Annotated in this window: 50 protein-coding genes and 1 pseudogene (1 of these 51 running past the window's edge); 30 read left to right on the forward strand and 21 right to left on the reverse strand. The window is 54.3% G+C overall.

Going from position 1 to position 57,671, the window contains the following annotated elements:
- Positions 1–126 precede the first annotated feature (126 nt).
- The 4 genes from rpsP to Mal52_RS04210 all read left to right on the forward strand — a co-directional run bounded on the left by rpsP (position 127) and on the right by Mal52_RS04210 (position 2,316).
- On the forward strand, positions 127–534 hold the full coding sequence (gene rpsP / locus Mal52_RS04195; protein WP_145374467.1) for a 30S ribosomal protein S16: 408 nt from the start codon (positions 127–129) through the stop codon (positions 532–534).
- 76 nt (positions 535–610) lie between these two features.
- Positions 611–1,291 carry a tRNA (guanosine(37)-N1)-methyltransferase TrmD gene (gene trmD / locus Mal52_RS04200; RefSeq protein ID WP_145374468.1) on the forward strand — a complete coding sequence of 227 codons (681 nt, stop codon included), beginning with the start codon at positions 611–613 and terminating at the stop codon, positions 1,289–1,291.
- A 111-nt stretch (positions 1,292–1,402) separates the two neighbouring features.
- Positions 1,403–1,762 carry a 50S ribosomal protein L19 gene (gene rplS, locus Mal52_RS04205; RefSeq protein WP_145374469.1) on the forward strand — a complete coding sequence of 120 codons (360 nt, stop codon included), beginning with the start codon at positions 1,403–1,405 and terminating at the stop codon, positions 1,760–1,762.
- Positions 1,763–1,920: 158 nt separating this feature from the next.
- A complete protein-coding gene (locus tag Mal52_RS04210) occupies positions 1,921–2,316 on the forward strand; it encodes a YraN family protein (protein ID WP_145374470.1) in 396 nt (131 codons plus the stop codon).
- Here Mal52_RS04210 and Mal52_RS04215 read toward each other — a convergent pair.
- From Mal52_RS04215 to Mal52_RS04250, 8 genes and pseudogenes are all read right to left on the reverse strand, one after another.
- Positions 2,313–2,609 (reverse strand): hypothetical protein, encoded by a 297-nt coding sequence (locus tag Mal52_RS04215; protein WP_145374471.1) that lies wholly within the window; start codon positions 2,607–2,609, stop codon positions 2,313–2,315. The two genes, Mal52_RS04210 and Mal52_RS04215, sit on opposite strands and share 4 nt — an antisense overlap.
- Before the next feature lie 263 nt (positions 2,610–2,872).
- Positions 2,873–4,048, reverse strand: coding sequence for a M20 family metallopeptidase (locus Mal52_RS04220; protein WP_231962524.1), 1,176 nt, complete (start codon positions 4,046–4,048; stop codon positions 2,873–2,875).
- A gap of 145 nt (positions 4,049–4,193) precedes the next feature.
- Positions 4,194–4,430: a SlyX family protein gene (locus Mal52_RS04225; protein ID WP_145374472.1), complete on the reverse strand. Its 237-nt coding sequence runs from the start codon at positions 4,428–4,430 to the stop codon at positions 4,194–4,196.
- A 79-nt stretch (positions 4,431–4,509) separates the two neighbouring features.
- The gene (locus tag Mal52_RS04230; protein WP_145374473.1) at positions 4,510–5,502 is read right to left on the reverse strand and encodes an endonuclease/exonuclease/phosphatase family protein; all 993 of its coding nucleotides are present in this window, start codon (positions 5,500–5,502) and stop codon (positions 4,510–4,512) included.
- Between the two features lie 30 nt (positions 5,503–5,532).
- Positions 5,533–5,859 (reverse strand): TFIIB-type zinc ribbon-containing protein, encoded by a 327-nt coding sequence (locus tag Mal52_RS04235; protein WP_145374474.1) that lies wholly within the window; start codon positions 5,857–5,859, stop codon positions 5,533–5,535.
- Between the two features lie 79 nt (positions 5,860–5,938).
- A pseudogene (locus tag Mal52_RS30435) lies at positions 5,939–6,214 on the reverse strand (type II toxin-antitoxin system RelE/ParE family toxin); the annotation flags it as partial.
- A 20-nt stretch (positions 6,215–6,234) separates the two neighbouring features.
- Positions 6,235–6,516 carry a type II toxin-antitoxin system ParD family antitoxin gene (locus Mal52_RS04245; RefSeq protein WP_197534651.1) on the reverse strand — a complete coding sequence of 94 codons (282 nt, stop codon included), beginning with the start codon at positions 6,514–6,516 and terminating at the stop codon, positions 6,235–6,237.
- Positions 6,517–6,680: 164 nt separating this feature from the next.
- Positions 6,681–7,529 carry a cysteine peptidase family C39 domain-containing protein gene (locus Mal52_RS04250; RefSeq protein ID WP_145374475.1) on the reverse strand — a complete coding sequence of 283 codons (849 nt, stop codon included), beginning with the start codon at positions 7,527–7,529 and terminating at the stop codon, positions 6,681–6,683.
- A 416-nt stretch (positions 7,530–7,945) separates the two neighbouring features.
- On the opposite strand from Mal52_RS04250, the gene Mal52_RS04255 reads away from it, so the two are divergent.
- The 17 genes from Mal52_RS04255 (at position 7,946) to Mal52_RS04335 (ending at position 33,444) form a co-directional block, all read left to right on the forward strand.
- A complete protein-coding gene (locus tag Mal52_RS04255; protein WP_145374476.1) occupies positions 7,946–8,587 on the forward strand; it encodes a DUF2238 domain-containing protein in 642 nt (213 codons plus the stop codon).
- A 128-nt stretch (positions 8,588–8,715) separates the two neighbouring features.
- A complete protein-coding gene (locus Mal52_RS04260; RefSeq protein WP_145374477.1) occupies positions 8,716–10,104 on the forward strand; it encodes an RtcB family protein in 1,389 nt (462 codons plus the stop codon).
- Between the two features lie 148 nt (positions 10,105–10,252).
- Complete coding sequence (locus Mal52_RS04265) at positions 10,253–10,978, forward strand: hypothetical protein (protein ID WP_145374478.1); 726 nt, start codon at positions 10,253–10,255, stop codon at positions 10,976–10,978.
- A 138-nt stretch (positions 10,979–11,116) separates the two neighbouring features.
- The gene (locus Mal52_RS04270; RefSeq protein ID WP_145374479.1) at positions 11,117–12,061 is read left to right on the forward strand and encodes a hypothetical protein; all 945 of its coding nucleotides are present in this window, start codon (positions 11,117–11,119) and stop codon (positions 12,059–12,061) included.
- Between the two features lie 130 nt (positions 12,062–12,191).
- Positions 12,192–12,602, forward strand: a complete 411-nt coding sequence (locus tag Mal52_RS04275; protein WP_145374480.1) for a YceK/YidQ family lipoprotein — start codon at positions 12,192–12,194, stop codon at positions 12,600–12,602.
- A 692-nt stretch (positions 12,603–13,294) separates the two neighbouring features.
- Positions 13,295–15,418: a peptidase domain-containing ABC transporter gene (locus tag Mal52_RS04280; RefSeq protein ID WP_145374481.1), complete on the forward strand. Its 2,124-nt coding sequence runs from the start codon at positions 13,295–13,297 to the stop codon at positions 15,416–15,418.
- Between the two features lie 64 nt (positions 15,419–15,482).
- Entirely contained in the window at positions 15,483–16,901 is a 1,419-nt protein-coding gene (locus tag Mal52_RS04285; protein ID WP_145374482.1) for an HlyD family secretion protein, read from the forward strand.
- Positions 16,902–17,049: 148 nt separating this feature from the next.
- Entirely contained in the window at positions 17,050–17,427 is a 378-nt protein-coding gene (locus tag Mal52_RS04290) for an HPF/RaiA family ribosome-associated protein (protein WP_145374483.1), read from the forward strand.
- A 252-nt stretch (positions 17,428–17,679) separates the two neighbouring features.
- Positions 17,680–19,323, forward strand: a complete 1,644-nt coding sequence (locus Mal52_RS04295) for a TolC family protein (protein ID WP_197534653.1) — start codon at positions 17,680–17,682, stop codon at positions 19,321–19,323.
- 159 nt (positions 19,324–19,482) lie between these two features.
- A complete protein-coding gene (gene nhaR, locus Mal52_RS04300) occupies positions 19,483–20,391 on the forward strand; it encodes a transcriptional activator NhaR (RefSeq protein WP_145374485.1) in 909 nt (302 codons plus the stop codon).
- Between the two features lie 165 nt (positions 20,392–20,556).
- A complete protein-coding gene (locus Mal52_RS04305; RefSeq protein ID WP_145374486.1) occupies positions 20,557–21,783 on the forward strand; it encodes an FG-GAP repeat domain-containing protein in 1,227 nt (408 codons plus the stop codon).
- Positions 21,784–21,932: 149 nt separating this feature from the next.
- On the forward strand, positions 21,933–23,468 hold the full coding sequence (locus Mal52_RS04310; protein ID WP_145374487.1) for a glycoside hydrolase family protein: 1,536 nt from the start codon (positions 21,933–21,935) through the stop codon (positions 23,466–23,468).
- Between the two features lie 554 nt (positions 23,469–24,022).
- Positions 24,023–26,158, forward strand: a complete 2,136-nt coding sequence (locus tag Mal52_RS04315) for a VIT and vWA domain-containing protein (RefSeq protein ID WP_145374488.1) — start codon at positions 24,023–24,025, stop codon at positions 26,156–26,158.
- 30 nt (positions 26,159–26,188) lie between these two features.
- Positions 26,189–26,830 (forward strand): rhombosortase, encoded by a 642-nt coding sequence (rrtA, locus tag Mal52_RS04320; protein ID WP_197534654.1) that lies wholly within the window; start codon positions 26,189–26,191, stop codon positions 26,828–26,830.
- A gap of 79 nt (positions 26,831–26,909) precedes the next feature.
- Positions 26,910–30,008, forward strand: a complete 3,099-nt coding sequence (locus tag Mal52_RS04325) for a 1-acyl-sn-glycerol-3-phosphate acyltransferase (RefSeq protein WP_145374490.1) — start codon at positions 26,910–26,912, stop codon at positions 30,006–30,008.
- Positions 30,009–30,188: 180 nt separating this feature from the next.
- Positions 30,189–31,769, forward strand: a complete 1,581-nt coding sequence (locus Mal52_RS04330) for an arylsulfatase (RefSeq protein ID WP_145374491.1) — start codon at positions 30,189–30,191, stop codon at positions 31,767–31,769.
- A gap of 181 nt (positions 31,770–31,950) precedes the next feature.
- Positions 31,951–33,444 carry an HTTM domain-containing protein gene (locus tag Mal52_RS04335; RefSeq protein ID WP_145374492.1) on the forward strand — a complete coding sequence of 498 codons (1,494 nt, stop codon included), beginning with the start codon at positions 31,951–31,953 and terminating at the stop codon, positions 33,442–33,444.
- A gap of 200 nt (positions 33,445–33,644) precedes the next feature.
- On the opposite strand, the gene Mal52_RS04340 is transcribed toward Mal52_RS04335, so the two are convergent.
- From Mal52_RS04340 to Mal52_RS04350, 3 genes are all read right to left on the reverse strand, one after another.
- Entirely contained in the window at positions 33,645–34,097 is a 453-nt protein-coding gene (locus tag Mal52_RS04340) for a hypothetical protein (RefSeq protein WP_145374493.1), read from the reverse strand.
- Between the two features lie 182 nt (positions 34,098–34,279).
- Positions 34,280–35,176 (reverse strand): DUF1559 domain-containing protein, encoded by an 897-nt coding sequence (locus Mal52_RS04345; RefSeq protein WP_145374494.1) that lies wholly within the window; start codon positions 35,174–35,176, stop codon positions 34,280–34,282.
- A 246-nt stretch (positions 35,177–35,422) separates the two neighbouring features.
- The gene (locus Mal52_RS04350) at positions 35,423–36,361 is read right to left on the reverse strand and encodes a leucine-rich repeat domain-containing protein (protein WP_145374495.1); all 939 of its coding nucleotides are present in this window, start codon (positions 36,359–36,361) and stop codon (positions 35,423–35,425) included.
- Between the two features lie 204 nt (positions 36,362–36,565).
- Between Mal52_RS04350 and Mal52_RS04355 the strand changes: the two genes are divergently transcribed.
- The gene (locus Mal52_RS04355; protein WP_145374496.1) at positions 36,566–37,951 is read left to right on the forward strand and encodes a purple acid phosphatase family protein; all 1,386 of its coding nucleotides are present in this window, start codon (positions 36,566–36,568) and stop codon (positions 37,949–37,951) included.
- Between the two features lie 16 nt (positions 37,952–37,967).
- Here Mal52_RS04355 and Mal52_RS04360 read toward each other — a convergent pair whose 3' ends face one another.
- Entirely contained in the window at positions 37,968–39,437 is a 1,470-nt protein-coding gene (locus tag Mal52_RS04360) for a sulfatase (RefSeq protein WP_145374497.1), read from the reverse strand.
- The gene (locus tag Mal52_RS04365) at positions 39,434–40,906 is read right to left on the reverse strand and encodes a sulfatase-like hydrolase/transferase (RefSeq protein WP_145374498.1); all 1,473 of its coding nucleotides are present in this window, start codon (positions 40,904–40,906) and stop codon (positions 39,434–39,436) included. Before Mal52_RS04365 ends, Mal52_RS04360 begins: the two co-directional genes overlap by 4 nt.
- A 186-nt stretch (positions 40,907–41,092) precedes the next feature.
- Between Mal52_RS04365 and Mal52_RS04370 the strand changes: the two genes are divergently transcribed.
- Positions 41,093–41,953, forward strand: a complete 861-nt coding sequence (locus Mal52_RS04370; RefSeq protein ID WP_145374499.1) for a transposase — start codon at positions 41,093–41,095, stop codon at positions 41,951–41,953.
- A gap of 97 nt (positions 41,954–42,050) precedes the next feature.
- On the opposite strand, the gene Mal52_RS04375 is transcribed toward Mal52_RS04370, so the two are convergent.
- Entirely contained in the window at positions 42,051–42,962 is a 912-nt protein-coding gene (locus tag Mal52_RS04375) for a response regulator (RefSeq protein WP_145374500.1), read from the reverse strand.
- Between the two features lie 36 nt (positions 42,963–42,998).
- On the reverse strand, positions 42,999–43,796 hold the full coding sequence (locus tag Mal52_RS04380) for an FHA domain-containing protein (protein WP_197533701.1): 798 nt from the start codon (positions 43,794–43,796) through the stop codon (positions 42,999–43,001).
- 399 nt (positions 43,797–44,195) lie between these two features.
- On the opposite strand from Mal52_RS04380, the gene Mal52_RS04385 reads away from it, so the two are divergent.
- Entirely contained in the window at positions 44,196–46,307 is a 2,112-nt protein-coding gene (locus tag Mal52_RS04385) for a leucine-rich repeat domain-containing protein (protein WP_145374502.1), read from the forward strand.
- A gap of 57 nt (positions 46,308–46,364) precedes the next feature.
- Here Mal52_RS04385 and Mal52_RS04390 read toward each other — a convergent pair whose 3' ends face one another.
- On the reverse strand, positions 46,365–47,597 hold the full coding sequence (locus Mal52_RS04390; RefSeq protein WP_145374503.1) for a sialidase family protein: 1,233 nt from the start codon (positions 47,595–47,597) through the stop codon (positions 46,365–46,367).
- 175 nt (positions 47,598–47,772) lie between these two features.
- On the opposite strand from Mal52_RS04390, the gene Mal52_RS04395 reads away from it, so the two are divergent.
- From Mal52_RS04395 to Mal52_RS04410, 4 genes are all read left to right on the forward strand, one after another.
- On the forward strand, positions 47,773–48,072 hold the full coding sequence (locus Mal52_RS04395) for a hypothetical protein (protein ID WP_145374504.1): 300 nt from the start codon (positions 47,773–47,775) through the stop codon (positions 48,070–48,072).
- A gap of 32 nt (positions 48,073–48,104) precedes the next feature.
- Positions 48,105–48,797, forward strand: a complete 693-nt coding sequence (locus Mal52_RS04400; protein ID WP_145374505.1) for a DUF2293 domain-containing protein — start codon at positions 48,105–48,107, stop codon at positions 48,795–48,797.
- On the forward strand, positions 48,794–49,009 hold the full coding sequence (locus tag Mal52_RS04405; protein ID WP_145374506.1) for a DUF1653 domain-containing protein: 216 nt from the start codon (positions 48,794–48,796) through the stop codon (positions 49,007–49,009). The genes Mal52_RS04400 and Mal52_RS04405 overlap by 4 nt, the downstream gene beginning before the upstream one ends.
- A 61-nt stretch (positions 49,010–49,070) precedes the next feature.
- Positions 49,071–49,547, forward strand: coding sequence for a DinB family protein (locus Mal52_RS04410; RefSeq protein WP_145374507.1), 477 nt, complete (start codon positions 49,071–49,073; stop codon positions 49,545–49,547).
- 38 nt (positions 49,548–49,585) lie between these two features.
- Here Mal52_RS04410 and Mal52_RS04415 read toward each other — a convergent pair whose 3' ends face one another.
- Positions 49,586–50,926 carry a hemolysin family protein gene (locus Mal52_RS04415; RefSeq protein WP_145374508.1) on the reverse strand — a complete coding sequence of 447 codons (1,341 nt, stop codon included), beginning with the start codon at positions 50,924–50,926 and terminating at the stop codon, positions 49,586–49,588.
- A 739-nt stretch (positions 50,927–51,665) separates the two neighbouring features.
- On the opposite strand from Mal52_RS04415, the gene Mal52_RS04420 reads away from it, so the two are divergent.
- On the forward strand, positions 51,666–52,682 hold the full coding sequence (locus Mal52_RS04420) for a YybH family protein (protein WP_145374509.1): 1,017 nt from the start codon (positions 51,666–51,668) through the stop codon (positions 52,680–52,682).
- A 142-nt stretch (positions 52,683–52,824) separates the two neighbouring features.
- Here the strand turns inward: Mal52_RS04420 and Mal52_RS04425 are convergent, their stop codons facing one another.
- Positions 52,825–53,286: a hypothetical protein gene (locus Mal52_RS04425; RefSeq protein WP_145374510.1), complete on the reverse strand. Its 462-nt coding sequence runs from the start codon at positions 53,284–53,286 to the stop codon at positions 52,825–52,827.
- Between the two features lie 103 nt (positions 53,287–53,389).
- On the opposite strand from Mal52_RS04425, the gene Mal52_RS04430 reads away from it, so the two are divergent.
- The gene (locus Mal52_RS04430) at positions 53,390–54,541 is read left to right on the forward strand and encodes a hypothetical protein (RefSeq protein WP_145374511.1); all 1,152 of its coding nucleotides are present in this window, start codon (positions 53,390–53,392) and stop codon (positions 54,539–54,541) included.
- Positions 54,542–54,796: 255 nt separating this feature from the next.
- On the opposite strand, the gene Mal52_RS04435 is transcribed toward Mal52_RS04430, so the two are convergent.
- The 3 genes from Mal52_RS04435 to Mal52_RS04445 form a co-directional block, all read right to left on the reverse strand.
- The gene (locus Mal52_RS04435) at positions 54,797–55,294 is read right to left on the reverse strand and encodes a hypothetical protein (RefSeq protein WP_145374512.1); all 498 of its coding nucleotides are present in this window, start codon (positions 55,292–55,294) and stop codon (positions 54,797–54,799) included.
- A 105-nt stretch (positions 55,295–55,399) separates the two neighbouring features.
- Positions 55,400–56,995 (reverse strand): hypothetical protein, encoded by a 1,596-nt coding sequence (locus Mal52_RS04440; protein WP_145374513.1) that lies wholly within the window; start codon positions 56,993–56,995, stop codon positions 55,400–55,402.
- A 134-nt stretch (positions 56,996–57,129) separates the two neighbouring features.
- Positions 57,130–57,671: the 3' end of an AAA domain-containing protein gene (locus Mal52_RS04445; protein WP_145374514.1), read on the reverse strand. 4,735 nt of this gene lie beyond the right edge of the window; 542 of the gene's 5,277 nt are visible here — the last part of the coding sequence; its start codon lies off the right edge, out of view — the gene reads right to left on this strand; it ends in the stop codon at positions 57,130–57,132.

The following is a 57,671-nucleotide window of genomic DNA, read 5'->3' on the forward strand; positions in this document are numbered from 1 at the left end:
GTGGAGACGGTCCGTAAGAACAGATATCAACGCGCCCCCGTTAAGATTTCGCGTTGCGAATGACGACAGCGGTGGCTCCATATAACATACGTTTCAGCAGAAATATCAGAGTCTAAGGAGAAGTGCGTGGCAGTTCGTATTCGGATGAAGCGATTGGGACGGCGACACCGCCCGTTTTATCGCATCTGTGTGATCGACCAACGGAAACAGCGTAACGGTAAGTCCATCGAGGACATCGGGACCTACGATCCCATGATTCGCGACAAGTCGCAGCGGGTTTCGCTGAACATGGAGCGGGTCGACTACTGGGTGTCGGTCGGTGCACAACCCTCGGAAAACGTGCAGGCCTTGATTAAGAAGGTCAAATTGAACAAATTCGGAGCTGTGAAGACTCCGCCGCCATTGACGGCTCCCAAGCCGCTGCCCGAACCGGAACCGGAAGTCGCCGCTGAAGCGGAATCGACTGAAGCAGCTGCCGAAGGTGCTGAGGAAGCTCCGGCAGAAGCAGCAGCCGAAGAAACAGCCGCCGAGTAAATCGCGCGGGGGTGGCTGCCGTGGAATTCAAGCAGTGGTATTCGAACAGTTGAACATCGAACAGTGATTACCTGATATGCGGTTCGATATTCTGACGTTGTTTCCCGGTCTGTTTGAGAGCTATTTGCAGCAGAGTCTGCTGAAAAAGGCGATCGACGCGGGGTTGGTGGACATCCAGCGGTGGAACATCCGAGATTGGGCAACGGGTGTTCACAAGTCGGTGGATGACAAGCCGTACGGCGGCGGACCGGGGATGTTGATTACCTGCGAGCCGACGTTTGATTGCGTCGAAGCGGTGCAAAAAGCAGCTCCCCAACCGGGGCGGCTGATCATGCTCAGTCCGCAAGGACGGCAGTTGGATCAACAATTGGTATCAGAGTTAGCGGAAGAAGAACGGTTGCTGTTGTTGTGCGGCCGGTATGAAGGATTTGACGACAGGATTCGGGAAGGTTTGCAGCCGTTGGAAGTCTCAGCGGGAGATTTCATCTGTAACGGCGGCGAAGTCCCGGCCATGTTGGTGATCGACGCGGTGATTCGTCTGGTCCCCGATGTGCTCGGTGACGAGACCAGCAGCAAATACGATTCGTTTTCCGATTCGGCCCGTCTGGAGTATCCGCAATACACCAGGCCGCGCGAGTTTCGGGGGATGAAAGTTCCCGATGTGTTGTTGAGCGGCAATCACCAAGAGATCGCCCGTTGGCGCGAACAAGAGAGTCTCAAACGGACTCAAGAACGTCGCAGTGATTTGTTGGACTGAGCTGCGAACTAACGAAACGGCAAACTAACTAAATAGACCGTGGACCTGTGGCCAAAACAGACTGGTCTGCGGCATTCGATAAGCGAAACGTTAAAACTAAGGGATCGAGTCATGGATCAATTGCTCAAAGCCGTTGAAGAATCTAGCTTGCGTGAAGAACCGCTGGAATTTGAAATCGGCGACACCGTGGACGTGCATACGCGGATCCTCGAAGGGGATAAGGAGCGGATTCAAATTTTCAACGGTGTGGTGATCGCCCGTCGTGGTGGCGGGACGCGGGAAACCTTTACGGTTCGCCGCATTGTCGCTGGTGAAGGGGTCGAACGGACCTTCCCAGTGCATTCGCCGAAAATCGCCAAGTTGGACGTCCTGCGTCACGGACGCACCCGCCGCGCCAAGCTGTACTACCTCCGCGACCGTGTGGGTAAGGCGACGCGTTTGGCCGAACGTCGTCCCAAGAAAAAGCAATAAATCGTTGTTGCAGTTGGGCGTCACTGGCGGCTTGTCCGCCAGTATCGAAGATCGAACGCGCATTCACTGCTGGACAAGCCAGCAGTGGCACCCGAGCCGGTGAACCGCCGCGTAATCACGTAAACTGTTAGAACCCTCGAGCACGCTGGGGGATCGGTATGCGAGGCTGGTGGGCCAGAGCATTCGGAAATCGAGGCGAGCGGCGCGCCGCCCGATATCTACGCGGCCTGGGCTATACGATCATCGCCCGGCAACACACCAATCGCTACGGCGAAGTCGACCTCATTGCTCGTGACGGAGACTGTCTGGTTTTCGTCGAAGTGAAGACCCGCAAGAGCACCGCCGCCGGCCATCCCGCCGAAGCGGTCGATCGCACCAAGCAAGGCCAGTTGACGCGCGTCGCCTTGGCGTATCTCAAACAGCACGGCTTGTTAAATGCTCGCTCGCGGTTTGACGTGATCGCCATCATCTGGCCCGAAGCAGGCCGCACCCCGGAGTTGCAGCACTTCCAAAATGCGTTTCCACCGGTGGGGACGGGGCAGATGTTTTCTTAAGCTCTGGCGCTAGTTTGATTTTGAACCGGAGTGCAGAGGAGATAGATCCCCCGTGCCCAAAAAAAGCAGAGCAGCAGGAAGCCGCTCCAGAGAAAGAGCGGCGTACCAAACAGCAGGGGGGCAATGCCGAACCGCGAACCGATGGCGGTAACTATGTTTAAAACAAAGATCACGTTTAGAATTACTTTTGCTGGCCCGGACGTAGGTACAGACCATAGCTTCCGCTGCATTGCCAGCATGAAGAAAAAGAACGGTACGCTGATCAACCAGGCTGCTGCAAAGAAGTGAGCCATTTCTCCAGTTCCTGTTGCATGAAAATCGTTGTCTTGCCGAACGCCGCTGGCTTGATTCTCGCTGTTTTGGAGGAGATTGGCAAGTAGATTTTAGACCAGCGTTGGAAGAGTCTCTGGGGTGTGCCGTTAGTCAGAAGACGCTGCAATTCGGCGTTCGTGGAATGTGGTGACGGCTTTATTGCATGAAGGGCGTGAATTGCGGCTTCTTGCCGGCTGCGCCGGCCCCGATTGTGGGGCAATCGCGGCTACCCGGGAAATTTAATTCATTCGCCGGCGCAGAAACGGTAGTAGATCTCGGCGGCTTGCCGCAGTTCCTCAATGTCGATCCACTCCGACTCGGTGTGGGCTTGGTTGATCGAACCGGGGCCGCAGACGATGGAGGGGACGCCGGAGGCGGCGATGCGTGAGGCGTTTGTGCCGTAGGCGACGCCGACTTTTTTGTGCGGGCCGGCGACTGCTGCGACAGACTCCAGCATGCGGTCGGCCAATTTGCTATTGTGCTCATCCGACAGCGAGATACCAGTGATCCAAGGAGGCAGCATTTCGAAGTCGACGTCGATATTTTTGCGGAGAAACGCCTCCGTTTCGGCAATCACCGCGAAACCGTCCTCACCGGGAATCACGCGGCGGTCGATTTCGATTTCGCAACGATCCGGGACGGTGTTCACACTCAGTCCTCCCTCGATACGGCCCACGCTAATGGTCGCCGGTCCGCAGAGGGGGTGTGCCGGAATGGTCTCCTTGAGATGTGCGACAAATTTTTGCAAGCCGGACAGGACTTGGCTCATTTTGTAGATAGCGTTCACGCCATCGTCAGGACGCGAGCTATGACAGGCGCGTCCGGTCGTTCGCAATTTCCAACGGGTCGCCCCGCGATGGGCCACAACCACGTCTAGGTCAGTTGGTTCGGCAACCACAGCGACGTCGGGAGCTATCTTCAGAGAGGCAATTCCCCGCCCTGGTTCGGACCACAGTTTGACGAGATCTTTGACGCCGAGTGCTTCGGCTTCTTCTTCGCAGGAACAGGACATCACGACATTCGCAGCCCCTGCCGGACGCTGGGTGACCAATCGTGCGAAAGCAGCAAGCATAGCGGCCATGCCCCCTTTGACATCGCAGGCGCCGCGGCCAAAGAGTTTGCCCTCTTGAATGGCCGGTTCAAAGGGCGGAATGGTCATGCCATCGACCGGCACGGTGTCTTGATGGGCATCCAATAAAATCGTGGGGCGATCGGGGCCGGCATCATAGCGGGCCAACACGTTAAATCGTCCCGGCAGGACCTCGACTTTTTCGGTCGCCACGCCGAGTGTGGCAAACCAATCTTCCAAGAAAGCCGTCATGCGGGCTTCGCCAAACTCAGGCCCGGAAACGTCGCGGCCCATGGGATTGACGCTGGGGATTGCTATGAGCGTTTCTAGTAACTCAACGGGGTCGTGCACGGGAAAGCTCCACGCGTTTGGGCTTGAGGCTTGAGGGGACAGGCGTGAGGGTTGGCCGATTCAGGCTGAAGGGAAGGGGGCGAATCCATAACACATTGCGGTTCGCTGTTTTCTGGCCACTGGCCACTCGCCTCCGGCCACTCTTTCAATAGTGTGGAGGCCGTTCCTGAACAGGATCGCGTTTTTCAGGTTCTTCGCCTAATTTGTCAACTTTCGATCCGAGGCGGTCCAGGCTTTTGGTGAGCGCATCGATTTCGCGCTGTTGCTCCAGCACGACCGAATTGACCTTTTGAAAGTCCGCCTGCATGTGCATCACCAGGATTTCTAATTCGGTGACGCGGTTGGCAAGAGTTGGGTCTGCAGCAGGTGTGGGGTCCGACATGGTCGCTTAGGCTCAGGTAGGTGCAATACGAAACAATCCGTACCCTATTCATAACGGTTTTGTCGGCGAAATTCATCCGTCATTCCGCAAATCGCAAGGTGGCGGACACCGCGCGATGATCGGACAGGTCCCCCGCGAGCACTTCATAGGCGACGAAAGTCGCATTGGAGGGGATCAATATCCAGTCGATGACTTGTGTGGGATTGGTCGAGGAATAGGTCATATCGCTCGGGGTGGGGGCCGCGCGAGGTCGCCATTGAAACAGCCCAGACTCTTGGAGAATCGCCATCGCGTTTTCGCCGTCGGCGGTAGTTCTAGCGTCCGGAAAACCGGGTGGTGTGGAATTCAAATCACCGGCGACGATTAACGGGACTTCCGATGACTTTGCGACGTCGACAATCGCTTTCGCTCCCCGGACACGATTGACTTCGCGGCGATGCTCCAGGTGAACTGCCAGGACCCGCACGCGCTGTTGATCGGGGAGTTGCAGCGTGGCGACGACACCCCGTTTGCGACCGACGAGCCAGTCTTCCCAGTCGGCATGCGGCGGCAGGTCGACGACCTGGGCGTCGATGATCGGATACTTGCTTAAGATCGCGTTGCCGAATTTCCAACTGCCGTACAGAAAACGGAAATCGAGATTACGCTGTTCGACGCGATAAGCAAACCCGGCCTCGGCGGCGATGGCGGCGGCTTGGTTTTGGTGTCCACTCCAAGTGGAGTCGAAGTCGACTTCGTTGAGCACCACGACATCGGCGTCGGTCCCAGCTAGGAATTGGGCGATCTGCTCAATGCGATTCCTTTTGGCCGTGTTGGTCCCTTGCCAGTTGTCATCAATCGCGCCGCGACCGTGGGCGATGTTGTATGTGACGATGCGAAGCAACCCAGGCAGGGTATCAGTCGCTGCGGCGCGTTCGCTCTCCCCATAAACACGGACACGGCGACCGGGGCTGCGGATGCGGCTGACGATGTACGGTCCGACTACCAACAATGCGATGCAGCCGACAACGACGAAGAGTCGTCGTCGTGTTCGCAACGGCCGCTGATTCTCAGCAGGTGGCGTATCGGACATGCGACTGGTGGCATCGGAGAAGCGGGGCGATTATCCCGCGCAGTTGGAGTCGTTCTGCCCGTTGCGAATCTCCTTGAGCTGTGTCGGGAACAGACGATACAGGTACCAGAACGAGATGACGACTGCAATCAGCATTGCCAGCAAGGGCTTGGACATATGGAATAAGAAATTCCCGGTCCACAGTCCGAGCATCAACGTTCCCAGGAAGAGGGTGACGCGGACCCAGTCGTCGACCCATTCGTAGCGATCGGCGAGGGTGATCTCATATCCGCAATAGGGGCAAGATTTTGTCGAAAACTGGACCATCCCACCACACCCGGGACAGCCATGCGAACGCGAGACGGACGATTTTGCCATGAATTGGTACCTCCAAAAAAAGCATAGCTTGGGGTTGGAGGGGGGGCAAATTATTTGGGGCACGTGAGGGTGAGGGAACTCAAAAGAACTCGTGAATATCGCGTGCTCCATGCAATACACGCACGATTTCAACGGCGTAGCGACCCGCCGATAGCGGTCGATAATAAATCACGAAATTCCCGACAGGAAAACTGCGCAGTCCTGACAACAATTCCTCACGCGACTCACCAATGAGTGGCTGCCGCACCAACATTTGAAATCGCGTGTCAAATTTGTGGATGACATTTGATGCGGCTGTAGGATTGTCGGCGGCAATAAAATCCCAGATTTGGTCCAGGTCGGACTGTGCCAGTGGCGAAAGGCGATATCACCGGCTCATGGCACGTTTTTCTTGGCGGCAAGACGTTCCAAACCTCGGCGTTGGATGTCATCGAAGAACTTGCGATGCTCGGCTGCGTCGTTGATTGAAATGGCTTGACCATGATCTAGTTGGTCAAGTCCAGCTTGGATGTCATTCCGGAGGAGGTCAAGTTTCTCTTCGCGTTCCTTCAGTAGTCGCAGTCCTTCTGAAATTGCCTCATCTCGCGAGCGGAACTTGCCGCTGGCGACTTCGCGTTCGACAAACGCTTCCAATTCGGGGGGGATTATTGTTGCCATCGTCATCACGCTCATTTTGGGCTTCGTAAACAGGTGTCTTGACCGCACACCGGTATCTACTCCATCGTAAGGCTCACTCGCCGTCGGAGCAACAGAAATTAAAGTCAGCTTGTGGCTGTTCCAGGAGTCTGTAAGAATCTCTCCAAACGCGACAAGTCGGTTCATTAACGCTGCACTAAACGTATCCCCCGCCTACGATATAACACTTTGAGATCCTCACGTGACCATTGTTCGCGACCGTCGTCGATGCCGGGGTCGCCCATGTCGACGTTTCCATTGTCGGCGAATCGATAAAACAGTGCCGCATGCATTTCGCCCGGCGTCCAGCCATACTCTTCGGTGTAAACCGGATCGACGGTTGCGCCACGCGGGATGCCAACTGTGAGAATTACGGGACCGGGCTCGCGATCGCGCAAAGCACTTTCGCCGCCAGCGAAGACTTCGACATCCCAATCGGTGCCGGCGGTTTTGAGTTTGAGGCCGCGATACAATCCCTGCCACAGTGTGCCGTTGCGCGTCAGGCACAGTTCGGCCATCTCTTGTTCGTTGGCTTCGATGCCGACTGCTTTGAGGATTGTCGCTGCGCAGGCCGCGCTGCAAGAAATCTTCGAGGTCTGCATGCAGACGCCGTTGCGCCACATGTCATGGCAGGTGGGGGGCGAGCCCCAAATGGGTTGAACAACGGCGAAGAGGCCCACTCCTAATAGAAGGGTTGTATAAACGCTGCGACGCATGACGCCGCCGGGTAGTTTTCGCCAGACCGTACCGGCCAGAAACGCACAGGCGGGCAAGAACCAATTTCCCAGCACGATCAAGTTGGAGAAGGGCAGCAGTCGGGCCAACAACACGCTGTCATCCAACCAGACAATATAGATGCCGATCCCGCACACCGTAGCCAGTGCAATAAACGTCACGCGCTTAGTCGTTGCTGAGCGGCTGAGCCGCAGTCCTAAGAAAAACAGGGCAGCGGAGATCGTGGCGAGGATCGCCAGTCCCGAGTAGATGTCGGTCACGATGCAATGACCTTTCCTAGGTTGGAGACGGGGAAATGAGCGCCAACTACTATCGTACGCGTCCCGTAGGACCGAAACAACAGGAAATTTGCGCGCATAGTCTCGCATATTGCCGAGCCTGAAAACTAGGAGCCATAGGCTTTGTTAGTGCAACTTGCCCGTCTCATTCATAGTGGACTACAATGCGATCGGGTCAATCGGAAACCACGTCGTACTCCAGAGTCGCGGTTTCATTCAACACGCAATAGTCCCGACATGCCCGGGACCTTGAGCAGACGACGCTGAATGACGTCGTATCGGCAAATAGCCTCCACTAGGAAGCATTCTATTTCGCCGGCGCACCAAAAAACGGAATTACCGGTACACCAAGCAGAACATTTGAAATCCTCGTTGCCTTGCATGAGTGAGTATCTCAGTTGTCAAAAATTCTGCCCGCTGATCAATACCAAAAAGTGCTGTTCCTATTCTACCTGGTGTTCTTTGCCGGCAGTTGTATCTCGCCTCCGTATCTACAATTCTTGTTGATGCAGCACGTGCCAACTGTGCTCGCCGCGTTGTTGCTGGGTTACGTCTCAAACCGATTCGTAATCAGCCGGTTCAGCTTTTCGTTAATCATCCTATTTCTATGCTTGCACACGTTTGGTGCACGTTATCTGTACTCGTACGTGCCGTACGACGCTTGGTCCGAAAACCTGTTGGGCATCAATCTCAGTGAAGTTTTCGGATTCCACCGGAATCACTACGACCGCGTGGTGCACTTGTCCTACGGACTACTGCTGGCGATTCCCGTTCAGGAATTCGAACATCGATATTTGGGGCTGTCCAAAGTCTTGTCCTCCTTGTTGGCCCTCGAGTTCATTATCGCGACGAGCGCCAGTTACGAAATGATTGAATGGTTGGTTGCCGTGGTCTTTACTCCAGACTGGGCGGACCAATTCCTCGGCCAGCAAGGTGACATATTTGATGCGCAGAAAGACATGGCATTGGCCACGACGGGAGCCATCATTTCCATCAGCGTTGTGGCGTTAATTGATCGCTTGTGTATGAAGGCAAGGTGAAGTACGCCAAGTATCTCTCCCCAACCAGACGCGGTCGCCGCGAACTTTTCGCTGTTTCCCCGTGTCGTGTCGAACCGGGCTGTTATACTCGTATGTTGTGGACGTTGGCACGTTAGAGGGATGAGATCATGAATAACTCGCAGTTGCGGCGGATTGGGGTGCCGGATTTTTGTATTAAGTCGGCGCTGGCGGCGGTGCAGGTGTTGGCCAAACAGCGCGGCGTCCGTGGGGGAGCAATGAAGGAGCGGATGCGTGCGGTGTTGGCGGCGCCTGAGGATTTTGTGGAGGACGTTGACCTTGGGGAATTCGCACGCGATATCATCGAGGATCGTGAGTTCACGCGACCGGAGCCGATTGAATATCGTACCTGGGGTAACGACATCGATGCCGGGGCACATCATCAGATGCAGCAGTCCTGTTCGTTGCCGATGGCGGTCGGCGGGGCGCTGATGCCCGATGCGCATATCGGTTACGGTCTGCCGATTGGCGGGGTGTTGGCGCTGGACAATGCCGTTGTGCCGTATGCGGTCGGTGTGGACATCGCTTGCCGTATGAAACTCTCGGTGCTCGACTTGCCGGTGGCGGCGCTCGATGAGGAATTTCATCGCTGCAAGCACGCCCTCGAGGGGGGGACGCGGTTCGGCGTCGGGTCTACGCATCAGCGGCCGCAACAGCACGATGTGATGGATGAAGATTGGACCGTTACCCGCGTCACGCGCGAAAACAAGGACAAGGCCTGGCGACAACTGGGGACGTCCGGTTCGGGGAATCACTTTGTCGAGTTCGGCGTGTTTACACTCGACGTGCGCGATGAGGAACTGGGCCTGGATGCCGGGGAATATGTCGCGCTACTCAGCCATAGCGGGAGTCGTGGGGCGGGGGCGTCGGTCTGCAATGTTTATAGCAGCATCGCCCGCAAGCGATTGCCAAAGCGTTACGAAGATGTGCAACGCTTGGCGTGGCTGGACATGGATTCCGAGGCGGGGCAGGAGTACTGGGCGGCGATGAACCTGATGGGGGACTACGCCGCTGCCAACCATGCGGTCATCCACCGACTGGTCTCGGACCTGTTGGGAGCAGCGGTGATTGGAGGAGTGGAGAACCACCACAACTTTGCTTGGAAGGAGATGCACGGCGGAAAAGAAGTGATCGTACACCGCAAGGGAGCAACCCCGGCAGGAGCGGGGGTCTTGGGCGTGATTCCCGGTTCCATGGCGGACCCGGCGTACGTTGTTCGCGGCAAAGGAAACCCAGCCAGCCTCGACTCCGCCAGCCACGGCGCCGGCCGCCGTATGTCGCGCACGCAAGCCAAGGATACGTACAACTTCAAAGCGGTCAAGAAGGATCTGGCGGTCAAGGGAATCACCATCCTCTCGGCCGGCGCCGACGAAGTCCCGGGCGTGTACAAGAACATCGACGCCGTGATGGGCGAGCAGCAGGATCTGGTGGATATTGTGGCGCGGTTTGATCCGAAGATTGTGAAGATGTGCGGGGATGGGAGCCGTGCGGAGGATTAGTTGGCGGAGGAGTCGCGAGGAATCGTCTAGCCTTCGCAGAGTTAAAATCAGAGAATGATTGCAAAGCCGGGTCGCGAATGTACAGCATGAAGCTTGCTCCGCGACAAGTTGTGAACCCAACCCCTCTTTATGTGCGAACGCGAGCCTCATGTTAAAAATCATCCTTTTCTGTGTGGCAATTGCATTTGTGTTGCCGGCGTTTTGCCAAGAGAAACCTGCCGAGGACGATAAGTCAGCCTACGCACAAGCGCACGAGCTGATGAATCCAGAATTGTACATGGAACAGAGAGCTCGCAAGGCAGTCGTCCTGCTTACAGAGGGGCGGGAGATCAAATCGCTTGAGTCTCGGGAGCTTGCTCTACTCTGTCATGCTTACAACGAGCTATTTGAACACAACGAGCAATTAAAAACGGCGAGACTTCTCTGGACTCGCGAACCGGAAATTCGTGAAGCGACAAGTTGGATGATCAATTCGCTGCACAATTCATACATGTTCGCAGATGACAATAAGCCATTGATGGACTTTGTTGATCAAGCTTTACACGATGGCAAGGGGAATCGACGTGAACTGTTGACATTTAAGGCGATGGCAACGATCAACCAAAAAAAAGGGCTCTCCGACGCCGAGAAAAGGGTTCTTGCGTCCGACCTGCTGATTGAGGCATATCGGTATGACCCCCAATTCAGACATGGAAGCCCATTAGGAGAGTCCGAACTAAAGGATGCTATCAGGGACGACTCACCAGATTTTATCGACCGCGATCTGCCATTCTGTTCGTTTTTCAGTACGGCTGAACGTAATTCGCTTAAAATACGTATGCGCGAGGCGAAGGCAGAGCGAAAAGCAAAGCAATCACAGAAAAAAGACGGATGAACCGGTGCCGCTGGACGACTGCGTTTTTCCAGAATTGAATCTGAGTGCCGGGTGCCGATAGGGGAAACTCCTTGGCTTCGGTGAATGACTCTCAAAGAATCACTGCAGTATCTTTTCAGTCGAAACCTTATTTTATAGATGAATGCCGCGGTCGTGCAGATTTCCCTATCTACAATCCCCAACTCGCTTGAGACTCGCACCGGGCTTCCGCGTCCCAACTGGCCTGCGATTTATGATTGGGTCGATGCAAACGTAACTCGCGACGCGGACGTCGACGAGATATGGACTCAGTTGGCGCGTGATTGGATTGACGCGCTGATTGAATCGTTGCCGACCGGTTATGCGCGGAGCGAATCTCGCGAATTCATGGTGCTCTCTAGCGGCGACTCGCCCACGGCGGAACATCTGCTTGAGTGTTGCGAATCCTCTCGGCGGATCATTCTTGACAGTCTGGGTAGCGTTGCTCGCGAGGAAGGTTATGGCAAGTATGTACTGTTCGCTTTTGCGAAGGCGGACACCTATTACGACTACATCGCTGATTACTATCCGGACGAGGGGGAATTCGGTTTATCCGGCGGAATGTTTCTCGATGATGGATATGGCCACATTGCAATTCCCGCGGTGTATGCGGGGGGATACGAGCGTACGCTTGCCCATGAAATGACCCACGCACTTCTGCGCCACCTGCCGTTACCAGCTTGGCTAAACGAGGGGGTGACTCAGGTGATCGAAGACATCGCTATGGGAGGTTCGTATTTTATGGTGGACCGCGAAACTGTGCGTAAGCATCGCGACTATTGGAACGTCGACACAATCGACGCATTTTGGTCGGGTGAGTCGTTCTATGCGTCCGACGAAGGTCAGGAGCTAAGCTATCATCTTGCGCAGATCCTCTATCGCAACCTAGTGTCTGATTACCCGAAACAGATCGCGCGTTTTTTGAATTCGGCCAACTATTCCGATGCCGGTGAGGCGGCCTTGGTCGACGTCTGCGGTGTTTCACTGTGTGATCGCGTCACGCAATTCTTGGGGCAGGGGGCGTGGAGTCCCCGTTCAGACTATTTTGAGATTGACGCCGAATAGACCAGCCGTTGCACCCGGCGATAGGATTTGAGATTGAGAACGTGAATTTCCCAAGAGAACTTCATATTCCCCTGTTTGGCTTCACGCTGTAAACTCCGCTTCTCTCCTTCTCATCTCTCGCGAAACCACTATGCGCATCCTACTAGCGGTCATCCTGACGTTGAGTGTTGCGGGGTGTGGCACAATGGCCAACCTTGAGGGGCAGCAGTCCCCATTCCTTTCCCCACCTGGATTTAAGCCAGTTCGTGTTTATGGTGGCGTGCGGAATGACTTTGATTGGGTCTCTGCAGGCTTCAACGATTCCGAAACGGACGGTGATGCCCAAGACAATTCTGACCGCCTGTCTACCCAAATTTTGGAGGATCCAATCGGCGTTGCCGGTGGTATGACTGCGCTCGGTTACTTTGCTGTGGTCGACCCGGTGCTGTCGTTCGCCGCCGATACCATAACCCTGCCGTACGTCATCGGAGTGCTGCAAGAGTCGGCGGATGAATCAAGCGTCGATGTCGCACAGCATCCTCAAATTGAATCCGATCCGTGACTGCCGCCGGTCCACAACTGCACGATCCCGGGTGGATGGCAGCTGGAATGGGGGTGACCGGAGAGCTTGCATTCAAACGGATTGAATCGTTGAGGGGGGCTGTTTTTCTGAGATGGGCCTGCTGCAGCTCCTTGTCATTGCTGATATCCTGGTGAGCTGTGGAGTGAAACGCAGTCAATGCAGGTTTCTGGGTCATCTTAGATTCAGGGAGATACAGCCTCTTATTGCGGTCCTGCCGTTATTTGTTATCTCATAAGGGTTTACGGGTGATGCGCATCGCTTGGGTATATCGATTTATTCGATGTGTTGTGCTCAAACTATCTATTTGACGGATTCCTTGTTCCTGCCTATAAGTTAATAGTACTAAAATCTTGTCCAAGCCGCTCCAGCTGTCTTGGGCGAGGACGGTATCGGAACAAAATAGACAGGTGACATTTTTTTCTCAAAGCGGCGATGAGTGAAAACATTGTGGTTAGACGTGCCGGTCGATCAGGAACGATCGGAGGCAGCATTTGCAGATGGAAGCGAGATTGCACTGTTGGGCCAACCGCTGAGCCGACCGCGAATTATCTGATGTGCGCAGACGCACGTCCCATGACGCGTATGTGACTTTTAATGTTTCCAGGAGATTGATTCTCCAGCTTTCCCTGAGTGATTTGGCACAATTTAATCAGCACGAGGCACGAGGCGCGATGATGAGTGGTGATTTGCGGGCAGAGAAGATTGCAGGGGGCGCCTGGATCCTTGAGCAGTTTACACATAGCAATCCAGTGCACGAACGGAATGCTGCGCGACGTGTGTTGAGCGAAGTCATGCGTGCTTGGCCGGGTGACGTACATCGTTTGTGGTGGAAGTGGTTCAACGAAGCTGCCAAAAGCTTGGGCCTTCGCGCTCGAACCATGGATTGTACGGTTGAGGAAGCGCTGGCGCTGGTTGAGGATGGTGCGCGGCTGGTCACGTATCGTGATGAGCCGAAGTCGGAATGGTTGGCGGTGCTGGGGAAGAGCCGGCGGCGGATTCAAATGGCCTCCGCTGCGCAGACCGTGCAAGAGAAACGGATCTCTGTGCGCTCACTGAAACGCTCTCTGACATCGCTTGCCAAGGATGGGAAAATACGATGTATCGTTTTGGAACCGCAAACCGGCGAACATCCGGTCGGCGGGGCACATATTGCACCACTGGATCGGCTGCGACATTTGATGTTGCCGGAGTGGTCCGACCTTTGGATTGTGTTGGTGTTCGCCTTTGTCGTCGGCCTGCTCATGCTGGCGACCCCCATTGCGATCGAAGCTTTGGTGAACACGGTTGCCTTCGGCCGGTTTCTGCAACCGGTGGTCGTTTTGGCGTTGATTCTGTTCACCTTTCTTGGATTCCTGGCGGCGGTGCGCGCGCTGCAGACATACGTGGTCGAGATCATTCAAAGGCGTTTGTTCGCACGGGTGGCGGCGGATTTGGCATATCGTCTGCCGCGTGTCGAAGCGGAAGCGACGGATGGACATTACGTTCCGGAACTGGTCAATCGTTTTTTTGACATCGTGACGGTTCAAAAGGTGGCGGCACAGCTGCTGCTAGACGGGCTGGGACTGATCTTGACCGCGGTCATCGGTATGGCCGTCTTGGCTTTTTATCATCCCTGGTTGCTCGGTTTTGACATTGTGCTTCTGGCTTCCATCGCTTTCATTATTCTCGTGCTTGGTCGCGGTGCGATTGCGAGTTCTGTGAAGGAGTCGAAACACAAATACTATATGGCCGCTTGGTTGGAAGACATCGCGCGCTGTCCGAGCACCTTCCGCAACGACGGGGGGACTGAGTTTGCATTGGAGCGGGCCGACCGATTCATTCACGAATATCTGTCAGCCAGGAAATCTCACTTTCGTATTTTGATGCGGCAGATTTTGTTTGCCTTGGGCCTGCAGGCCGTCGCCAGCACGGTGTTGCTGGGCATTGGTGGTTGGTTAGTGATTAACGGTGAGCTGACGCTGGGGCAACTTGTGGCGGCGGAACTGATTGTCACGATGATTGTGGGAGCGTTTGCAAAACTCGGCAAACATATGGAGAGTTTTTATGACCTGTTGGCCTCGGTCGACAAGTTGGGAGTGCTGTTTGATCTACCGATCGAACGGCAAAGTGGTATGTTGGGTGTTGGACAACAGGGGCCGATCGACGTCCATGTGAATGCCGTTTCGTATGCGTGGCCGGGTCGACCTGCAGTCGTCGATTCTGTCTCTGTCAAAATTCCCCCAGCAACAAGTTTTGGCATCTTTGGTCCTTCAAATAGCGGAAAGAGTACGCTGGTCGACCTGATTGGTGGACTAAGGTCTCCCACGGCGGGTCACTTAACGCTGGATGGTTTCGATCCCAGTGACCTACGTCCCGATGTCTTTAGAGAACGGGTGGCGATCGTTCGTAATAACGAGGTGTTTCACGCCACAATCGATGAAAACGTGCATCTCCATCGTGAAGATGTTTCATCGAACGATGTCCGTGAGACACTCCAACACCTCGGTCTGCTTGAGCCAATTCTGGAGCTTGACGAAAGCCGAGAAACCGCAATGAGCAGCAGTGGTGCTCCGCTGACTGAAAATCAATGCCGCTTGTTGACAATTGCACGGGCGGTTGTGGGTCGCCCGGGGCTTTTATTGATTGACGGCGTATTGGATGCGCTTCCTGATGAAGAGCTTGAGTTGGTTTTGGATTTCCTGTTAGCCCCAGAGCAGCCCTGGACCATTATTATTGCCACAGGGCGTGAGTCGCTCGCGCGGCGCTGCATGAATCGCATCGATCTGAAGTCACAGTCATCGCCGATTAAATCTTGAATTGGACCTTGGAATGCCCGTCACGACAGTTACGCCTGATACAAAACCGAAGCAATCACGCCGAATGCTTGCGCCAGCAGCCTACAGCGAAACGGCTATGCCGTCATTGCGGCTTGCGCGCTCTTCGCGATTGGCCCGTCGGTTGGGGAAATTCCTGTTGGTTTTCATGGTGATGGGATTCATCCTCATTGCGTTCGCGCCATGGCAACAGTCCGTGAAGGGGACCGGTGGGGTGATTGCTTATGCGACGGACGAACGACAACAAACACTCGAAGCTCCCATTAAGGGGCGAATTGCTCGTCTGGGCGAAGGGGTATTTGAGAATGCCTTCGTCAAAAAAGGACAACTCATCGCCGAAATTACTGACATTGATCCCTCCTACTTGGGGCGGCTAGAGGATCAATTGGCGGCCTCCCAAAATCAGGTCCAAGCGGAGGCACAAATGTTGGAGGCCAGTCGCAACAATCTGATCGCCGCACACACGATCGTCAATTCCTACGAATCGCAGGTGAGAACCTATGAACAGGTCAAGGCGCAAGTCGTGGCGGCTGCGGACGCAGCGGTGAAGTCGGCGCAAAATAAGATCGACGCTGAGATTCAACAACTTGAGGAGCATAAGGCGGCGGAGTCGCAACTTGAGTTAAACTTCAAACGACAAAAGACGTTGTATGAAGAAAACATCGTGTCAGAACTCAAGTATCAAGAGGCTGATCGTAAGCTAAAAGAGATTCAAGCCAAAGTTGCCAAGACGGAACAATACATCAATTCCGCTAGGAACGAACTTGCCCAGAAACAAAGTGAGCGGAAGGCGAAAGAACAGAAGGCACAGGCCGACATTGATTACGCGAATGCGACCCTGCGCAAGGCGACGGGCGACGTGGCTAAAGCGGAAAGCGATGTGGCCAAAGCTCAGTCCAGTCTGAACAAGGCTCAAAAAGATCTGCTTGAGACAGAAACGAAAGTCGCACGTCAGAGAAGCCAATCTGTGATGGCGCCGTTTGACGGGTTTGTCACACAAATTACTCCCAATCAAGGAAGTCAGGTCCTTAAGGCGGGGGATCCGATTTGTCGCATCGTCCCTGAGACAGCGGATCGCGCTGTGCAGATTTGGCTGGACGGTAACGACGCGCCCTTAGTGGAGCCTGGCCGGCACGTTCGATTGCAATTTGAAGGTTGGCCGGCTGTGCAGTTTGCGGGCTGGCCGTCGGTTGCTGTTGGAACATTTGGCGGCGAAGTCGTTTCCGTCGACGCCACGGACGACGGCAAGGGGCGGTTTCGCATCTTGGTTCGTCCCGATCAAGCCGATCGGCCTTGGCCTGGTGATCGTTATCTGCGTCAAGGTGTGCGAGCCAACGGTTGGGTGCTGTTGAATCAAGTGCCGCTGTGGTACGAAATTTGGCGGAACATGAACGGCTTCCCACCGGTTGTTTCGATTGAGGAGCCGAAGAAAAAAAATAAGAAGCCGCCTTTGCCCAAATCTTAAGCCACGTAAAGTTCATCGGTCTGTTTTGGGAATTGTTCTCAGTCTCGTTTGGAGAGATTTGCCAATAGTTGCTGCCGTTTTAGAATCCCAATTGACTAACAATCTGTTGCTATGATTTTTCACCGATCCTCAACCCCGGGAGTCAGCGATGAGCATGAACTTTTCCACTGATGGATTGCCGTTGAAAGTTAAAGTCCAAGATTATGTCCAGCGGAAAATCGACTCAGCAATCGGCCCGTTTGAAGACTTCGTCAAAGCGGTCGACATCCGACTTGTCGACGTGAACGGCCCGAAAGGGGGCGTTGACCAACGTTGCCGGGTGGCGGTGGCTATGAACGGGAAGCCTGACATCATTGCTTCTGCCAATCATGAAAACGCCTATGGGGCAATTTCGTTGGCAGTCGACCGCGTGCGACGGAGTCTGGAACGGGTTGTGGGTCGCAACAAAGCAAAACGAAACCGGAATAGTCCACTGAGTCATCAGATTGAGGACTCAAATCCCCCCGAAAGTACGGAATTCGAATAAAGGTCTCGGCGTTTGAGGAAGGACTGGGGCTGAAAGAACAGGACCCGGTCCTTAAGCATGATTTAGGATAGAAATCAAACTCAATCGCCCCGATGGGCTGTGCCGATAATAACGATTACGAAGACTGTGGGGGGACCGTGAATCTACGCGCATAGAAACTCGTATCAAATGCACTGTTGTATGAACATGCCAATAGCGAGACTTCGCGCATCTCTCATTGCCTGTAGCGTCATCGCTGCTCTGGGTTGTTCGGTGACTACGAATCAACCCCCGGTTGATTTAAATCGATCGGCAAATACTGCGGCCCCAGCCTCCACGACAACCGTCGATCCAACAGAATCCGAGTACGACGACCAAAACGAGACGACGCTTGGCGATCCACTTCAGCTCGTTTCTGATGAAGTCGAGGCCGCGCCGGTTCCAGAGGAACTGCCTGAGGAAGTGGAGTACTTAACAGACAAAGATCCGGCAGCTGAACCTGAAGAACGGGCGGTTGAAGATTACATTCAGCCCATTCCCCTTGATCTCGGAGCCGGCAATGCGTCCGCCGTCGTCATCGACCAAGTCGTCAATTCGGTTCATGAGTCTTACCCACTGCTGGCTGCTGCACTGCTGGAAAACTCGATTGCTGACGGAAAGCAACTGGCGACTTGGGGCAAATTCGATACGAAGTTCAAAAGCGCGAGCCAAAATGGCGCTCTTGGTTTCTATGAGACCTACCGTCAGGATATCGGATTCGTCCAACCCATTTACAGTGGGGGTGAATTCTTTAGCGGCTATCGAATCGGACGCGGCAATTTTCAACCGTGGTATCAGGAACGTCAGACCAATGAAGGGGGCGAATTTAAGGCTGGGTTTCGCGTCCCGCTGCTGAAGAATCGCGAGATCGATGAGCGACGCGCCGCCCTGTGGCGTGCGACGTATGAACAACAACGCGTCCGTCCGGAAGTTCGCGCTCAATTGATTCTGTTCGTCCGAGAGGCCAGCATTGCCTACTGGACTTGGATTGCGACAGGACAGCAATACAGAATCTGGCAGCAAGCTTTGGAACTTTCGGAAGAACGCAATTCGCGTCTCCAGCGGCGCGTTGAAGAAGGAGATCTTGACCCGCCGGCATTGCAGGACAATCTACGGTCTATCGCGTTGCGCGAATCGAAGTTGATTGACCGTGGACGGAAACTGCAACAGTCTGCGGTCAAATTGTCTCTGTTCTACCGATCTGCTGATGGTTCGCCCATCATTCCCGAACCGTCGCAGCTGCGTGATTTTCCGGAGCCGACCGAATTCCTCGCGTCCCAACTCGAATCTGACATTCAAGTGGCCTTGTCACAACGCCCTGAATTGGCTGCTTTGGATGCCCTTTACCGGCAAGTGAATGTCGACCTGGCAGAAGCCAACAACGAGTTTTTGCCGAGTGTCGATGCGCAGGTCTGGAACTCGCAGGATATGGGAGAACCGACCAGCAGCAAGCGCGACAAATCTCGATACGAACTGGAAGCGAGTCTATTCATCGACGTGCCGTTGCAACGCCGCAAAGCACGCGGGAAATCCCATGCCGCTGAGGCAAAACTTTCACAAGTGGCCGTGAAGCGTCGCTTTACGCAAGACAAAATTGTTGCCGAAGTTCAAGCTGCTTTTGCCGGATTGACCGCCGCGTTTGATCGTCTGGGCAAGGCGCGCGAGGCGAAACGTCTTGCTGAGTATATGGCTGATGTGGAACGTCGTCGCTTTGAACTGGGGCAGTCCGGTTTATTGGATGTTTTCATTCGCGAGCAATCCGCAATCGAGGCGGCGGACGGCGAGGTTGAAGCCTTGCTGGAGTATTTCGCAGCTTTGGCGAACTACACCGCCGCCCTCGCATTTGACTGGCCGATGCCTGCCGAAAGCAAGCCTTAGGGCGCTTTCAAGCAGCGAGCCGAACACGCCGAACAGGCTCTGGGATCGACTTGCATTCTGAATTGACTATCCAGCTATGATGTATCTGGATATTATCAGGTGTCGATTCGGTCGTCCTCGACAGGCTTCGTTCAGTCTCTGCGATGAAATCATGCCAACATGAATGCGGACTGGTTAAACTACCACCATCTACTCTACTTCTGGATGGTTGCGAAAGAGGGTAGTGTCACACGTGCCTGTGAAAAACTGCATTTAGCCCAGCCAACGATTAGCGGCCAGTTGAAGAAACTCGAGAGTGCGCTCGGCGAGAAACTCTACGAACGCGTTGGCCGCGATTTGGTACTCACTGACGTGGGCCAAATGGTTTATCGTTATGCCGATGAAATGTTTGCCATTGGTCAGGAACTTGGAGACGCGATTAAAGGCCGTCCGACCGGGCGACCGGTTAAGCTGTTGGTCGGCATTCCAGAAGTGATACCGAAATACATCGCATTTCGGCTGATTGAGCCGGTACTGCACCTTGAAGAGAAAGTGCAGATTGTTTGCCGGGAAGGGTCGATGGAGCAACTGTTGTCCCAATTGGCCACGCACGAACTGGATGTCGTTTTCTCAGACTCGCCAGCCGGTTCAATGGTTCGCATTCGCGCGTTCAATCATGCGCTGGGGGAATGTGGCGTGGGGTTGTTCGGTACCGCTCAGTTGTGCCGACAATTTGAGCAGGGGCTCCCAGGATCGCTGAGTTCTGCTCCGTTTCTCCTTCCAGCGGAGAACACAGCGATGCGGCGATCCGTTGACGAATGGTTTCTCGCTGCCAATATTTCTCCAGAGGTCGTTGGCGAATTTGACGACACAGCCTTGTTGAAAGTGTTTGCGGAGGCAGGCATCGGTTTCGTGCCTGGTCCACTCGCGATTCGCGCGGAGATCGAACGGCAGTTCGGCCTGAGTTTTCTTCTTGAAATCCCCAATGCCATCGAACGATTCTATGCCATTACGGTCGAACGTCGCATTCGCCATCCCGCTGTGATGGCAATATCGGAAGCGGCCAAAGAGTCGCTGTTTGCACAATGAGACAGCAATGGACCGGCTTTCCCAAGGGGCGGCCATTCAAAAATTAATGATGCACCCGTTGATGGAGATCTGCAGGTTTGTGGAACAAGATCAATCGAGGTACAAAACAGGTTCTCCTGATTTTAAACATTCAACACCTGTGCACTGAATTCGAGGAAATCATCAATGCTGACGCTCCCACTGCGATTCCTGACCGTTGCATTGTGCATCCAGCTGCTATTGGGGAATTCTTTTGCTGAAGCTGCCGAGCAACAGACGAAGCCAAACCCTTTTAAAAAAAATCAGCTCACACCGCGGTATTTCTGCGATGGCATTGCAACTGGCGATCTGAATTGTGATGGGCACGCGGATATCGTCGCGGGGCCGTATTGGTATGCAGGGCCGAAGTTCACTGCGGCTCACGAATTCTACATTGCCGAGCCACTCGAGCCTGAAAAGAGTCCCTCGAACAGCATGTTCTCTTTCGTGCACGATTTTAATGGCGATGGGTGGCCCGACATTCTCGTCTTAGGACGAGTCCATCTGCATCCCGCCTATTGGTACGAGAATCCCGGTGATCAAGAGGGAGTATGGCCAAAACATTATGCATTTGAGCGTGTGTATGGTGAGTCGCCCACGCTGGTTGATCTTGATGGAGACGGCCGTCCGCAATTGGTTTGCCATTGGGAAGGACGCTGGGGGTGGATTGAACCAAATTGGGAGGCTCCGACGGAGCCTTGGCAATTCAAACCGCTGTCGGAACTTGGGGACTGGAAAGAGTTCTACCACGGGACCGGTGTCGGGGATGTCGATGGCGACGGACGCCTGGATCTTGTCCTCAACGACGGTTGGTTCATTCAACCTTCGGAGCCCAATACTACATGGACTTGGCACCCCCATCGTTTTTCTGATGAGCGGGGTGGGGCGCAGATGTTTGTCTACGACATCGATGGGGATGGCGACAACGATGTGGTGACTAGCCTGAACGCGCACGGCTGGGGATTGGCCTGGTTTGAGCAATACCGCGAGGGAGACGAGATCGCCTTCCGCAGGCATCAATTCATGGGGACACGCGAAGAAATTGACAAATACGGGGTGGCCTTCACGCAACCACATGCACTCGATCTGGGCGACATCAATGGCGACGGGCTCAAAGACTTAGTCGTCGGCAAACGGATGTGGGCGCACGGTCCGAAAGGCGACATTGAGCCGGGTGCGGCGCCGGTGTTGTATTGGTTTGAGTTGACACGCCAGGACGGCGAGACACGTTTCGTACCTCATCGGATCGACGACCGCTCGGGAGTCGGCGTTCAAGTTACAATTGCCGATGTCAACGGCGACGGCGTGAACGATATTCTAACCGCATCGAAGCTCGGGAGTTTTGTGTTTATCAATCAACACAGTAAAGAGTGAAGCTGAATATAGGTTCCAGGCTCCCAGGATTGTTTTCAGCGTGTCATGAGAAGTCTAATCCGATTATCCTGGACTTGATGTGACTCTCCCCCCGATGCGTTTTTGTGATTCCTCAGCAATTGATCTCTAAGATTGGGCGACCCGTGACCATGAATATCAAGACTTATATTTTGGCGCTGTTGTGCCTTTTCGTCAGCTTGACAAGCCGCTGCGTATTGGCGCAAACGAACCAAGTTCTTGACATCGGCAACCGCCGCGAACTGTTCATTGACGACCATCTTGTGGGCGAGATGAAGAACGTTCAACTATTGGTCCACCAGCCGATCCGCGAGGAGATCGCGGTGAAATGCGATCAGCCTTGGGAGGGCAATGGCTGCGGCTACTACACGGTCTTGCACGATCGCCAAGAGGCGGTCTACCGCATGTACTACCACGCTTGGCAGATTCCCACAGGCATCGAACCGGGCGGACCACTAACCATTGGCTACTTCGAGAGTCAGGATGGCATACATTGGGAGCGGCCCAATCTTGGTCTGTGCGAGTTCCAAGGTTCGAAAGACAACAATATTATTTTGGACAAGTTGGGTGACGGCGGTCGCTGCCACGATTTCTCACCTTTTATCGACTCGAATCCCGCCGCGAAACCGGAGGGGCGATACAAGGCCATCGGAGCCGGGTTTGAAAACCAGAAGGGCATCTGGGTCTATCAGTCGCCCGATGGAATTCACTGGACCCCCATGGCCCCCGGGCCGGTGTTCGACAAAGGGGCATTCGACACGCAGAACATTTCGTTCTGGTCGGAGACAGAGAAGAAGTATGTGATGTATTACCGTGTTTTTTCTAAAGGTGGTTTCTCGGGGACACGGCTGATCAACCGAGCGGTCTCGGACGATTTTCTCCATTGGACCGATGAGGGAACCATTGCTTTCCCCGAGGGTGAAGGGCCGCAACCGCTCGCGCAGTTTTATGTCAATCAAGTCAAGCCGTATGAGCGAGCGCCGCATCTATACATTGGGTTTCCTGCGCGGTATGTCGATCACGGATTGACCGCTTCGACTCCTTTGTTGCCCGAGTGGAAGCTGCGCGAAAAACGGATGACAGTCACTCCGCGATATGGCACGGCAATTACGGACTCGATTTATATCACGAGCCGCGATGGCCGAAACTTTCGTCAAAGCAACGACGTTTTTTTACCACCCGGATTGCGAACCAAACACAACTGGTCGTACGGAGACAATTACATCGCTTGGCATGTCGTCGAAACTGAGTCGGTCAAGGACGACGCTCCGCGCGAGCTTTCGCTTTATGCCACGGAATCGTATTTCACGGGTCGCCAATCCCGCTTGCGGCGCTATTCATTACGCGTCGATGGTTTCGCTTCGATGCACGCCAAGCTGAAACAAGGTGAGTTCACGACCAAGCCTATTCGCTTTTCGGGGAAGGAACTTTCGCTGAATGTGGCGACCAGCGCCGCTGGTCTGGTTCAGGTGGAAATTCTCTCGCCCGACGGCACACCCATCTCCGGCTTTTCGCTCGCGGATTGTGACATCATCTATGGTGACTCACTCGATCGCCGCGTCAGTTGGAAAGGGAACAGGAGCGTTGAGGCCCTCGCCGGTCGTCCCGTGGTCCTGCGGATGGTCGTGCGTGAAGCAGACGTGTACTCGCTGAAATTCGAAAACTAGCAGCCCGCCTGAAAAACCAAAAACATCCGCGAGTCGGGTGCCACTTCTGGCTTGTCCAGCAGTGTTTTACGTGTCACGCTGTTTGCACTGGCGGACAAGCCGCCAGTGGCACCCTTTTTGGGGCGGGCTTCTAGGCGGAGGTCATCGCTTGTTATGCGCCGAAGCTCGTCAATCGATATCGGCGAATTGCGCTCCCTCTCTCTCTCGTCATTCCTGATGGTTACCCGCGAATTGACGCTTCAAATCGCCTGCTCGCAATTTGATTGGCGCTAGGCTCTCTCTGATTCCGGCGAGAAAATCGCCTCTATATCACGCGCTACGATGCGTGAATTCCGACGACAGTCCTGGCCAAAATCATCGGGGCAGGGAAAAGCCGCGTTACATTCCGCTGCTGCCGTCGCCTGTCATGGCAGAGGCAGGAAGAATTGATCAATTCTGAGAGTTGTCTATGTCGGGCGCCGGACCTCGGGGCAGAGTGCCGATGCGGTGCGGCAGTCCATGTGTAACCCAGGTGCGTTGCGCTTCAGACAACGCACGCTCAGGAGACAGGAATCATGAAACGAATATTGAGACGCTCCTCTCTGTATGTGGCTGCGGTGGTTCTCGCGACGGTAGCCATGATGCCCGCGCCGGCCCGCGCCGCCGGTATGTTGATTGCCGATGGCGGCTTTGGTGGCGTGTTGGAGATTGAAGAGCACACGGCCGATGTGACCATTAACAACGGGGTGGTGGTCACGCATGTCACGCAGGTCTTTCGCAACACCGAGGATCGGCAAGTGGAGGCGCTGTATCTGTTCCCCGTGCCCAAAGCGGCATCGGTGGCGAATTTTAGTATGTGGATCGGCGGCAAAGAGATGGTGGGCGAAGTCTTGGAAAAGAAACGGGCCCGCGAGATCTACAATAGTTACAAGCAACAGCGCCGCGACCCGGGCCTTTTGGAACAGGTCGACTACAAAAACTTTGAAATGCGAATCTTTCCGATTGGTCCCAAAGCTGAACAAAAGGTGCAAATTACCTATTACCAAGAACTTGATTTCGATCATGACTGGGCGACCTATGTCTACCCGTTATCAACCGCGCCACGTTCCGGGTTGGATGCACAGACACAGGGGAAATTTGGTCTGACGCTACACGTTAAATCACAGATCCCCATTAAAAAGCTGGAAAGCCCCAGTCACGGCGACGATTTTGTTGTCGTCCGCCATACCGACTCGTACTACGAAGCCAGTTTGGAAACCGACGGCGGGGACTTAAATCGTGACATCGTTTTGGCCTATCACGCCACGCGTCCGCATACGGGAATCGACGTGATTACATCGAACCAATCCGGCGATGACGGGTATTTCCAACTCACATTGACGGCTGGAGAGGAGTTGGCCGAAGCGTATACCGGAATGGATTATGTCTTTCTGCTCGATATTTCCGGCAGCATGGCGCGGGATGGCAAATTGCGGATTTCTCGCAATTCGATCGATGCCTTCATTGGCGAACTGGGGACTGAGGATCGGTTTGAACTGATTACGTTCAATGTCGTCCCTAGTACTTTGTTCAACCAATTGCAGCCGGTAACGGATCAGTCACAAGCGGAAGCAGTCGAGTTTCTCCGTTCGCAACAAGGCCGCGGCGGTACGGTGCTGCGACCGGCCATGGCGACCGCCTACAAATATGGTGATCCCGATCGTCCGTTGAATGTGGTCATCCTCAGCGACGGGATGACCGAGCAGTCAGAGCGACGGGAGCTACTCGAATCCATTCAATCGCGTCCCTCGGGAGCTCGTGTCTTTTGCATCGGAGTGGGCAATGAAGTGAATCGACCGTTACTATCGCAACTGGCCGAAGAGGCGGGCGGGTTGGCTGCGTTTCTCTCCGGGGGTGACGACTTCTCCCGACAAGCGGAGTCTTTTCGCCGTAAACTCCTGCGTCCGGCGGCTGCCGATGTGAAGATCACCTTCGACGGCGGGGGTGTGTATGACGTTGAACCGAAGCAATTGCCCAACCTGTATCACGGCATGCCGGTGCGTTTGTACGGTCGTTACCGGAAAAGCGGACCAGCGACGGCGCGGCTGACAGCTGAGGTCAACGGAGCACCCATCGAACAATCGGTATCGCTGGAATTTGCCGAGGTCGATCCTGCCAATCCCGAAATTGAACGTATGTGGGCTTGGTTGAAAGTGAATCGACTGCTGAAACAAGCGGACCGCGCTGGATCACGAACCACCGTAATCGATGAAATCGTACGGCTCGGTGAGCAGTATTCGATCGTGACCGAATATACCTCCTTTTTGGTGTTGGAAAACGACGCCGAATACAAACGTTGGCAAATCGAGCGCCGCAACCTGCTGAGAGTCGGACGTGATCGTCGGGCACAAAAGCAGCAACGTGCGGAGTTGCAACGGCTGCGCGAACAGGCATTCACGGAATTGGGTCCGAACGTCGAACCCACGACGCCACAACCGCAGCAGGTGGTTCAAAACGAGACGGCTGTTCGCAACGTTCCATTGCAGGCAAATCCGACTCCGGTCACACAACCGCCGGGACAAAGCCGCGATGTGAGCTTTAGTCCCGGTGTATCAGGCGGCGGTGCGTTTGATCCGATCAGTGGAGGAATTGCACTGGCGTTAGCGGGCTTGGGTTTCGCCGCCCGCCGTCGTCGCCGCTCCAATATGGATGATGAAAACGGGGAGGTTTAAGTGTTCTCTGAAACGAAGAATAACGCGGCAGTGAGATGTCTTCCCGGCATCTCACTGTTGCTGGGAGGAGTGGCAGTTTGTTTGTCGTTTCTTCCAGCGATTGCGGGCTCCCTGCAATATGATCCTTCTGCAATTGCCGAGGGCCAACTGTGGCGGGTCGTGACTTGTCATTTCACACATTGGTCGCTGGATCATTTGATCTGGGACGCCCTCGCATTTGTAATTCTAGCTGCATTGTGCGAGACAACGGATCGTCGGTCATTCCTGTTGTGTCTGATCGCTTCGGCGGTGTTGATCCCGCTCTTCCTCGGTCTGTTGATGCCCGAAGTCGACGCTTACCGTGGACTCTCTGGGATTGATTCGGCTCTCTTTGTGCTGGCGGCAACAACCATCTTGCGAGAGAATGTGACCACTCGACGATGGGGGTGGGTTGTGGCGGCGGGTATGGTTCTTTGTGGATTCGCGGCCAAGATTGGCTTTGAATATGTGACCGGTCAAACTTTGTTTGTCGATAGCGCAGCTGCCGACATGGTGCCCATTCCGCTGGCCCATGTGGTGGGAGGATTGGTTGGAGTCGGAATCGGCGGGTGGGGTTGGATGAGCAGCGGACGATCCGTAGGCAGCCGCATCGCGTCACGCTTATCGCCGGCAACGTATCGGACTTCGAATTGAGGGTTGACTGTTTGACCAGTATACTGCCATCTTGTGGAGCGCTGCGCCATCCTCACTTCAACACTGACGGAGACCAGTCATGTCAAACCAACCGGTGGTCGAAAAGCGGGGTTGGATGCGGACGCTCGTTCGCTGGCTGGCAACCAAATACTACCCCACCATCGAGACGACCGGTTCTGAGCGGATCCCCCAAACGGGATCCGTTCTGCTGTGCGCCAATCATGCGAATTCGTTGATCGATCCGGTGCTGATCGGCATCGTTGCCCGCCGGCCGGTTCGGTTCATGGCCAAGGCACCGTTGTTCGATAACCCGTTGCTCGGCCCTCCGATGAGGGCATTGGGAATGATTCCCGCCTATCGCGGCAGTGACGATGCCCGTGATGTTCGTCGTAATATTGAAAGCCTGGACGTCGGTGCCAAGGCGCTGGTCGACGGCCTGGCCATGGGAATCTTTCCCGAAGGAAAATCGACCGACCAGGCGCATTTAGAAATGGTCCGTTCCGGCGCTGCGCGGATGGCTCTGCAAGCTGTCGCGGAAGGGGCCGACGACTTGTTGGTCATTCCGATTGGGATCACCTACGAATGCAAAGATGCGTTTCGCTCCTCCGTTTGGATTCAGGTGGGTGAGCCGATTGATGTAGCGGAGTGTCTGGCGGAGCATGACGGAAAGGAGCGGGTCGCGCGGCGCAGCTTGACTCAACTGCTCGAAGCGCGGTTGAAAGATGTTGTCGTGCATCTCGACGAACCAGACTGGGAACCATGGCTCGACGATCTGCAGTCGCTGGCCGAAGCACCTCGCGATGCCAACAAGGAAACGTCGCCGCCATTAAAACGACGGAAACGGATCGCCGATGCGATTAACTACTTCTTTGCCAAGGACCGCCCACGGGCAGAATCGGTGGCTGACGACATCAAGGCTTATCGCGACCATGTTCAGCAGGCCGGACTAACCATCGAATCGCCCGTGTTGCGGCTCCGCGGTTTTCGGGTCTTCGCCGAGATCGCCTGGGAGCTGTTTTGCCTGATCCTGTTGTTCTTCCCGGCACTGGCGGGAACGTTGCAGCATCTCGTTCCGTTTGTCATCGTTCGCGGGCTAGCGCCGTATTTTGACCAGCCCGGCCGCAAGACGATTGCCACCAGTCGGGTCTTTGTTGGTTTGCCTGCCTATTTGCTCTGGTATGCTGTCGTTGCTTGGTGGGCGTTTGGCTACTTTGCTCCCTGGTTTGCCTGGACCTGGATGATTGCTGCGCCGTTTTGCGGGGTGATCGCCATCCACTATTGGCGAAGGGCGGGCCGCGTCGCGCAGTTGATCTGGCATCAGATTCAAGTCACCATTGATCGCAAGACCTTATTGAACCTACGTCAGCAGGAAGCGGACTTGCGTACGGAGCTGCGTGGTTTGGCTGAGGATTATGAAGAAGTCTCGCCGCGGCCGATCAAGGAATTCCGTCCGTCTCGTAAAAGCCAAATCGGACGCATCGCCGGGCGAGCCCTCGTCGTATTGTTGGTCTTTGCGACTCTTTGGATTGCGCGTTATCGCCTTTTCGACGATCCACTCAGCGGGAGCGGGCTGGACGTCCAGCAGATTTCCCAGCGACGAATGACGGCCTTGGTTGATGCTGATGAACAAGAACTCAATCGGCTCATCGACGAACTGGATACCTTAGAAGCTCGGGCGACACGCCTTCAGCGCGATTTTAATGATGGCAACCGTTCATTCACAAATCAGGCGGATGACGATGACCTTCGGGAAGTCTTGCGACGCTACATGACCCACCGCGAAGCTCTGCTCCGGATCGTCTGGAAGTATCAACGCTATGCGGAAATTGAGAATGAGGAACTGCGTCTCCGCACCTTTCTGTTGGAATTTACAGCGGCCTCGATGCTGTATGAGGCGTCGCTCAAATTCGTCCATCAATTTGGTGACCGTTCTGAGGCAGTCGCCAAATTGAACGAGCCTGAACCGAACTGGGGAATTCCTGCCGGGTTGTACGACACGATTCGGCATAATCTCGCCAGTCCCCAGAATATCCGCATGTTCGAATTGGCGCGGCAGTACTATCACCAGGAGCATGTGCAACAGCAGTTGAAAACGCATGCACTCTTAACCTCGCCGCCTTACGATCGGTTTCACAATGCCATTGAGGATGCGGAAGCGACGATCCGTGAAATCAACGATTCGGTCTCCGCACGGGTCATCCAAGTCGCTGTTTCTGATTTGGGGAACCTGATTTATCATGCGCAATACGCGACACAATCGCTGGTTTCGACCTGGATTGGCGATTTTAAAATCCGGCAACCCCACGGGGGCGAACCGCTTATCGATAAGCAACAGTTGGCCCAATTGAGCGAGGTGCTTGAGCCGGGCGATATACTCTTGGAGCGGCGGAATTGGTATCTGTCCAACGCTTTCCTACCTGGCTATTGGCCGCACGGTGCGGTCTACGTTGGCACGACGGAAGACCTGAAGCGTTTGGGACTGGATACGAATGAATACGTCAGCAAACATTGGCACAAGTTCTCAGCCAATGATGAGGAAGGGCACCCCCATGTGATCGTGGAGGCGGTCAGCGAAGGCGTGATCTTCTCGTCGTTGGAACACTCGATCGGCGGCGCGGATTCGGTGGCCGTGCTGCGGCCCAGCGTCAGTGAACAAGAAAAAAAGGACGCGATCGTGAGCGCCTTTAGTTTCGCCGGACGGCCCTACGATTTTGAGTTCAACTTCGAAACGCCGTCGATGCTGGTTTGTACCGAAGTCGTGTTTCGTGCCTATGGCGGGAATGCCGGCACGATTCAGTTTCCGCTGGAAGAAATCATGGGGCGGCAAACCATGCCGGCCATCAACCTGGCGCGCAAGTTCGACGAGGAATACGGCAACGACGCTGCTCAGTTTGAATTCGTTGCTTTTATTGATGGTGATGAAGTGGCGGAAACCTCACGATTCGTTACCGATGCAGAGGCATTTCGCAATACCGTCGATCGCCCCGCTAGTTCGTTTGTCCAATCCTCCGACCCCATCGCGCTGAAAAGCATCGGCCCGCTCGGAAGGACGTTGGCATTTCTTACACTACTTGCCGCCGTGTGGGCTGTGGCAGCGCCGCTCGCGCGGCGACTCAGGTCTCCGAAACTGGCGGTGTCGAATGAACCGGAATCGACGGAGCCACCCCCTGGCCAATAATCCCCGATTGGTCTCTCAACTTGCTCAGGACAGGTTTAAAATTCAAGAATCATAGCCGGGCTGTGCCGGAGAATAATGCTCGCCAAATCTTCCATGTCGCTGTGTGGCCATGATAAGAAACATCTCTGCTGGAGCTTTACTCTCCCATGACTTTGTCTTTTTGGACCGGGTATTCATCCTATGAAAACGAACCTACTGTGTTGGGCTCTCTTCGCCACGATCACTTCCCTCCTCACGGCGGAGGAACCGGCGAGATTTGACCGCTCTGTCAAAGTAACCCAAAACTTCGAAGCGGCGATTCCCCACCCTGCACAGCAGAAGGCAGTCGCGGAGAAGCTTGCGGCTCTGGAAAAAAAGACGGGACGGAAGCCTAACATTCTCTGGCTGGTGGTGGACGACATGGGGTACGGCGACCCCGGATGCTATGGCGGAGGAGAGGTCATCGGTGCAGCCACGCCTAACATAGATCGATTGGCAGTAGGCGGCTTGAAGCTGACTTCGTGTTACTCGCAACAAACCTGCACGCCCACGCGAGCGGCAATTTTGACAGGGCGACTTCCGGTTAGAACGGGATTAACACGCCCGATCTTGGCGGGGGACAAGGTCACGAAAAATCCCTGGGAAGGGGAGGTTTCGCTCGCAACGTTATTAAGTGAAGCAGGCTATTACACGCTACTGACCGGTAAGTGGCATATTGGTGAAGGAAAAGGGATGCGACCGCACGACGTGGGATTCGACGAATTCCTCGGTTACTACCCCGCCCAGAAAGAAATCTCGCAGCGTGTTGATGAACGACGCTATCCTGGACTTGTACTCGATCCGGATCGCATGAAAATGTTTGAAGGCGTTGGTCCCGACGATCACCTGACGCATGGCTTTAAAGGGGGCAAAACCGAGCAGTTGGCACAGATCAAATCGACTGAGGACATGGGCAAAGCGGACCAGGTTCTCGCCGATTTCACGATCGCGCAAATCAAGAAACTTGCTCAAGGGGACAAGCCGTTCTTTATCGAGCATTGCTTCATGAAGGTCCATTGCGACAACTTCCGCAACCCGGACTTGGGAGTGCTGAGCGAGAGCAAATATGCCTATAAGGAAGCGGTCGCGGAAGTTGATCTGCATGTGGACGAAATCGTAAAAGCGCTCGATGAGGCGGGAGTTTTGGAGAACACGTTTGTTTTCTTCACCTCAGATAACGGTCCCCAAATGGATGCCTGGCCCGATTCTGGTTACACCCCTTTCCGTGGCGCGAAGGGAACCACCTTTGAGGGAGGCGTCCGTGTGCCGGGAATCGCCTATTGGAAGGGAATGATCAAGCCGGGACGGACCAGCAATGATGTGTTCGACCTGATGGATCTGTTCGGCACAGCGATGACACTTGCAGGCGTCGCAATCGATAAACTTCCGGACGACCGGTATTACGACTTCATCGACCAGACTTCGTTTCTATTGGAGGATGAAGGGAAGTCTAATCGTGAAGCGGTGTATTTTTGGTGGGGGACGGAGTTGATGGCGATTCGGATGAAAGAGTACAAGGGGCACGTGAAAGTGGTCCTCCCGCAGTCCACGCACATGCACATCGATCTTGCGCTGGTCCACGATGTCGGTCTGGCCCCGTGGATCTTCAATCTGCATCTCGATCCCAAGGAAGAGATGACTGTCGGCCACCGCCGCGATCCTTGGCTGGCATCCGTACTGGGGAAATTGAAAGCCCATGCAGCGACCATGAAAAAGTATCCCCCGAAGAATATTGGGCTATAGAATTCTCTACTTAATTATTCACCCAGCTTGCCCCCCGCATACAGAGAATGACTTAGCGCGTGTTTGTTTCACCGGAATCTGAGTTCTTTTCTCTCTTCAACAATCCTTCATCCTTCTTTGATAAAACGTTCATGCGAAGTGATGAGTCGGCGAATTATGGGATTGATGAAGGTTTTTGGGGATGAATGAGACGCAGGTGGAGCAGGTTGCGAAGGGGGATGATGCCTCTTCGCAATTTGGCGGTGGGCAGCGTTGGGGATTTTTGTTCGCACCGGTGGATATCGCGTCGATTGTTGTCTTCCGGATCTTATTTGGCGGCATCATGCTGTGGCATGTCTCCAAATACTATCGCGACGACATGATCGCGTTTTACTACATCAAGCCTCCCTTCCATTTGACCTTTTACGGACTGGAATGGATTCGTCCCTGGCCGGGCGATCTGATGTACTTGCATTTTGCCGTCATGGGCGTCGCCGCCTGTCTGGTGCTCATCGGGTGGTTTTACCGCGCGGCGACCATTGTGCTGTTTTTGACGTTCACCCACCAGTTTTTGATCGAAAAGTCGCTGTATCAGAACCACTATTATTTAATGGCTTTGATCAGCTTTTTGATGATATTCATCCCCGCTCACCGGGCATTTTCGGTGGATGCGCTTTTTCGCCCCAAAGCCGCCAGTCAAACGATTCCTGCTTGGTCGTTGTGGTTACTGCGGATTCAGTTGGGGATTGTCTATTTCTACGGCGGACTGGCCAAAATTAATGTCGATTGGCTGCACGGTTGGCCGATGCGGATCTGGCTGCGGCGGCATACCGATTTTCCGGTTCTGGGAGACTATGTCCACCAGGAATGGTGCGTCGCGTTTTTTACCTACGGCGGGTTGTTGTTCGACCTACTTGTGGTCCCGATGCTGCTTTGGAAGCGGACGCGGATGCTGGCGTTCATGATCGCGATCTCTTTTCATCTGTTGAATTCGCAATTGTTTAGCATTGGCGTCTTTCCCTGGTTCATGATTGGGGCGACGTTGATTTATTTCTCCCCCAGTTGGCCGCGGACGCTTGTCTATAAGCTGTTGTGGATTCCGGGCCGGAGGCCGCTCCCAGCGGCAGCGCCTGTGAAAGCAAAGCTCACCAGCCGGCAAAAGCTGACGGTCGCCTTACTGGGGGTTTATCTGACAGTGCAGATCCTGGTCCCCTTTCGTCACTTCCTCTATCCGCAAAGTGAGAGTTGGACCGAAGAGGGACACTTTTTTGCTTGGCATATGATGCTACGCGAGAAGCTGGTCGGCCTACGGTTCTATGCGACCAATCCCCAGACGGGCAATTCGGGTAGTCTGGATATCCGCCCCTACGTCACCGAACGGCAGATCCGGCGACTGGGGAAAGACCCCGACATGATCCTCGACTTCGTGCATTTTCTGCACGGTGAACTCTTGAAGCAGGGCAACGATGAGATCGAGATTCGTGTGCTAGCGCTCGCGGCACTCAACGGCCGCAAACCGCAGCCGTTGGTCGACCCCACGATTGATCTCGCCCAGGTCCCCCGCACGCTGTTCCACCAAAAGGAGATCATCGTGCCGCTCACCGAACCGCTCCGTGAAGAGGCGTGGGAGGTGCCGTTACTTGATTGGGAGCAGCACCCCGACTTGGCGAAGTACTTCACCAGCGAAAAACGTTGAGGCGATGTGTTGCCATCCTGGTTAGAGCGTGTTTTCAATCTGGGAGGTCGAGGCTTCTGTCGAATCGCGATAAACCTTATCGCTTGCCTTGGCCATGGAAATCTCCAGGCTTCCCCTACCCAACGCCCCCAATGCGGCTCAGCAGGAGCTTCGCCCTCCCGAGACGCATTCTTGGCACAGAGCAGGGTGGCCGCCGGGATTTATCTTCTCTTCCGCTTCGGCGGGTGCGTCAGTTCAATGTCAAACACGTTGTCGCTGATGTCTTTGACTTCCAGGGGCTGTTCCTGCACGCCGCAGGCATAGCCTTGGTCTTTGACCGGTGCTTCATCGTCTTCGGGGTCGAGTTGCATGACCCGCACGTTGTGCATGCCGACTTTGGCACCATCTTCGTCGTAGTAAGTGGAGATCACGAATTCGCCTTTTTCGTTGAGGACTCCACGCCCCGGTTTGCCGATATCCGTATCAACTTCCCCTGAAGTGGGATCCTGCATCGGCAGGAAATAGACGATGCCTTCGGTCAAAAGCTCGCCATCGCATTTGACGGTCCCGCGTACCGGAGCCACCGGTTTTTCATGATCATTTCCGCAACCGACAGCAACGGGCAGGAGTGACAGAAGCAGCAAGGCGGCACTGAGTGTTTTGGTTCGATCCATGGTAAATTACGAGAGGTTTCATTCAATAAAGAGGCAGGAAACGTTTTTAACAAAGGCCCCGTGGAGAACAGGGCGGAGGGATTTGTGGAATGCACGTGAGTGGAAAACACGGAAAGGTCGCATGTGCGACCTTCCCGCGATTTAACATTCGCATTCTACTCGGCGTGCTGAGCAGGCCGACCTTAGAATTCGCCAACGACGTTGCCGTCAGCTTTGTCGCCCAGATCCGAGTATGTCTGGCCATCGATGTTTTCGCTTATGAAATGCACCGAGCCGTCTGCAAAGAGGAAAAACACGCCCCCTGTATGCTGGCTGGCGAAACAGTCATCGCAGATGGCTCCATTCGGGGGCTTGGTGGGTTGCGTTTCCTTAACAACATTTTGATGTTGGTCGTTCGTGCCGATCCAAACCGGGAAATCTTTGGCGTTACTAGATGTATCATTTATGGTGGACGGATCGGTATCACGCGCAGCCTGGGTGTTGCCTTCGCCCACACAGATCGTATTGGAAGTGCCATCGATGACATTTCTGATCCGTGTCGGGGAGTTGTTGTCCTTGATCTTTCCGAACATGCCTGTGATCGACCCGCCACCGGACCCCAGACACGCGCTGTAGTCGTTCTTGGCGTGACCTCCCAGGTCAAAGGGCGCTCTTGCACCGACGCGGAGGAAGCTGTGCGTTCGTAGTGTGGAGGAGGGGCAAGTATAGACCGCGAGCACCGTGTCGGTTACGCCGGGCTGTAACAAAATTGGCTTGTCTTCTCCGACGATTTCTCCGTCGTTAGAGAAGTCAATTTGTTTGTACAGGTTTCCTTGGTCCAGGCCGGGAAGAATGAAGGCGGCCCAGCCGAAATCGTCGTCGCCAAACAGCGTGCCGGGCGGGAAAGTCAGGGAAGTATCGTGGTAGTTGTGTAGGGCGAGACCGATTTGCTTGAGGTTGTTGCGGCATTGAGTCCGCCGGGCCGCTTCACGTGCTTGTTGTACGGCCGGCAGCAGCAGAGCGATGAGGATCGCAATGATCGCAATCACCACCAGCAGTTCAATGAGAGTAAATCCTTTGAATGATTTCCGAGTCTGCATCAAAATAGTTCCTGTATTCCTAAGTGTGGAAAAGAAAAACGATGAAAATTGTCAGGCCGAACGAGTAGGAGTGTTCGTGACGATTTTCAAAAAAGAGACCTAATGGTCTCGGGTGGGTTCATTCACAAGCACGAATCGCTAGATAGTCGATTTGTGTGAAGATTTGACAAACGCTCGCTCAAGTTTTGAATGCGTGGACACGAAAAAGCGAATTTTTAAAAAACTGGTGAGTGGCGGAGTCGTGACTCAGCCGGCGCCAGGGCCGTCGATGAGACAATTGGGCAGCTTTTTCCAAAGATCTTCTAGGCCCGCGCGGGTAATCCGAGAATCGCCTAGCTGGATCTGTTCGAGTTGCGTCAACTCTTCAAAATGAACCAAACCGGCATCGGTGATCTGTGTTCCGCCCACCATCAATGCCGTCAATTTGGGCAGTTTTTCCAGAATGACCGGCTTCAAGACCGCCATACCGTCATCCGAGATGTTCGTCTCGTTGAGGAACAAGACTTCAAGCGCAGGAATATTGCCTAAAGCTTCCAGTCCGGAGTCGTCCACCTTGGTTTTACAGAGGTTCAGCCAGGTTAAACTCTCCTGATGGGCCAAATGTGTTAGCCCTGCGTTGTCCACGAGCGTGCCTTGCAGGTACAGCCGTTCCAACTGGGGAAGACTCTGCACGTGGGCTAGACCCGGTCCGCTCACCTGGGTGTCCGTGAGGTTGAGCAACTTGAGTTTGGAGAGATTCGCAAGGTGCTCCAATCCGGAGTCGTTGATTTTTGATCCTTGTAACGAGAGTTGTTCTAGGTTGGAGAACGAACTCAATGGCGTCCAGTCGGTGATTTCTGAATTGTGGATGAAAAGTTTTTTCAGTTGCTTTAGTCCAGAAAGTTTTTTCAAACCAGCATCGGTTATTGGTGCGCCTTTGATTTCCAAGCTCTTCAGCGTCTCGATTTTTCCGATCGTTTCCATCTGTTCATCGGTGAAATCCTCACCTTTGATGATGGCCAAGGATTGCACTTCGCCTGCAGTGTTCGTGGTCACTTTTGCGCCGAGAGCTTCTAGGTTCGCCGTGGCGGGATGCTGTGCGTTCGACCCGCTGCAACCTGAAATCAGTAGTAGTCCAGTGAATGTACTGATCAAAAAACCGGGCCATTGAGCGAGCTTTGCATGGGGGAGAATCTGAAAGGACACAGCCGTCTTTCCTCGTTAATTATCGATGAATGTGAAAAACCAGGGGGTGGAGGATTTGCATTCTCCAAGTTGGTTGGGCTAGGGTAGCGACTCTTTGTGAGTTTTTAACGAACAAAGACTCAGCCAGTTCACACAGATCATCAGACCTTGCCGCTGTCACGCCAAATGGATTGGATCGGCCGAGGTTTCAAAGGAATTTTCCCCATGCAAGCACGCGTTAAGTTCATCTGCAGTTTGGCAACGGTTTTAGGATTAGCGCTGGCGGTCTACGTGGCCCGTCCCGATCGTTCCCCAGCCAATGATCAAGAAAAGCCCCCGGAAGCGGTTGCGGAAGAAATTCTCCACCGCCCGACAGCAATGCCGGATCGCATCCTCTTGACCTGGAACGACGACGTCGCCACGACGCAAGCGGTGACATGGCGAACCGATACGTCGGTCAAAAAAGGCTATGCGCAAATCGCCTTGGCCGAGGATGGACCGATGTTTACGACGAAATCGAAAGATGTTTCCTCAACAAAACAATTGCTGGATTCCGACCTGGGCCAGGCGCATTACCACACGGCGCATTTCACGGATCTGACACCGAAAACGCTGTATGTGTACCGTGTGGGGGATGGCGTGAATTGGAGTTCTTGGACTCATTTTCGCACGCCCAGCACAGAGGCTGAGCCGTTTACGTTTATTTACTTTGGCGATGCTCAGAACAATCTCAAAGCGCATTGGTGGCGGGTTTTTCGCGAAGCTTATGCCGATGCGCCCCGGGCGCAGTTTATGTTGCACGCGGGCGATTTGATCAATCGCGGCAGCCGGGACGCGGAATGGGGCGATTGGGTGCGGGCCGGCGGATGGGTGAATGCGATGATCCCCAGCGTGGCGATTCCCGGCAACCACGAGTACTCCAAGTATGATCCCAACGGCAATGAATACCCCGACGGTCAGCGGCAGCTATCCACGCATTGGCCGGTCCTGTTTGAATTCCCCACCAACGGACCCGACAGCCTCTCGGAATCGGCCTATTGGTTCGACTTTCAGGGAACACGTTTCATTTGCCTTAACAGCAACGAGCAGATTGATGTGCAAACGCCCTGGCTGGAAGGAGTTCTCAAGGACAATCCCAACAAATGGACAGTCGTGACGCACCACCATCCGATTTACCCGTCCAGCCGCGCACAAAACCCAGAAATCCGCGATGGCTGGCAGCCGCTGTATGACAAATACGGGGTCGATATCGTCCTGCAAGGCCACGACCATAGCTACGGCCGCACCGGTTTGATGGGCTATGAACAGAATCTACCGACCGGTGTGACCGTCCAAAGTGAAAAAGCGGGAACGCTCTACGTCGTGTCGGTCAGTGGCCCCAAACAATACGGCCGCAACGATTTCCCGTTCGTGCGACGGGCGGAAGATACGCAGTTGTATCAGATCATTACCGTCGATGGTGACGAGTTGCGCTACGATGCACGCACGGCCACTGGAGCCTTGTACGATGCATTCACATTGCGCAAACGGGACGGTGAGGTCAACGAGTTGATCGAACGCGTTCCCGATACGCCTGAATACCGCCGCCCTGAAATCAAGAAAAAGCCATAATCTTCAGCGGCCCTGGTTATCGTCGTGCAGCAACTGTTTTTTCGGCTCGGTCCAGCCGGGCTCTCATCACGGACAAAACGTCGGTGTGTTTCGCAGAGGTCGCGAGGTTGACGTGCTCCGCGGGGTCTTGCTGCAGATCATAGAGTTCCTCACCATCCGGCCAACGTGCGTAGCGCCAGTGGTCTGCTCGGATCGCTTTGCCAAATTTTCGGCCACGTCTTACGACTGTGTAGACAAATTCCTTGCCAGGCAACGCAGGATCAGAAAGCATGGGAACCAAGCTGGTACCTTGCAGATCCTCGGGAGGAGTCACCGCACAGAGTTCGGCGAGCGTGGGGTAGAGATCGATCAGTTCCACCAGGCCGTCGCTGGACGAGCCGGGTTGTGTGAGGCGAGGAACGCGAATCAAAAGCGGCACACGGTTGCAGACCTCGAATAGTGTCACCTTGCCCCACATAAAATGCTCACCAAGCTGATAACCGTGATCGGAAGTCAGCACGACGATCGTGTTCTCCCACAGGCCGTTTCGCTTCAAGCCTTCTAGCAACAGGCCAATTTGTGCATCGATGAAGGAAATGCAGGCGTGGTAGGCTTGAGTGTATTCGCGTCGGAGAGCGTCGTTTTCAATGCCCAACTCGAAACCGAAACCCTGAAATCGTTTGACCATTGCCGTGCGCGGGGCTTGGTTCCAGAATCCAGCTGGAGTCAATGAAAACTGCAAGCTTTCCTGGGGATACAGCTTGAAGTAGGCATCGGGGGCGAGAAACGGAACGTGGGGTTTTTGGATTCCACAGACGATGAAGAATGGCCGTTCGCCGTTGCGTTTTTCATCAAGCCACGACACAACCTGCCGGACATTTTTGCCATCCTTGTGTTGTTCGTCACGAAGTCCGGAGGGGCCGTATCCTGGGCGCGGCCGACCATGCGTCTGCGTCGAAAGTGTACCCAAATGCTTCTTCCAAAGACGACGATTCTTGCCTTTGTCGACGGGGCCGTGCTTGGCTTCAAAAACCTTTTTAGCTGCAAGTACGTGCGGCATTTCATCGTTTTCGAAACGCTGGAATTTGTTCCAAGCGAGCGGGCCTTGCTCATGTTGTGGCGAATGAAAAACCTTTCCTACAGACGCCGTCCAATACCCTTGTTCTTTGAAACATTGCGGCAAGGATCGCGTGTTGGGGCGCGTCGTTCGGATGTCGCTTTTATTGTCGAGAACCCCGGTCGATTCGGGATACAGCCCGCTGAGAAATGAAGCCCGCGACGGTCCGCAAACGGGATATTGGCAATACGCCCGACCGAACGTCATCCCGGCCTTCGCGAGGCCCTCCAAATTGGGTGTCTTGATGTGCGGATACCCAGAGGTCGAAACGTGAGTGTTGAGATCATCGCAAACAATAAACAGCACATTCGGCCGCGGCGTGGGGTCCGCAGCACGACTACTGCTCACAGACAATACACCAGTGAGCAACAGGAAAAGAGCGACTCTCATTTGATTGAATCCTGGGGGTTTGCGTTTGATTTCTTCAACTTTTTCTCAGCAGCTCGTTGTCGCTTGCGTTCTGCGCGCTGCCTGCGGCGTTCTTTCTTGCGGTCCGTTAACTGATCCGCTGGACGATCCTCCCAGCGTTTGCTGCCGCCGGAAATCGGTGCGGCCATTTCCCCGATCCATTGGTCGAAGGCGCTGTTCATTTTTTTAACCCTCTCGGGATGTTCGGCAGCTAAGTCGGTTTTTTCTCCCGGATCGTGAGCCAGATTGAACAATTGCTGCTTGTCCTTCATCGCGTGCAGCTTCCAGTCCCCGCTGCGGACCGCCCACTCGCCACTATCGCCCCCTTCGCTCCAATACAGTGTATCGTGGTGAGCTGTGCTTTGGTCGGTGAGCAGTGGCAGCAGGCTCTTGCCGTCGAACTCGTTTTTCGTTTCAGGGTTCGTAGCGACCGCATCAAGAACCGTGGGCAGGATGTCGAGTGAGATTACCGGCGTATTGACGGTGCGTCCGCCGGAAAACTTTGCCGGCCAACTGACGATGAACGGTGTACGGATTCCCCCTTCATAGAGGCTGCCTTTGAAGCCACGCAGCGGAGTGTTATTCGCACTCATGGCCTTGGAGCCACCGTTGTCGGTCAGAAAAAACAGAATGGTGTTGTCGAACAATTCTTCCTGCTTGAGTTTTTCGACAACCCTGCCGATCCCATCGTCCAGGTGCTTTAACATCGCCATCAGAATCACACGTTTGTCGTCCAGGTCGGGAAACTTTTTGCGGTATTGTGCAATGGTCTCCTGCGGCGCCTGAGGCGGGGCATGAACCGCGTTGTAAGCCAGATAGAGAAAAAACGGTCGTGTTTTGTTCCGTTCGATAAACGCAATGGCCTCTTCGGAGAGACGGTCCGTCAAATAGCCTTCATCGTCGATCCGCTCTTTATTGCGATAGAGAGGATGCGCGGATTTGCTTTCGGTGTCGGAATGCAAGTCGAAATAATCGTGCCCACCGCGCCCCATGAACTTGTAGCATTCATCGAAGCCACGGTTCATCGCGTGCCATTTGAGTGCGGGGTAATCCTCATCTAGACCGAGGTGCCATTTGCCAATTGCGGTCGACACGTATTCGCCGGGAAGAAATGCGGGGAAGATTGGTAGTTGCGGGTCAAAGCCACGTCCGCCATCGCCGGCGGAATAGACTCCGACGCGTTGCTGATAACGCCCCAACATCAGCCCGGCTCGGGTGGGAGAGCAGACATGCCCACTCGTGTAAGCCTGTGAAAAGGTGACTCCCTCTTTCGCCAGCGCGTCCATGTGAGGTGTCGATACCTCTTGGGGGTGATGCGGATTGAGGCTGATGTCAGCGAATCCCTGATCGTCTGTCAGGATCACCACGATATTGGGAGGAGTGGTTGCGGCGTTGAGCGACGCACCAGCAATTAATACCAAAGGGACACAAATCGCCGTGGTCATCTTCATGGGGGCACTCCGGACGGATGATCGTCATCATGATGACTACTACAAGTAGTTTCAAAACCCTCTGACGCGTCACGCATATACGTGTATTTTAGATTCCTGAACAGGCGCAACCGAGTTTTGAAACTGGTTTGCCTTGTTGAAAACACCACTTGAATTGTTAGCCGCAGCGCGCTAAATGTAACTGCTATGAGCAACCCCCATCAACCGAACGTGCTGTTGGAAGTCGCTTCACTGTCGATGCGGCTGTCTACGAAATTCGTCCAGCCTTATTCGCACCCCAAAAGCCCGCAGAAATTCACGCAGTCGCAATTGCTGACAATCCTGATTCTCAAAGCGTACTTGAAAACCACCTATCGCGGCATCATCGACATCCTCGGCGCGTCCGACCAACTGCGAGAACGGATGGAGCTCACGCGTTTGCCGCACTACTCGACGTTGAAATACTTCGCCGATCGCTCGCACGTCCTGGAAATCACTGACGCCATGCTGGCGGAGATCATCAAGGAATTTGCCGCTGATGCGGACGAGGCATCGATGGATTCGACCGGTTTGGAAACGTCGTCGGCCAGTGCACACTTTCGCGTACGGAGCGGAAAAACACGAAAGAAATACGTGAAACTCTCGGTCTGTGTTGTGGCTGGATCGATGTTGCCAGCCGGCTTGGTGGTCGGTTGGGGGCCGGGAAACGACAAATGCGAAGCGCCTGAATTATTGGAGAAAGTGCGGCATGTTACGCAGCCCAAACGGCTGTTTGCCGACGCGGGTTATGATGCCGAGTGGATTCACATGTACTGTCGCGAGGGCTGGGGCGTGCAAAGTTGGATTCCGCCGGCGGTGCATCGTGCGGACGGCAGCGTGGGCGGCGAGTATCGACAACAGATGACGAAGCAGCGGCTGAAGAAAAATGGTTACGGCCGGCGTTGGCTAGTGGAATCGTTCATGAGCGGTTTGAAACGGACGATGGGTTCTGCGCTCGCTGCCCGCTCCGAAAGCAGCCTCATTATTGAAGCCGGCCTCAAAGTCCTCGCTTATGCCTTGCGGCGTTAGCGACCAGCGTGGGGTAATCGGTCAGTTTTCAACAAGGCAAAACTGGTTCTAGTCGCATCGAGAAATCTCTTGAGGCGACGGAATGGAACCGTTCGCCTTAGGAAAACTCCAAGTCGTCATCGCGGGCTTGAACGGCTTGTTTCACAAGTATGATCTTTTTTTCCGCGGGTGCGTAGGAGACCTCGTCCATGATCGCCGGAATCATTACAAAGCCGCTCAACCAAGATCTGTCGGCTGCTTGCGATTCCAGATCGGGGGGCAATCGAGAAACATCGATTCCCGCTCCCTCGTGACTGATCGTGAAGGTTGCTTGTTCACGATTGATGACCGTATGCAGTTCGATACTGCGTTCGGTTGCCGGGGATTCCATTCGCTGTTGGATCGCCACCTCCTGAAACTCAGAGTCTGTCCAATGGCCGTTTAGAGCCAGTTCAAGGTTTCCGTGATGGTGGGCGATCCACAAACCGTGTCCCACGGCGACTGCGACGCGAACGCGTTCTGCTTCATCACCCAAGGGAAGACATCGCAAGACCTCTTGGATGCGATCGACGAGTGGCGAAATCAACTCGGGATCGTTCTGAAGCCGGAATCGACAATCCAGGTCCTGTAGTGAGTGAAACAACCGCGAATGCAGACGGTCTGCGCTTGATGCGTCGAACAGTCGTCGGACGGCTTGCGGCAAATGTGAGCTCAACGATGCTTTGGGGACATAGCCGGACGCACCGATTTTCAGGGCCTCGGCGGCAATTTTTTCACTGCCCAGGGCAGTCATAATAATCACCGGCACCGAGGGGTGTTCCTCACGCAGGGCTGCAACCAACTCAAGCCCGTTCATCTCGGGCATCTGCAAGTCGGAAACAACCAGGTCGGGCCGCGTCGAGGAAATCTGATCCAATGCTTCGCGACCATTTGTTGCAAAGGAGAGGATGATATCTTCTTCGCGTTCCAGTAATCCGCCCGCCAGTGCACGATCAATTCCAGAGTCGTCGACGATCAAAACGTTCGGCATGGATCTGTTTTCTATTTTGCAGGATCACCAAGGCGATCATGCATCGGTGGTTAAGTCCCAGCGTTTACGTGGTGTTGGTTCTTCGTCTTCCGATTCATCAACGATCTTGTCAATGTCTCGATTTGATAATCCCAGCTGTGCCATCAGCGGTTTTCTGAATTGGAAGTCAGGCTCGTCTGGAAGGGGACGCGGGCCTTGTCCCTCGTATTCCAATTGAAAACGTTGATCGGCGATCGAAAACTGTTGTTGGGGCAACACCCAACCTTCTTTACAACTCTGTCCTTCGATGCGGACACCATTGTGACTTCCCAGGTCCTTGATACGCCAGTAACCATCGGTCAATGATAACTCGCAATGTTTGCCCGAAATTGTTTTTTTAGGGATCACAATATCGCAGGGCGGTTTGCGCCCGATGATCACGGGGGTTTTTGTGAGTTGATGGACCACACCTCCGCCGACCGGCACCAATCGTCCCAGCGGCCCGGCCATGACTGGCTTGCGTGATCCCTGCCCCTGGGGCCCACGCTGCTTCGCAGCCACCGAGCGTCCCGTTCCAAGATTGTGCTTGGGGGCCTCAAAGCTGATCCGATAGCGATGCTTGCCGATGGCAATCTCGTCGCCAGGCATCAGACGCTGCCGTTTGCAGATGCTGCCATTGATCTTCAATCCGCCGGGACTGCGCAGATCGTCGATGTACCACCAACCATCGATCAGCTCCAACAGACAATACGCATTTTCCTGAGAGAGACGCCCTGTTGAAGCGCTCTTTTTCTCTCGGCCCATAAACAGTCGCGGTTTGTTGAGCGCAACCGATCGGCCCCCTGAAGCTGGCATGAGGTATCCGTACATGCGGTCGATTATATGCCGTCAGCAATGGGCTGTAAACTACGGTCAAACCGGATAAATGATCGTTCTCTAAGCTATAAGAGTGGTTCTGGAAAGCGTTTTCCCTTGCTGAAAATAAGTGACGGCAACCCCCATTGTGATTTTTTTTACAATCGGTGAGAAAGTTGGAGAGATCAAAGAAACCTAGACAGCGGTGTATTGTGAATAATTCACTCGGCTATCTAGGGGAAGGGGACACGGCATGAATTGTTGACAGGAATTGGATCACTGCGAACTGCCGCCCCAAGCGGAGTCTTGCCCAATATTTATATCGCAGTCTGCGGACTCAGCGTGCTATCCTGTTGCAATCGCCAAGTATTGATCTGAACTCGATCGGGAGGGTTAGCCATGAAGCCGCGTTGGACGTTGACCGTTGCCATGACGTTGTTTCTTGGAACGATGATGGCTTTGTGTCTCACTTCGGCGAATCAAGCAGCGGAACAACAATTCACCGCTGCAAAGTCGAACGCGGAGATGGGGCCCTCAGGAAAAATTGAATACGATTCCGGATATTTTGCGACGGCGATCAGCATTCCCGATGATCCTTTCTTTTCGGGAATCACAAATATCACCTTGGAGGGTCCGGAACTTACGGATCGTGGCGGAGCAGCTACGATTTCAATTCGAAACAGCAAAGCTACATTCAACGACTTCGGCGACGCTGAAGTTTTGGAAAAACGAGAAACACGACAGTTTGACGTAACGCTCGAGCCGATTCCTGCGCCGGACTTCTCCAACGAAGGACGTCATATTTTCAATCTTGTTTTCCCAGAAGGTCAATGGGAAAACCGAATCTATTTTGTTTGGTCACCAGGAACCATTACCGCTAGTCGGCTGTTGATACGGCGCGGCGATGGCAAGCTTCCGGATCTCGTGATCAAAACCGATCGCCGCCGTTTTGAGAATGAAATCTCCCTCGCGTATATATTGCCATCAGAAAATCAAATTCCACAGAAAGGGAGACCAGCGAGCGAGGACTTGTCTGATGGACTCGGGCTACAGAGCTACCATTTCCAGTCAAAAGACGTCAGTCAAACAGAAGGCGAACATCAAGGCTTCATAAGGTTCGGCTGGGATTTCGAAGGCCCGCTTAAATTAACTCACGATTTCAATCGCACGCATTTCACCCCTTTTGGCAACCCTGGAATGTCGACCGCAGCTCTCTTCTTACCACTTGTGTTCAAAGTAACGGAAACGTCGACCGAAGATTCAGTGGGGCTTGGACGCCGTCTGTTCCAGCTTGAGTATCACTCACGCAGCGGGATAGGATTCCAAGAGGGTGATGACTGGAAACCGCCGTTCGACTATTCGCTTGTGCTCGCTCCCCAAATCGATGGTCCCCATCGGTTGATTATCAGACAGCAGGGTCAGATTCGCCACGTGCTGCCGCTACACAATGCGGGTTGGAGGCGTTATCAGCAAATGCGCATAATTCTTGCTCAAACATCCAAGCAGGAGCAAGAAGCAATCCCCGAGATGCGTAGGCTTGTTGGTAATCGGCTGAGCTTCGTAGTTCAAGAAGACCAAGTCATTTCAATATCATTTCGACAACTCGTTAAAGGGGGCGCCGCGCTGGCTCACCTTGAACAATTTCCACGCTTGAAAGGCCTTAGCTTCGGTGTCTGCCGCGACCTAACACCAGACGAACTTCGACCTCTCAAAACACTTACGCAACTGGAGAGTTTGTCCTTTAGTGCGACGCCCATTTCGGACGCCGTTTTGGCCCATTTAGCGCCACTGGAGCATCTAAAGTTTCTTCAGATAAAAGAAAGTCGGCACTTTTCTAATGAGGGACTAGAAGACATTCCCCATATCTCAGATGCAGGCCTGGAGTCGATCGCTCACCTCGTCAACCTGAACAACTTGAGCCTCTGCGGCCCCGGCGTCACGGATGCCGGACTAAAATATCTTCACAAGTTGAAGGTACTCAAGCGGCTTTATTTCCAGGCGACCGGAGTCACGCTGATGGGACTCTATGACCTTTCGAAACAACTACCCGATACCGAGATCCAAGCAGCACGATTAACTACCCAAAACGGACGCGACACCTGTTCATTCAAAATCCACGGGAAACGACAGATGGTTTGGATAAGCGGGCGAGCCGACGACTCGGTCTTGCAGCAATGCGCCAAGTGTGAAGGAATCACAACATTGAGCTTCTCGGGTGTACACGCCGTCACGGACGAAGGCCTCGGCGACATTGCGAAAATGAACGACCTGGAAGGACTGGTGATCCAGCATGCCAAGCTGATTACCGATGAAGGGCTTAGCCAGCTTAAACATCAAAAGAAATTGAAATCCCTGGATTTATGGAGTTGCAGGAGCATCACTGACAACGGCTTAGAGCATCTTCATGGGCTGACTGAGCTGAAATCGCTACAACTCGGGGGAACACAGGTCACTCAGGCTGGGATCAATCGACTCCAGAAGGCGCTCCCTGCGTGCGAGATCGAGAAATGAAATATAGACCAAAATAGAGTAGCCCCTGACGCGACCACGGTACGTCGCCATTCTGCATTAAAGCAACCGGTTTGGCTTGGCCCAACGAATTCGTGAGAGCAGTACATCGCCACGGGCTTTGTCGCGCGGCATCCATTCGCCGACTGTGACCCACGATTCCTCCGGGCTGGCATTGGTGACGTTGAAGTTGCCCATCAAGGCCACGTGGTCGGCATCATTCACGCCGTCTCCCGCCAACGGCAGTACAACTCGTTCCGTCGCTCGGATCAGTCGCAACGTCTTGGGATCAACCTGAGCCATAAACAACGGGGAACGCCAGCGGATCACATTTCGGTTGGACGCATCTTTTCGCGTGTAGACGAGGAACAACCCATCGGAATGCGTGAGCCAATGTTGTTGCGTGGTTGACATGGTCAGCGGTGTTCCATCATCCCAGGTCCAAGGGGTTTTGTCGTTCCAGTTCAGACCGTCGTCGCTGACGCTCACATAGCCGCGATCATCTTCGGCGCGCATCGTCAGGTAAAAGCGTTTGCCAAAACGTGTGAGCGACGGTTCCAGCAGACCACGTTTGTGGGGATGCGTCAGGGCCGGCCCGATTTGCTTAATGCGCAGCGTCTCGCCGTCGAATCCGCAGCGGACTCCGGCGACCGAGCGGTGTGTCGGTTTGTCGCCGAATGTCAACGCGAGCAAAATGTCGCCATCGGGCAGGATCACACGTTGGCCACAATTGTTCGTATAAATAAACGAGCCGCGCGGATCATCCCATTCTAATCGTTTCCGCTCGGACCACGATCCGTCCTGTTTTCTCACGGAATAGACGGGATACCTTGCCAACTGGTCGCCGCGGGCAAAACGTGGACCCCGGTAGAAAACAACGTGCCCCATTGCCAGGACCGATTTGGTCAGTTCGTGATACTGAGGAACCACGTCACAAACGCCCGCCTGGAGTCCCTCGTGATCGGGGACCGGAACGCGACCCAGTGAGGGAATCGGTTGCGGCTCAGTCCAGACTTTGCCGAGATCCTCTGACGTCGACCAATGGACCGGCCCAAAATAATCGGAACCACCGATCACTTGTAACGTCATCAACGCCATGGGAACGCCATCCTGATCCGGCAGCCGACATGCGCGGGGATGAAACCACGTGACCGACTTCCCATCACGATTGCGCCACAACGTCTCTGTCGTAATCGAACGCACCAGCTCGTTGTTGGATTGGGCCAAAGCCGGACTAGCCAGCATGACGGCTCCGGCGGCGAGAAACTGACGGCGATCGAGGTGATGGATCATGGGAGAGGGTCCTGTTGTTATTGTACTGAACGCTTGGGGCTGAAGGTGTAAACAAAAATAAGAAAACAAATGGCCGTCCAATATGGCATCTGTGGAGTAAAGATCATACTTTACAGGCAAGGCCCTGACGATCTGATTTTAAGAGAATCCGTAATCTTCTGGTGGTGAAGGCATAATGTCCCACAGCGGCAACCAATCCATTGTTCCCGGCATTTCCCTGGATGCGGCGGGGCAGGCGACCGTAGATCCGGTGTTGGCTGATTTGCTGTTTGATTTAGCAATCCAACTCGAAGAACCGACGAATCAGCCGGTTGATGTCGAGCATGTTTTGGCGGCGATTATTTTAGCGGCTCGCCAGGGTGAGCTTGACGCCAACAGGCCGCTCACCGCTGATGCAGAGTTGGTCGCGGTTTTGGTGAAGCATGTGAAAACCATATTTTCCGTTTACGATGGCAAAGTCGGCAGAGACGACTAACGACACAAGTAGGCAAGGAAGCTTAAATAGAAATGACCGACAACACGTTCTTACCCGGTCCCAGGGAAAACACGGTGAAGTCTGCGAATGGGGATGTCCTCACGGTTCCCGCAGGCTGGGCATTACTTTTGCCCGGTGATGCTGCTTTGACTCGTCGTGTAAAGACCGCTGGAGAGCATTGGATCATACAAGAGAAGAAAGGCCGAAAAGTTTTCTCGCGCGGCGTCTGGGCTCCGGCGGACACGATCGAGCGAATTCGTGCCGATCTCGAAACAGAACGCTCCACTGAGGCGTATGCCAAACGAAAATTGGCAAGCGCTCGCCGCCGCGAGAAAACGCAAACGGAATATGTCGATGAATTCTTCGAGGCCGTTGTCGTCTTCCTCGACTTCCATTCCGATCACGCCGAGCTTGCGCAGCAGATGGCACGGGCCATCACTCAACACACCACACCGGTGGGAAGCGGCACGGTGGCTCGTACAAAGCGTATTCCAATAGAACAACGGGCCGAAGCAGCCGTCATTGCTTGGATGCGGCACCAAACCACCGCCTACGACTCCATGCCAATCCCACGCGTCAAAGGCAAACGACGTGAAGTGCGACGCATGCTCGCACAGCATTCCAAAGGCATCTTGAGTCAGTATCGGCGCGGCGAGTTCATCTCAGAGGATTGTCCGCTACAGCGAGCTTTGGCAGAAATCACAACCGGAGAAAAAACACCATGAATACAGGCCGCTACCGCCACTACAAAGGCAATGACTACATCGTTATCGGAGTCGCCAAACATAGCGAAACCGAAGAAGAGTTGGTCATATACCGGCAGGATTACGGCGAACACGGACTTTGGGTGCGTCCCAAGAAGATGTTTCTGGAGACCGTTGAAGTCGCTGGGAAGCAAGTCGCTCGTTTTGCGTTCGTGGGCAACGACGAACCTTAACCGGCCTTCAGCTGTGCTGTCTGATTTTTAAGCCCTGAGTATTTTTAATGGGAATGTCCCGATGTCTGATCAAGCACTCCGAGACCACGCGATCTATCTGCTCAACGGCGGTGGTGCGCATTTGCACTTTGAAAAGGCGATTGCCGATTTGCCTGCGGACCTCCGTGGTGCCAAAATTCAAGGTGTCTCCCACACTCCCTGGCGACTGCTGGAGCATCTGCGGATTGCTCAATGGGACATTCTGGAGTTTTCACGCAATCCCGATCACGTCTCGCCCGATTTTCCCACAGGATATTGGCCCACAGGCGATGCCCCGCCAGGCTCCGGGGCTTGGGATGAGACCGTGGCGAAAATCAAATCCGATTTGCAAGAGATGATCGACCTCGTCGCTAATCCGACGACCGATCTGTTTGCGGTGATTCCTCATGGCAGTGGGCAAACGATTTTGCGTGAAGCCCTGTTGGTGGCTGATCACAACGCTTACCACTTGGGCCAGTTGGTCGTGATTCGCCAGGCGTTGGGCGCTTGGCCGGATTGAAATCACTTTAAAAACAGCACGGTACGCTTGCGCTCATTTCAAGCTTCAACCTTGTTTGCCGTGCTGACTTCTATTTGAGCTTCCAGGACTTTTTGCCGACGGACCTTGCGAACGACGACGCGAACTTGTTCCCGTTCGAGTGTCTCGCCTCCCTGAACCGCGCGGCCAAGATGGCCAATGATCCATTCATTCAGACTGCGTGCTCCCTGCTGCGGCAAATCGTTGGTCAGGTCGATGTTGGACAACTCCGCAAGATGGTTGAGCGTGATGCCGCCCCCGACCACCCATCCACTGCCTGTGGGGACAACATGAGCCGGAAGCCGGTCGTATTCATCTTCGATCTCACCCACGAGTTCCTCGATCATATCTTCCAGTGTGACCATGCCCACGACATGCATTGCCTCGTCACGAACCAGCGCAATGTGGCGGTGATCTTTGATGATCGTTTCTAAACAGGAGGAGGCGGGAGTGGTTTCCTCGAAGCTCGTGATGGTCCTCACGATGGCCCGCAATGATCGGTCATTGGGCGACAATCGCATATGTGCAACAATATCCTTGAAATTGACGTAACCGATGATTGCCTGCGGGTCGTCGGTTCGTTCCGTCACGGGAAACCGCGTGTGCATGTCGAGATGAGCAGCGACCAAACAGTCACTGATTGACGCATTGACGTCGAGCATACTAATACTGCCGGCCGGGAGCATGATGTCTCTCACAAGACGTTGGGACAATGCAGTCGCTCCATGAATAATTTTTTCCTCCTGGGCACCGATTTGTCGAGACCAGCGGGCTAGCGTGGCGCTCGCATGCAATTCTTGGAGTTCGGGAGACTCCGTACTGACTTGGTCGTCGATCTTGGATTGCCAATGCCGTTGCCCCAGCTTCATCAGCCAATTGACCGCCATCTCTAAAAACCGAACCACCGGCCAGACGCTCCAGGAAAACCATTTGATCGCATTCGACATCCGCAAGCAGACCCACTCTTTGTTGCGAATGGCAAAGACCTTGGGAATCAACTCGCCGAAGATGATTGTGGCAACGGTCAAGGGGACAACCACTGCCGTGATCGCCAAGAATTCCGCAGCTCCGACCGATATCTGAAACGTTTCTCGCAGCTGCGGGGCAAATGTCTCGGCGGCACCCGCGCCGCCCGTAGCTGCTGCAATGGCGCCGACCAGCGTGATGCCCAACTGGACTGTCGCCAAACTCGATTCCATGTTCTCCTTCATGTAGAACGCAGCTTTCGCCCCCGCTCGTTTGTCCTGCAGTAAAACCTGCAAGCGAGACAAAGAGACGGAGGCCAGCGCAATCTCATAGCCTGCAAAGATCCCGTTGACTGCAATCATGCACAGCACGATGATCAATTCCACCCCCCACATCCCGTTCTCCTTCGTCAGCGATATTGCGTCTGAGCGTTTCTGGTCGTTGCTTCGATCTAATTTGAGCTTGCCACCATTGTGGAGGGGAATTGTAGACAGCACCCCGCTGCAGAGAGAAGGGATGCCAGAGTCGCAACAGTAACAAGCGGAGCGTCTGACCAGCTCAGGGTGACTGTGGCACAAACCGAAGGCTTGTGCAGATGTCTAAATCGAAGTCCTCATGCCAGTCAATGTGCATGATTTCCGCCGATTAACCACGCCTCGTGAACGCGCTTTCACGAGGCGTGGTTCGCATTTTGCATAGAACCCGTTCCAAAGCCCGGTTGCACTTGTTCTCGAAACTTCCAGTTCAACGTTCGAGAGACGCCTCCGCGGGTTTTAAGCGACTTTTAAAAAATGCCCGGTTTTTTCATCACTCGCCCCTGACAGGCGAGTAGAATTTCTTTCAACGTGTATTGGATACATTCTCACTGTATAATATCCGCCTGTCTGATTGAGCATTCGAAATTCATCGAAGTTCCCAGCTAGGCGTTGCATCACAACATTTCTCGGTGCTATGGCGATCGCGTATCTGCCCATCAAACGCAACTTGGGTGGCTACCTTGGCTGATCTCGGCCAGCGGTCCACACGAACCAAAATCAATCTCGACTCAAGTCACCGCGTCCAATTCGATCGGCTGAATCTCTTCGGCCGCTCAGCGGAGCCATACCTCTCTATGTTCATCTGGAGATCACACTGATGAAACAAACTGCATTACTTCTGGGAATATTGATTGTCTGCAGTCGGCTAAACTGGGCTGACGATAGCACCAACAACAAATCGCCCGCTGAGGGGAAAACCGCTCCGGCAACCGAGGGGACTTTGGACACCACCCCAGACGAAATGGACCCTACCGAGGCGGCTATCCGTGAACAACTTCGCGCTTATGTGACGGTCTTCAACAAGCATGATGCAGCCGATGTGGCAAAGTATTGGTCGGCGGACGGAGTTTCGATCGACCTGGAAACGGATGAACGAACGGAGGGGCGGGAAAGTCTGCAGCAGGAATTTGCTGAGTTTTTTAAACAATATCCGCAAGCGCGGTTGTCGGGACACGCTGATACAGTGCGGATGGTCCGGCCGGATGTCGCACTGGTCGAAGGGCAAGTGACCCTGGTCACCGGCGAAGGTGACCCCATCGAGTCGTCTTACACGGCCCTGTTGGTCAAGGAACAAGACCGTTGGCTGATTAACAGCTCACAGGAACGCGATTTACCCCAGCCAGCGACGTCGTATGATGCTCTGAAAGAGTTGGAGTGGCTCGTCGGAACTTGGCAGGACGATGTCGAGAACGCGAGCGTGATCACAACAGTGCGCTGGTCGGAGAGTCGCGCCTTTCTGATCCGTTCCTTCAACGTTCAACATGATGATGGCGATTCGCTCAGCGGAACACAGGTCATTGGCTGGGATCCGCTGAACAAACAAATCCGTTCCTGGACATTTCACTCAGATGGTTCTTTCGGTGAGGGGTTCGCTTCGAAGAACGACAAAGACTGGATGATCAAGATGTCGCACGTTCATGGCGACGGGCGGGTGTCATCTGGAACACAGGTGATTACGCGCGTGGATGATGACACGCTCAGCGTGCAAACGATCGGGGAGACGATCGACGGCGAGTTGGTGCCGGCTTCGGATCCGGTGACGGTCGTCCGAATCGAGGATGCGGATGCCGCGGCGGACGAAGTTGAAGCCACAGATAAAGGAGAATCGCCATGAACCGCTTTTCGACTTTCACAGCCATTGTGGTCATTCTGTTGTTGGTGCCGGGCGAGAGTTTTGCCATCGGCAATCGCGGTGGTGGCCGCAAAGGCGGAGCCCAGAAGGGAGGAGGGCAGAGGTCCGGAGGGCGTGCGCGTCCTCAGAGAGGATCGCGACAGAAGCCCCGTACCAGTGCGCCGAAACGGTCCTCCTCGCGTCCAACTAGAAAACCCTCTTCAGCAAGTCGGTCAAAAAATCGTCCGCAAGTCAAGCGGCCGTCATCACGGCCCAATCGCACCCGGCCGAGCGGGGGTTTGAAACCGTCATCGCGCCCCAGAGGTGGCTCCCGACCGAATCGGCCACAGCGGCCCACAACTCGTCCCGGTTCAAGTCGACCGAACATCGCTTCGCGGCCCAGCAACAAACGCCCCGGAACGAATCGCCCCAACATCAATCGACCTTCAAAGCGGCCTTCAACGCGGCCTTCAACGCGACCCAGTGTGCCTGGGCTCGCTGGCGGACGTCGGCCGGGAAGCGGCAATCGCCCATCGACCAGTCGACCGAATCGGCCCAATCGACCTGGGGGCGACGCTGGTTCAGGGCTTGCCAATCGTCCCAACATCAACCGTCCCGGCGGCAGTAATCGGCCCGGTGGTAATCGCCCCGGTGGAAATCGCCCCGGCAGCGGGCGGCCGTCTCCTGGGGATCTTGGTGGATTTCTAGGGATGCAGCGTCCGGTGACACTTCCCGGTTATTCTGGAAATCGGCCGGGAGGCAATCGTCCTGGCAATAGGCCGGGCAATAAGCCGAACCGACCGGGCGACCGTCCGAACCGTCCCGGCAATGGAGATCGCCCGGGTTCTGGCCGTCCCAACCGACCCGGGGATCGCCCCAACCGTCCGGGAGAAGGGAATCGTCCAGGCAACCGACCCAACCGACCGGGCCATCGCCCGAACCGCCCCGGCAATCGCCCTGATTTTGCGGACCGCCATCGGCCGGGATACCGTGACCGCAATCGTTGGAACAACAACAAGATCATCAATAACCGTCCACGCTGGGCGAACATTGATAACAGCACGAATATCAATATTCATAACCGATGGAACAACGCATTTGTCAATTCCAACCGTGGGAACTGGTGGAACGCATCGGGCAACCGTCGCGGCTACTGGAATGGTTGGGGCAATGGTGTTCGCAATAACTGGCGGGGTTATGGCTATCAAGGGAATTGGTTTGGCAACGGTTGGTGGGATAACCATTATCACGACCTGGGCGGTTGGCATTACCACAACTGGAACCACAACTACGGTTGGAATCATTGGTGGACGGTCCCCGCTTGGGGAGCGTTGACGAATTGGTTTACATGGTCGGCACCAGTTACGGCATGGTCGCAACCGGTGTATTACGACTATGGCGCCGGCGGCAACGTCACCTATCAAGACAATTCGGTTTATATCGGTGGAACCGAAGTGGCGACAGCCGATGAATTCGCGGCCAGTGCGATGGATTTAGCAACGGTCGCACCTCCAGAATCGGAAGAAGAGGCAGAGGCGACAGAGTGGATGCCGTTGGGCACCTTTGCCGTATCGATGAATGAAAAGGATGTGCAACCGAGCTTGACCATGCAGTTGGCGGTCAACCGCGACGGCATTATCAGCGGAACGCTCTACAACATCGACACCGACCAAGCACAGACGGTCCAAGGAAAAGTCGATAAGGAAACGCAGCGGGCCGCATTTCGTATCGGCGACAATGAAGACATCGTCGCCGAAACGGGGCTTTACAATCTCACGCAAGAAGAAGCTCCCTTGCTCATACACTTTGGCACTGAGCGCGTGGAGAATTATTTGTTAGTACGATTGGAGCAGCCAGAATAGAAGAACGTTTGACAGTCAAAATCACAGCCGCATCACACAAATTCCGCACAATCTGTTCCAGTATTCTAGCCTCATGTGGCTAGAATACTGGCGGTTGGTATCGCCGACCATTCCTCAGAAAATGAGCTTGGCCGACGATTCCACGCAGACAAGAAAACGCCCGGAAAAAGCTTTGCGGACGAACACGATTCGGCGCATAATGACAGCATCAATCTCAACCAGATTTGGAGTTGGTCAGGAGGAAGGTTATTTGTGTCAGTGGTTCGGCGTTATTCTGCTGGCGGTATCCCAGACATCACAATGGGGCAAGGCTTTTTTGAATTTATCGACACCAACTCGCGTGGCTTGGGGGTCGCATAGATCTAGTAATTCAAGTTTGTCCAGCCCTCGGAGATGCTTAAGCCCAGCGTCGCTGACCTGGGTGCCAGTGAGGTCTAAATCTTCAAGGTAGATCAACTCTCCGAGATGTTCAAGAAGAGTATCGCTGACCTGTGCTTTGGTTAAATCAACTTCGTACACCCTTGTAAATATCCACAAATACTCATCATCCACTGCATCGGGAATCCAAAAAGGACGAACGATATTTGATCCTGTATCTCCACCAAGTTTTTCAACCTCAGTAATCACCACTTGATTGCGATGATACGGCACCCACACCATCAATGCTCCACCACAAACCAACAACACCACAGCAATGAGCACCAGCGTGCCCGTGCGTGGCAGTCGACTTTTGTTGGCGGTTTTGGTCATCATGTTCACTAATCTGACGCGTTGGGGTTTGCGTTCGGTCTTCCTTTGCGTGTTCACATTTACGTCCGTCATTGTTTTGAGACCGCGCGGGTGCAATGAGTTGAAGAGTTATCGATCTGAGGACGTATTTGGCTGGTCTTTTTTAGAACCGATCTTCATTCGTCGCAACAACTTGGTCGTCTCACCGGGTGCAATATCGGCGGCTATCGGAAGATGCGTTTCGGTAAGAATGTAATCATCATGCCAGATACCGATACGCAGATCGCCTTCAGGTAGATTGGGGAGTATGGCAATCCCTTGCTTGTCTGTCTTGGCGGCGAAACCAAAGCGCTCCGCCCACTTCCATCCCTGTTTTCGGCGAATGGTCGAGTTCTCTTTGTAATCGATGTTTATTTCATTTTTCGAATCAACGTTCGCGAACGCCGGAATGATCTGTAGATTTTCAGCAGTCCAATTGAAAATTAGATTGGACGTAACCTTCGCCGCCACAATCGGATTGTTCTGCTCATCGGTAACTTGGACGACGCATCGGCCAGTCTGCTCCATATCGATCTCAACCGGCGTCTCCTGATCGAGCACATGCGATCTTGGTCGGCGCACCCAACCTTCAGCTGTGCCCTGGGAGATCGGTCGTCCATTTATCGCAGGGTTTGCGGAAATATATCCGTCACAGATGGCCAATAAACGAACCTCCGGGCTCGGTGGCAAATTCTCGAAAGTGAACGTGCCGTCGGCGGCAATCTCAGTGGAATCGTGCCAATTCAACATTTCGGAGTCGGAGGGTGGTCGCGTCTCTCCCGGCAAGATCGGTGGTACGTCCGCAAATACGACGCCATTACGAATTGGTCGTGGTACGGATTCATCAAGCGCGCCTTTCAATCGTGTCGCTGGTCTTAAGAGTAAGTTTTCCGAGAAGTCGGTATTCAATTCGACATCAATTTCAATGACATCACTAAAATAGATCGAACCTTTCTCAGCGAAATGAACGGCACGCAGAAAGGTCGTTTCGGGAGGAAACCTCTTCGAGGTAAGTGTTCCCCCATCCGCCTTTTCCCACTGTAAGTCGAAAGGGCGAATTGTTGGTAATGTTATAAAGCTTCTTGGATTTTGGATAATCCGACTACTTGTCATCACTTGGAAGTTATTGACCGGTTGTTGGTTTGGCACTAGATGAGCGGTGAACTTGCCTGTCGCTCCTCGCAGAAGCACTTTTTTGGAATGACTTCTGCCCAAAATCAACAGCGTCTCCCCCAGCATCCTGGGATTCTGAGTGCTCGTAATAAATTCCGGGTGGTCAAAGCTGCATTTGACAAAATCAGCTTCCACGTCTTCTTCAAGATATTTCGGAACAATCAATTCCGCCACACCGTTATCGTTGGTCGTTGCGGGGACGATCTTCCCATGCAATTCTGGTTTCCAACGCGAGTGAATACGCGACTCTTCGTTAAACATTCCATGCGGTGTGACAACGACGCCGGCAATCGGCTGATTATCTTCGTCGACAAGTGTGAATTTGAATGTCGCCTGATCGATCTTCTCCAGCGGGGCTACGACTGCATCTCTTTTCGGCGTGGCCTTTTTCTCGTCAGTTCCGATCGAGGGCGGAGAAGCAACGGGCGCTTCGACTTGTCCTAGAGCATCAACCGCTACAGGATTCACAACAACGGTAAATACCAAAAAACTGTTCGATAACATCTTTAGCACGACATCATGCTCCCTTATGCACCCGTGACCTGCGGTGTTTTATTATTCAGCAGTTTGCCCCAACGCTCGTTTCCTTAAAGGTGAATAGGTATTTGAATGGCGCGTGTTGAATTTATCATCCCAGCCCTGGTGCGTTATCGATCAATGGCATTTTCTTCAACGTCGTCACCAGCATCCAAATCCGTCGACAGTCCGCCAGCGGTCTCTGCCGATGCATCCTCTGGATTCGTTTCGTGCGTCTGTTGCTGCGCTAGGTCGTCTTCAGTTGCTTCGGCAATGCGTTGTAGTCGTGCGAGCACGTTGGCGGAATTCTCCCACCAGTCTTTGGACAACACGATGGCGATGCGCCAACCGAAAGCCCGGAGGAGGTTGGGTTTCATCAGATCCCGTTCGAGCAGATCGGTCTGCTGGTAATAGTCGGCGGTATCGACCAGGATTCCCAATCGATAGCAAACGTCTCCCTCGCGGCGAATTGCCAGGTCGCAACGGAATTGTGATTGCCCTACCGCGAAGTCGATTTCATAGCCTTGTGCACGCAAGGCGGCTTCCAGTTGGTTGATGACGGCATTCCGCGCTAACTGGCGATCGTCGTTGCCGGCGCGTGCCAGCGACATCGCCTGCAGGACGCGCTGCGCTCCCACTGCATCGCCGGAGGAACTCCGTTCGGCGTATTGCA

Source organism: Symmachiella dynata, from assembly GCF_007747995.1.
Lineage (GTDB): Bacteria > Planctomycetota > Planctomycetia > Planctomycetales > Planctomycetaceae > Symmachiella > Symmachiella dynata.

What these genes read in the sequence shown, in the direction of transcription:
- Mal52_RS04310 (WP_145374487.1), top strand. Translation starts at nt 21,933, where the DNA reads ATGAATATCAAGACTTATATTTTGGCGCTGTTGTGCCTTTTCGTCAGC.
- Mal52_RS04265 (WP_145374478.1), top strand. Translation starts at nt 10,253, where the DNA reads ATGTTAAAAATCATCCTTTTCTGTGTGGCAATTGCATTTGTGTTGCCG.
- Mal52_RS04285 (WP_145374482.1), top strand. Translation starts at nt 15,483, where the DNA reads ATGCTTGCGCCAGCAGCCTACAGCGAAACGGCTATGCCGTCATTGCGG.
- rplS (WP_145374469.1), top strand. Translation starts at nt 1,403, where the DNA reads ATGGATCAATTGCTCAAAGCCGTTGAAGAATCTAGCTTGCGTGAAGAA.
- Mal52_RS04275 (WP_145374480.1), top strand. Translation starts at nt 12,192, where the DNA reads ATGCGCATCCTACTAGCGGTCATCCTGACGTTGAGTGTTGCGGGGTGT.
- Mal52_RS04210 (WP_145374470.1), top strand. Translation starts at nt 1,921, where the DNA reads ATGCGAGGCTGGTGGGCCAGAGCATTCGGAAATCGAGGCGAGCGGCGC.
- Mal52_RS04305 (WP_145374486.1), top strand. Translation starts at nt 20,557, where the DNA reads ATGCTGACGCTCCCACTGCGATTCCTGACCGTTGCATTGTGCATCCAG.
- Mal52_RS04425 (WP_145374510.1), bottom strand. Translation starts at nt 53,286, where the DNA reads ATGTTGGGACGATTGGCAAGCCCTGAACCAGCGTCGCCCCCAGGTCGA.
- Mal52_RS04360 (WP_145374497.1), bottom strand. Translation starts at nt 39,437, where the DNA reads ATGAGAGTCGCTCTTTTCCTGTTGCTCACTGGTGTATTGTCTGTGAGC.
- Mal52_RS04260 (WP_145374477.1), top strand. Translation starts at nt 8,716, where the DNA reads ATGAATAACTCGCAGTTGCGGCGGATTGGGGTGCCGGATTTTTGTATT.
- Mal52_RS04280 (WP_145374481.1), top strand. Translation starts at nt 13,295, where the DNA reads ATGATGAGTGGTGATTTGCGGGCAGAGAAGATTGCAGGGGGCGCCTGG.
- Mal52_RS04325 (WP_145374490.1), top strand. Translation starts at nt 26,910, where the DNA reads ATGTCAAACCAACCGGTGGTCGAAAAGCGGGGTTGGATGCGGACGCTC.
- Mal52_RS04420 (WP_145374509.1), top strand. Translation starts at nt 51,666, where the DNA reads ATGAAACAAACTGCATTACTTCTGGGAATATTGATTGTCTGCAGTCGG.
- Mal52_RS04330 (WP_145374491.1), top strand. Translation starts at nt 30,189, where the DNA reads ATGAAAACGAACCTACTGTGTTGGGCTCTCTTCGCCACGATCACTTCC.
- Mal52_RS04415 (WP_145374508.1), bottom strand. Translation starts at nt 50,926, where the DNA reads ATGTGGGGGGTGGAATTGATCATCGTGCTGTGCATGATTGCAGTCAAC.
- Mal52_RS04225 (WP_145374472.1), bottom strand. Translation starts at nt 4,430, where the DNA reads ATGTCGGACCCCACACCTGCTGCAGACCCAACTCTTGCCAACCGCGTC.
- Mal52_RS04345 (WP_145374494.1), bottom strand. Translation starts at nt 35,176, where the DNA reads ATGCAGACTCGGAAATCATTCAAAGGATTTACTCTCATTGAACTGCTG.
- Mal52_RS04435 (WP_145374512.1), bottom strand. Translation starts at nt 55,294, where the DNA reads ATGATGACCAAAACCGCCAACAAAAGTCGACTGCCACGCACGGGCACG.
- Mal52_RS04370 (WP_145374499.1), top strand. Translation starts at nt 41,093, where the DNA reads ATGAGCAACCCCCATCAACCGAACGTGCTGTTGGAAGTCGCTTCACTG.
- Mal52_RS04245 (WP_197534651.1), bottom strand. Translation starts at nt 6,516, where the DNA reads ATGGCAACAATAATCCCCCCCGAATTGGAAGCGTTTGTCGAACGCGAA.
- Mal52_RS04395 (WP_145374504.1), top strand. Translation starts at nt 47,773, where the DNA reads ATGTCCCACAGCGGCAACCAATCCATTGTTCCCGGCATTTCCCTGGAT.
- Mal52_RS04390 (WP_145374503.1), bottom strand. Translation starts at nt 47,597, where the DNA reads ATGATCCATCACCTCGATCGCCGTCAGTTTCTCGCCGCCGGAGCCGTC.
- Mal52_RS04315 (WP_145374488.1), top strand. Translation starts at nt 24,023, where the DNA reads ATGAAACGAATATTGAGACGCTCCTCTCTGTATGTGGCTGCGGTGGTT.
- Mal52_RS04400 (WP_145374505.1), top strand. Translation starts at nt 48,105, where the DNA reads ATGACCGACAACACGTTCTTACCCGGTCCCAGGGAAAACACGGTGAAG.
- Mal52_RS04380 (WP_197533701.1), bottom strand. Translation starts at nt 43,796, where the DNA reads ATGCCAGCTTCAGGGGGCCGATCGGTTGCGCTCAACAAACCGCGACTG.
- nhaR (WP_145374485.1), top strand. Translation starts at nt 19,483, where the DNA reads ATGAATGCGGACTGGTTAAACTACCACCATCTACTCTACTTCTGGATG.
- Mal52_RS04355 (WP_145374496.1), top strand. Translation starts at nt 36,566, where the DNA reads ATGCAAGCACGCGTTAAGTTCATCTGCAGTTTGGCAACGGTTTTAGGA.
- Mal52_RS04270 (WP_145374479.1), top strand. Translation starts at nt 11,117, where the DNA reads ATGAATGCCGCGGTCGTGCAGATTTCCCTATCTACAATCCCCAACTCG.
- Mal52_RS04215 (WP_145374471.1), bottom strand. Translation starts at nt 2,609, where the DNA reads ATGGCTCACTTCTTTGCAGCAGCCTGGTTGATCAGCGTACCGTTCTTT.
- Mal52_RS04410 (WP_145374507.1), top strand. Translation starts at nt 49,071, where the DNA reads ATGTCTGATCAAGCACTCCGAGACCACGCGATCTATCTGCTCAACGGC.
- trmD (WP_145374468.1), top strand. Translation starts at nt 611, where the DNA reads ATGCGGTTCGATATTCTGACGTTGTTTCCCGGTCTGTTTGAGAGCTAT.
- Mal52_RS04375 (WP_145374500.1), bottom strand. Translation starts at nt 42,962, where the DNA reads ATGCCGAACGTTTTGATCGTCGACGACTCTGGAATTGATCGTGCACTG.
- Mal52_RS04290 (WP_145374483.1), top strand. Translation starts at nt 17,050, where the DNA reads ATGAGCATGAACTTTTCCACTGATGGATTGCCGTTGAAAGTTAAAGTC.
- Mal52_RS04230 (WP_145374473.1), bottom strand. Translation starts at nt 5,502, where the DNA reads ATGTCCGATACGCCACCTGCTGAGAATCAGCGGCCGTTGCGAACACGA.
- Mal52_RS04385 (WP_145374502.1), top strand. Translation starts at nt 44,196, where the DNA reads ATGAAGCCGCGTTGGACGTTGACCGTTGCCATGACGTTGTTTCTTGGA.
- Mal52_RS04340 (WP_145374493.1), bottom strand. Translation starts at nt 34,097, where the DNA reads ATGGATCGAACCAAAACACTCAGTGCCGCCTTGCTGCTTCTGTCACTC.
- Mal52_RS04235 (WP_145374474.1), bottom strand. Translation starts at nt 5,859, where the DNA reads ATGGCAAAATCGTCCGTCTCGCGTTCGCATGGCTGTCCCGGGTGTGGT.
- Mal52_RS04335 (WP_145374492.1), top strand. Translation starts at nt 31,951, where the DNA reads ATGAATGAGACGCAGGTGGAGCAGGTTGCGAAGGGGGATGATGCCTCT.
- Mal52_RS04365 (WP_145374498.1), bottom strand. Translation starts at nt 40,906, where the DNA reads ATGAAGATGACCACGGCGATTTGTGTCCCTTTGGTATTAATTGCTGGT.
- Mal52_RS04430 (WP_145374511.1), top strand. Translation starts at nt 53,390, where the DNA reads ATGCAGCGTCCGGTGACACTTCCCGGTTATTCTGGAAATCGGCCGGGA.
- Mal52_RS04405 (WP_145374506.1), top strand. Translation starts at nt 48,794, where the DNA reads ATGAATACAGGCCGCTACCGCCACTACAAAGGCAATGACTACATCGTT.